Below are 57,671 nucleotides of genomic sequence, written 5' to 3'. Positions count from 1 at the left end.
ACTACCAGTCACGCAACGATGCGCGGGTCTTCGCGACGACGGAACGCCCCGCCCCGGCGCCGGACGGCGACCTCGCGGCACTGATCGAGGAGTTCGGCGGTTCCCGGCCCACACCGGTGCAACTGACCCGTGACGACGTCGCGTTCCTGACCTACACCTCTGGAACGACCGGACCGCCGAAGGGTGCCATGAACACCCACGGCAACGTCCTCAGCGTGGTGGCGACCTGCGGCGCGTGGACCGGCCTGAGCGACGGGGACGTCGTGCTCGCCATCGCTCCGCTGTTCCACATCACCGGCGCCGTGGTCAACGCGGCCATCTCGCTGCTCACGGACACCACGCTCGTCCTCACGGGCCGGTTCCACCCCGAGGCCGTCCTGGAAGCCATCGCCGAGCACGGGGTGACCTTCACGATCGGCTCCATCACGGCGTATAACGCCATCTACGAGCTGCCACACGCACAGCCGAGGCACTTCGCGTCGGTGAAAACCCTGTACTCCGGAGGTGCGCCGATCCCGCCGGCGACCGTCGAGCGGTTCCAGGAACGATTCGGCGTCTACATCTACAACGGCTACGGCATGACCGAGACGACCTCCGCCGTCATCGCCGTGCCTCCGGGACGCAGGGCACCGATCCACCTGCCCAGCGGAACCCTGTCCATCGGGCTGCCTCTGCCGCACCTCACCGCGCGCGTCGTGGACCTGCACGGCCGCCCGGTGCCCAGCGGAGAGCAGGGCGAACTCGAGTTGAGCGGGCCACAGGTGGTCCCCGGATATTGGAGGAAGGCCGAGGCCACCGCGCAGACCATGCCGGAGGGCCGGTTGCGTACCGGCGACGTCGCCATCATCGACGAGCAAGGCTGGGTCTACCTCGTGGACCGGCTCAAGGACCAGATCAACGTGTCCGGCTACAAGGTCTGGCCACGCGAGGTCGAGGACGCGCTGTACGAGCACCCGGCGGTGCTCGAGGCCGCCGTCATCGGGCAGCCGGACGACTACCGCGGCGAAACCGTCGTCGCCTACGTCTCCCTCAAGACGGGCCAGAGCGCTACGCAGGAGGAGCTGATCGCCTTCTCCCGCGGCCGCCTGGCGGCCTACAAGTGCCCCCGCCAGGTCCACGTCATCGCCGACCTGCCCAAGACCCAGAGCGGCAAGATCCGGCGCGCCGAACTCCGCAAGGCCGGCAGCACCGGACCGTCCTCCCCGTCAAAGGACTGATCCGTTGAACCAGAACCACACCGGCCAGGAACGGTTCACGGGCCGCACCGCGATCGCGCAGCCTTCCCGCGGTGGAGCGGATCGCAGGCTGGCTCGGCCGCAACCTGCCGACGAGCCAGGCGGCCACGGTGGTACACGGCGACTACCGCATGGGCAACCTCATGTTCGCCCCGCGCGCACCCGCCGAGTTCGTCGCGATCCTGGACTGGGAGGTGGCAACACTCGGCGACCCACTGGCGGACCTGGGCTACGTCACCGCCACCTACTCCGAGGCCGGCAGCCCGACCACCCCGCTGGAACTGACCCCGGTCACCCAGGCACTCGGCTACCTCACCAGACTTCAACTGGCAGACCGCTACCAGTCCCGCACAGGCCTCGACCTCACTCCGCTTCCTTGGTATCAGACCCTCGCACTCTGGAAGGCAGCGATCTTCTGCGAGGCCATCTACACCCGCTGGCAACGTGGCGAACGCCCCAACGACACAGTCTTCGGGCCCTCACTGGAGGCAGGAGTACCCCGCCTGCTGGAGATGGCCGCACAGTACGCCGGCCTGACCACGGCCATCCGCCGCTGACGCCCGACAGCGTCTGACACCACCTCACCTCCGAGTACAGACCTCACTCACTCCTGCCCGAAAACAGCGAAGGAGTCTCTTGTGAGCAACACACCAACAGGGCCCGCAACAGCGACCGGGACCAGAACCCAGCCGAGCCCCACGCTGCGATCGAAGCGAAAGTCCCTCTTCGCCAGCACGATCGGGAACGTCCTCGAGTGGTACGAGTGGAGCGCCTACGCCGTCTTCGCGCCCTTCATCGCCACCGCCATGTTCCAATCATCCGACGGGGTCTCGGCGCTGCTGTCCACCCTTGCCGTCTTCGCAGTGGGTTTCCTCATGCGCCCGCTGGGAGGCATCGTCTTCGGCCGGGTCGCCGACCGACGCGGCCGCAAATTCGTACTCGTCACCACCATGCTGATGATGGCCGCCGGAAGCCTCGTCATCGGACTCATGCCCACCTACGCATCCCTCGGGGCCTGGGCCTCGCTCATCCTCCTCCTCGCCCGCATGGCACAGGGATTCGCCCACGGCGGCGAGTCCGCGACGGCCAACACCTACGTCGCGGAGATCGCACCCAACGAGCGCCGCGGACTATGGGGAAGCATCGTCTTCGTCGCGATCTTCGGCGGATCTGCCGTCGCCTACTCGGTGGGCGGGGCGGTGACATCCGTATTGTCCGACAGTGAAGTCGCCCGGTGGGGCTGGCGCATCCCCTTCGTCCTCGGAGCGTTCCTCGCCCTCGCCGCCCTGTACCTGCGCCGCAGCATGGACGAGAGCGACGTCTTCTCCGACCAGAAGTCGAACGACGAGCCCACCCCGTTGTCCCGGAAGCAAGTGGCCCGAGCCATCCTGCTCGTCATCACGATGACCTCGGGCATCACCGCCGCTCACTACACCTGGACCTCATACGTCTCGACCTACGCCATCGCCCAGAAAGGCATGGACGCCAGCGCCGCCTACTGGAGCTCGGTCGGCGCCCAGTGCATCGCCATGGTCACCTTGCCGCTCTGGGGCCGTCTCTCCGACAAGGTCGGCCGCCGCCCGATGATGATCACGTTCGCCGCGTTGATGATCGCCCTGCAGATCCCGCTTACGGGAATGATCGGTTCACAGGGCTGGACCCTCCTTGTGGCATCCTCGGTCGCCCTCGCCGTCGTGGCCATCCCCGGAGCGCTTCTGTCCGCCACCATGTCGGAAAACTTCCCGACCCGAGTACGCACGCAGGCCATCGGCTTTGCCTACTCCGTCTCCGTGGCCGTCTTCGGAGGCACCGCACCGTACCTGAACCAACTCTTCATCGAGCTCGACGTGGCCCGGCTCTCCAGCTTCTACATCATGTTGCTGTGCTCGCTCACGGGGATCGCGTGCTATCTCATGCGGGAGACCAAAGGCATTCACCTGAAAGACGCCTAACCAAAGGGGTGTTCCCCAGGATCACTCCTCGCCGACGATGTGCATCGCGGCTTCCTCGGCGGACGCCGCCCCACCGTCGAGGCCGATGTCCTGGGCATCCGGGCCGGACGAGTTCGGTCTCGTGCCCTCGTCTTCGGACACCACACGGCCGGCACGCCGGCCGCCGACCTCGTCGTCCAGGAGTTCCCCGTCGGCGTCCGTCGTGTCCCCCAGGCGGCCGTCATCGTCCGCGCCCGCGGTAGGGGCGCAACCCGATGCCCCACGGAACGAAAGCCCACAGCCGGGAACAGCAACAACATGTCGGTAAGTGCACTGTTTATGCGGGCGTAGCCTCGGGTTTATGAACTCGTACGGATCCTTTCCCGGGGTGCGGCCGCGACGGCTGCGGACGACGACTGCCCTGCGGCGGATGGTGGCCGAGACCCGGCTGCACCCCGCCGATCTGGTCCTGCCCGCGTTCGTGCGTGAGGGGATCACCGAGCCCGTGCCGATCCAGGCCATGCCCGGTGTCGTCCAGCACACGCGTGACACCCTGCGGAAGGCCGCCACGGAGGCGGTGCAGGCCGGGGTCTCCGGGATCATGCTTTACGGGGTGCCCGAGGACGCGAAGAAGGACGCCGCCGGAACTGCGGGCACGGATCCGGACGGGATCTTGCAGGTCGCCATCCGGGACGTGAAGGCCGAGGTCGGCGATGAGCTGGTCATCATGTCGGACCTGTGCCTCGACGAGTTCACCGACCACGGTCACTGCGGTGTCCTTGACACCGACGGCCGCGTTGACAATGACGCCACGCTGGAACGTTACGCCGAGATGGCCCAGTTCCAGGCCGACGCCGGCGTCCACGTCGTCGCTCCGTCCGGGATGATGGACGGCCAGGTCGGGGTGATCAGGGACGCCCTGGACACCGTTGGCAAGGAGGACGTGTCGATCCTCGCCTACACCGCGAAGTACTCCTCCGCTTTCTACGGCCCCTTCCGCGAGGCCGTCGGCTCCTCCCTCAAGGGTGACCGCAAGACCTACCAGCAGGACCCCGCCAACAACCGTGAGTCGCTGCGGGAGTTGGCGCTGGACCTGGAGGAGGGCGCGGACATGGTGATGGTGAAGCCCGCCGGACCGTACCTCGACATCCTTGCCAAGGTCGCCGCATCGGTGGATGTGCCTGTCGCCGCCTACCAGATCAGCGGCGAGTACGCGATGGTCGAAGCCGCCGCAGAGAAGGGCTGGATCGACCGCGACAGGGCGATCCTGGAAACCCTCACCGGTATCCGGCGGGCCGGCGCGCAGATGATCCTGACCTACTGGGCCACCGAGGCCGCCCACAAGCTCCGCCAGCTCTGAGACCGCCTGCCGGTCAGACCGTGACGAGCCCGAGCTCGGCACAAGCGTGGCGCAGTGTTTCGAGGCCGAAGGCCGCGGTGGGTCCGACGACGCCGGGATTGACATCGGAATGGGTCGCGATGTGGTGGGCGGCCCAGGCGATGAGTTCACCGGTGAGGCTGTAGGGGTTGGGGCCTTCGAGGTGGACTTCTGCGAGCGGGGCGCTGCCCGAAACGCCCGTGGAGGCGACAGCGACGACGTGGGAGGGGATGCGCTCGCGCAGCGCGGCGTCGGGGCCGCCCGGCGGGCCGATGAGCAGCGGGCGGGTCAGGGCGTCGGTCAGTTTGCGGCCAGCCGGGAGACGCGTGGTGGCGTTGGCGAGGGCCGAGTACAGGCAGAGAGGGCGGCTGAGTTCGGGGAACCAGCCGTTGTAGACGGAGACGTCGTCGAGTGATGGGAAGGCCTCGGGCAGGAAGAGTACTTCGGTGCCGGAGACCAGGAAGGCGGACTTGCGGCGGCCTCGGACGGTGAAGCGGTGGACGCGGGAGGCGGTGCGTTCCTCGGTGAGCTGGTGCCGGTGCCAGCGTGGCGAGGGCAGGGTCATGCCGTCGCGCATGGTGGTGCGTGTTCCTTCGCTGATCCCGCGCCAGATCGGCCCCGTGGCGAAGTAACCGATGTCAAGCGTCCGCGCGGCATCTCCTGCTTCGCGAGCGGCGAGGGCTCCGGCGAGAACGCCGGGGACGTAGTCGTAGCCGAAGGCGGGCAGCATCACCGCACCGGTGTCGCGGGCGCGTTGGTGGTGCCGTTCGTGCAGGGCGCGGACGAATCCGACTTCGCCGGTCGAGTCGATGTAATGGGCGCCTGCATCGGCGGCGGCCTGCGCGACGGGAAAGCCGAAGCGTTCGAAGGGGCCGACGGTGGTGATGAGGACATCTCCGCGTTGCAGGTGCTGCTGCAGGCCAGCGGGGTCGGTGGCGTCGACGACCAGGTGGTCGAGCCCGCCGGCGCGTTGGGCGAGAGCAGTCAGGGCGGCGGGGTTTCGTCCGGCCACGGTCGGTTCCACGCCCCTGCGCAGAAGGGCGTTGAGGACGAGGCCGCCTGTGTAGCCGGTGGCGCCGAGCACAATGATGCGGCTGGTCATCGTTCCTTCCCCAGGATCGGGTGGGTCCGGGCCACGGCCTTGGCGATGAAGGCGAACGACCGGGAGGTGTGCGGCGCGTAGATCAGACGCAGGGTGTCGGGCCGCGTGGGCTTGGAGAGGACAGGCTTGCGGTGGCTGAAAGTGTCGAAAGACGTCTTGCCGTGGTAGGCGCCCATGCCGGACTCTCCGACACCGCCGAACGGCAGGTTCGGGACGCCGAGGTGGATCATCGGTGCGTTGTAGACGATTCCTCCGGAGGAGGTCTTTTCCAGCAGCGCTCGCCGGGCGGCCCTGTCGCGGGTGAACGCGTACAGGGAGAGGGGCTTGTCCCTGGCGTTGATGAAGTCGATGGCCTCGTGGACGTCACGTACGGTCAGGACGGGGAGGATCGGGCCGAAGATCTCTTCGGTCATCACAGCGGCTCCGTGCGGCACGTCGGTCAGCACGGTGGGTGCGATGTAGCGCTCAGCCGCGTCGGACGGGCCCCCGGCGAGGGGCTTGCCCTCTGCCAGGAGCCTGGTCAGGCGCTGGAAGTGACGGTCGTTGACGATGCGCCCGTAGTCGGAGCTGGTTCGGGGGTTGGGCCCGAACATCTCCCGGATCGTTCCCGGCAGCGCGGACAGCAGGGAGTCCCGGGCGGCCGGCGTGACCAGGACGTAGTCGGGTGCGACGCAGGTCTGACCGGCGTTGGTGAACTTGCCCCATGCCAGTCGGCGCGCCGTGACGGCCATGTCGGCCGTCTCGTCGATGAAGACGGGTGACTTGCCGCCAAGCTCGAGGGTGGTCGGGGTCAGGTTCCGTGCCGCGGCGGCGGCCACGATCCGGCCGACCGTGCCGTTCCCGGTGTAGAAGATGTGCTCGAACCGCTGCTCAAGCAGCAGCGTGGTCTCCTCGACCGCTCCTTCGACGACGGCGACGGCCTCCACGTAACGGGGGAGAAGACCGGCGATCAGGGCGCTGGTGGCGGGAGCCAGCTCGCTCGGCTTGACGACGGCTGCATTGCCGGCTGACAGTGCGCCGACCAGCGGGTTCAGCGTCAGTGTCAGCGGATAGTTCCAGGGCGCGATGACCAGGCACACCCCGAGGGGTTCGGGATGGATGCGAGCCGTTGCCGGTTTCATGTTCATGGGGACGGCGGCCCGCCGCGGCTTCATCCATCGCTCGAGGTGACGCAGGGCGTGATCGATCTCCGCCAGGACTCCTCCGATCTCGGTGAGGTGAGATTCGGTGCGCCCCTTGCGCAAGTCGTCGTAGAGGGCTTCCTCGATGGCCCGGGTGTGGTTCGTCAGAAAGCTCCGCAGGCCGCGGAGTTGGCGTCGGCGCCAGGCGGCCGGCCGGGTGGCACCTGTGTCGAACGTGGCCCGCAGCCCTGCGACGATGTCTGGGATCTCCTGGTCTTGCTGTGCAATGGATGCGGCGGTGCCGGTCATGGGCGTGCCTTCCAGGCGATTGGTGAGGCGGGTTGTCCGTGCCGTGGGTCCACAAGCGTCAGCGTGGCGGCCGGTGCCGTGAGCGGGTATCTGCAGCGGACGAGGCGACCGCGTCGTGCCTCGGGAGGTGCGTGGGCGCAGCCCTGACGTGGCGCAGTGAGCCGGCTGGTTAGCGTGCCGCGGCGTTCACATCGGCGACGAGTCGCTCGGCGAGGCGCTCGGAGGACGGCGGGTTCTGGCCGGTGTAGAGGTTACGGTCGACGACCACGAACGGGCGCAGTGGCAGACGGGCCTTGACGTAGTCCGCGCCGCTCTCACGCAGCCGGTCCTCCAGCAGCCAGACGGCCTTGCGGCCGAAGCTGTTGAACTTCTCCTCGAGGTTGGACAGCCCCGTCATCCGGTAGCCGGTGAACGGCCACGACCCGTCTTCGTTCGTCGCCGCGAACGCCGCAGCCGGCGCATGGCACAACAACGCCAGCGGCTTGCCCGAGGCAAGCACGCGCGTGATCAGCGCACCCGAGACCGGGTCGACCGACAGGTCCTCCATCGGACCGTGCCCGCCCGGGTAGAACACCACATCGAAGTCGTCCGGATCGATCTCGTCCAGCGACCGCGGACTGTTCAGCTCGGCCTTGATCGACTCCAGATACGAGGCCACCTCACGCAGCTTCGACGGCCAGCCCGCGGTACGGGACATGCTCAGCTGGTCCAGCGTCGGGACCTTCCCGCCCGGCGTCGCGATCGTGATCTCCCACCCGGCCTCGGTGAAGATCTTGTGCGGCATTGCCAGCTCCTCACCCCAGAACCCCGACGGATGCACCTCCCCATCCCTCAAGGTCCAACGATCAGCTGCAGACACAACGAAAAGCACCTTGGTCATGTCGACCCTTCCTCCTGCCGAGACGGCTCCACTGTCGACGCAGCGGACTTGGTAACCGTGATCTGGCGTGAGTGCCCCGAATCATCATCTGTTCTGAGCAGGGTCCGGGCGACTGGTCGCTGCCGCGGACCTCGCACCTCACGCTCATGACACGATACGCCACTCCTGGCATAGAGTGTCAACTGTGGCACTGGTAGCCTTCACGTATGAGGGAGACCACCACACCCGGCCTGCGCATGAAAACCCGCCAGGCCGTCACCGAAGCTCTGGCCGACACGGCGCTCGAGCTCTTCGACACCACCGGCTTCGATCAGGTCACCGTCGCCGACATCGTGGCGGCGGCGGGCATCTCCCAGCGCAGCTTCTTCCGCTACTTCAGCAACAAGGAAGACGTCGTCTTCGGCGACCGCATCCCCACCGCCGAGGAAGTCCGGGACGAATTGCTGAGGCATCTCGGCGGGAGCCCGGCGTGGGACGCGCTGCGCGCCACCTTCCAGACGGCCGCTCATCAGATGGACATCGACTCCGGGCGCTGGAAGCGGGCGACCCGCGTCATCTGCCAAACACCAGGTCTGCGCGCGCGATACCTCGAGAAGCATCTGGCCTGGACCGACGCCCTCGTACCCGAGATCGCGTCCCGGATCGACCCTGATCGTCCCGACGCCGAGTTGAAGGCTCAGACGATGCTCAACACCGCATTGGGCTGCTTCGATGTCGCCATCATGCGATGGGCCGACAGCGACACGGACCAGTCCCTCGCGACTCTCGTCGACGAAGTGTTCGGGTTCGTGCAGATCCCCCACGCCTGATTGCCAGCCCCCAGGCCGCACGCTCCCAAGCCCGCTCAGTCTGCGGCGCCGCGTGCTTCCGTCCCGACAGGGCCGGGCTCCGCGGCACGGCGCTGCCGGAGTGCCGCAGCGAGCAGGGTGATGAGGATGCCCGCGACTGCCCAGGCCGACAGCACCAGCAGGGAGGACGTCATGCCGTTGCCGTCGAAGTAGGAGATCGAGCGGGCCGCCCAGGTGCCCGCGCCTGGTGGCAAAGCGGGGCCGATCGCCTGCCAGAACGGCGGCAGCATTGGTGCGGGGAAGGCACCGCCCGCGCTCGGGTTGCCCAAAATCACGATGAGCAGGATCGCCAGGCCGATGCCGATGATGCCGAAGAGGCCCTGGAGGGCCAGTGTGGCGGCGCCGACCGCGAAGATGAGCAGCGCGCCAAGCCCCCATAGGGCCATCACGCCGCCCGGCAGGGCGCCCAGGATCGGTCCAACGATGATCGCGCCACCGAGTCCGCCAACGATCGAGACCAGTGCCATCGTGCCCAGGCGTGTTGCCGCGCGGGCCAGGTTGGCCGGGCGGGCACCGGCACTGATCGCCAGGATCGACGCGCACAGATAGGCGCCGACACACCAGCCGATGACCAGGTAGAAGGAAGACAGGCCGTTGAAGTCGTGGGGGGAGACCGGAGCCACGTCGACCGTCCGGACGGTACGCCCCTGGGCCTTATCCAGGGTGGCGGTGAGCGTGCCCAGCGCGATGGACAGGGCCCTGCCGCCGCCGGAGGCGACCAGCAGCGTGTCGGTAGTGCCGGCGGGGTGCGCCACGAGCGCGCCGTCGATGTCCCGGTTCATGATCTGTTCCCGCGCCGCCCCTTCGTCGGGCAACGCACGCGGATCCAGCGGCGAGCCAGGCAGCTTCTCAAGTCGGGTCACCGTCTGCTCAGTCAACGCCTGTGGTGCGACGACTCCGAAAGGCACGTCCTTGAGCCTGGGCTCGTGCAGTGCTCCCACATAGGAGGCGATGAACAGCAACTGCAATGCGATCACTCCGATCACCAGCAGCGTGGCCCGTGGAGTGACGGCGTCCTTCACCTCGGACATGATGCTCTGTCTCATAGCCTCAACAGTCCGGGGCGCCGGGCATCTGCGCAGACGGAAGGCACCCGAATGGCCGTAGTGCCTGGCGTATCTGCCTCTGGGGGAGAGGCCACAGCGGCTGCGTCCGGGCTCGGGAAGGCTTCGGGCGGAGCCTGGCAGGCGGTCGGTGACCGTCTGCCAGGTCAGGTCAGGTAGCCGCTGTAGGGGCGAGCGCGTCGGGATGCATCGCGGCGTGGACGATCGAATGGCGGCCATCCGGGCCGATCGCCAGGTCGAAGCGCTCCTCGCCGCCGTCTGCCAGGCGTGCATCACCCTTTCGAATCAGCCGCCAATTGCGTATAACGGCGCCCGTGCGGTAGCCGACGGCGTGGGATGCGACGGAAGAACTCCTGCTAGAGCGAGTCCAGTTGTAGGAGCGACTCGAGAAGCACACGCGTTGATCCGGCGACCGGCGTGCTGCCCGCCGTCACGTACCGCCCAGAGCAGGTGAGCGAGTTGCCCCAGGGCCTGCCGACGTTGAGGTAACTCGCCACCTCCAGCGCGGCGTAGCGGTCTGGAGGGCCGGCCCACGCCCCGGCCCTGGAGTCGTCTCCGCCGCCCCGAGACGCGGCCAGTGCATCGGCCCAACCCGCGATGCTCACCACGACGCCACCCGTGATCCGCGCGCTACCCCCTGCAAGCAACTGCGTGGGGCGTGGCAGGAGTTCGGCGTCTAGGCCAGCAAGATGGGCGAGGTTGTCAGGAGACGGAGAAGGGGCGTGAGATGCCGGTGAACGCGCTGATCGCCCCTGTCAGGCCGTTCTTGGCATCGCCATGGTGGACGATCCGGTACGTGCCCGGCGGGGTGCCGGGCACGATGTCCCACGTGATGGTCGCGGCGGATTCCCCGGTCACGACGTTGGTGCGCTGCCAGTGGAACTTCGTCTGCCAGTCGCCGTCGTCGAGATACCGCGCCCAGCTGCCGCCCTGCGACCGCTGGATCTCCAGGAAGGTGCCACCGCGGTGCAGGTTGTTCTTGGGGTGCCCAGTGACGAAGACCGCGGTCACCTGCTGGCCCGTCCGGTAGCTGCCGGCCGTGTCGGTGAGCACCTGGCCGTAAGAGCGCAGCGCGCCGGGGCTGTCCAGGACGACGCCGGTCTGGACGTTCAGCGTGCCGATGGCGGGGTCGGGCGGCAGTTCGCCGAGCGGGAGGCTGGCGCCGTTGCGCAGCGCGGAGGACAGCTTGGCGAACTCCTGCTGGTAGGCGGGCGTGGTGTATTTGCCGAAGAGCGTGGAGGCGCCCTCGTACTGCTGGCCCTCGTACTCCTCGGGCGTGGTGACGTACTGGCTGTACCCGTTGGTGTAGCCCTGCATTAGCACGTTCTCCAGCGGGACGCCGAGCTCCTCGGCCACGGTCCGGCGGATGCGGAGTCCGGAGACGATGGTGTATTCGGCGGGGCCGCCGATCAGGTAGAGCTGGCCGATCTTGAGAAGTTGCAGGGGGAGGACGTTGGGGGTCGCCTGGAGCAGTCCGCCGGGGACGACACAGGTCTTGGGCGACTGCTCGTCGGCGAGCCATTGCGGGACGTCGGAGTTGAGGTGGTCGATCAGCGGCGCGAGCGGGGACGGCGTGCCCTCGATGATGCCGGGGATGCCCGGTCCATCCTCGAGGCTGCCGGCCAGCGTGGAGAGACCGATGACGCCCGAACTGGTGTGATGGGTCTGGCCGTCGGGGGTGTAGCGGCCGTCGACCTGGACCTGAGACATGTCGACATAGCGCAGCCGGGAGTCGATGCCGCCACGGATCGGGGTGGCGGCACTGGCGTGGATCTGCTGCGCGGTGGTGCACTGGCGCATGCCGATGATCCGGGTGTTCTCGAACTCGTCCCCGGTAGGGCCGGATCCGGGTTTGAGATTGAGGTTGGGTGACATGTCGCCGGAGTTGGTCTGCGGGAAGGCAGCCACGAAACTGGGCGCGCCGTCGAGGTAGCGCACCCCGGCGGCGTCGTGCTCCCACGCGTAGGCGGCGTAGCCCTTGTTGTCGCCGCTGATCAGCGTGTTGGTGTTGGTCATGGAGGTGCCGTGGGTGGGGAACCAGCTGATCGCACCGACATCGGTGTGGCCTTGGCGGAAGCGCAGCACGGTCATCGTGGGGTCGATGCCGAGGGGGTAGACGTCCTTGTCCGCCTGGGGGTTGAGCTCGAAGGCGGGGCGGGAGCGGTTGACGCTTGCGTCGGTGAGCTCGCCGCGGCCAAGGGTGATGCTGCCGGGTTTGAGGTCGGCGTGGGCGGCGCCGATCGCCTCGACGATGCCGGCGACCACGGCGTCGAAGTTCTGCTCCTGGAAGCCGCCGATCGACAGGTTGTAGGCGAGGTCGTGTGCGCACCCGCCAGGTCCCGAGTGGGTGTGGGTCGCGCTGAGGGAGACGTTCTGCTCGGTGTAGGTGGTGCCGTACGCGGCGGCTAGCCGAGCCAGCACTGCATGGAAGACGGCGAACGGGAGGAGGCCTTGGTCGGTGTTGCACCAGGCGATGCGGTTGCCGCTCACGGGGTCCACGATGACGAAGGCCCGCGCCCGCAGCCGCTGGTGGATGCCGCTGGTCTGCTGGCCGATCACGGAGTAGCCCATCATGCCGCTCTCGGCGGCCGCGCCGGTGATGTCGGCGATCCCGCGGCCGACCAGATACGGGGACGGGGCGGACGCGTCCGCCGCCGCTGCGGCAGCCGGGCCGGTGCCAAGTACAAGGCTGCCCGCGGCCGCGGCCATCAACTGAAGTCCTCGTCTGCGCGTGAATGCTGGTGTTTCCATGTTTCTGCCTCCGTGTGGGTGGGATATCACTCGGGGTCATGGGTTGGACGACGCACATTCGCGGTCGGTGGAGCGGGGAGTTCGGGTGCCGCGGGGTGCGGCACGGTCGGCTGCGCCGTCCGGAGCAGCCGACCGCTGTGATCCACGCCGAGACAGGTTCTGACGCAGTGTCGGCAATGGGACAGGCCGAAAAGGGCGTTGGTCGCTAGCAGCAGTAAGGCCGGAGCGGGGCGGTGGATTCCGACGGCAATGCCACGAGGTATCCGATCGGTGCCTCACCTAGGCGATGCCCTCCTCTCAAGAGAGCGTGCCGGCGGAAGAGCCCAGCACAGCGATGATCACCAGCCCCGCATGTCGACCGGCCATGGCTCGACTACCTGCGAGCCGTCGACCAGGTAGAGGGTGTCGTGGAGCGCCACAGTGGGATCGACATGCGCGGGTCGTACGCGGACGAGGTCCCCCACACTGGGCCGGGCGCCACTTCCGGTGCGAAACGTGGTGTGCTCATCGGAGCAGAACCAGACTTCTGCTCCGTCGATGTGCGGAAGCCCGTGATCAAGGCTGAGCGATTTCAGCCCGACATCGACGACGGCCCAACCGGACGACACCGAGATGACCCGGCCAAGGACGAAGAGAGCCTGCTGGAAGGGCTGTCCGAGCTCTTGGTAGGCGGTATCCATGAGGGCGTAGGAACCGGCCTGGATTTCGTTGGCCCAGGTGTTAACGGTGCAGGTGCCGGTTCCCCCCGCGCTGATCAAGTCACCCCCGACCTCGGCGCTCGCAGCGAGCAACTGCTGCATGGCCTGCTCGGTTTGTTCCCGGCGTTCCGCCTCCGGCTGCACGAGCATGAGGTGGCCCTCGTACCCCATGACTCCACGCACGATCAGCCCGGCTCGTCGGGCAAGGTCAGCGAGCGCGCCGGCTGAGTCAGACGGGCAGCCGCATCGCGGCAATCCGACGTTGACGTCGATGAGAACCTCACGCACCCCGCCGGCAATGGCCGCCTCGATCGTCTCGGCCGAGTCCACGGCGACCGTCACGCGATGCCCGTCCTCAACCAGCCGCCCCAGGCGGCGGGTGTCGAGTACCTCGTTCGCGAGCAGGAGGTCCTCGCCGAGGCCGGCCGCTGCCATGGCTTCAACCTCGCGGATCGTCGCGCACGTGAAGCCCCGGTGCCCGTTGGCGTACTGGAGTCGGGCCAGACTCGTGCACTTGTGCGCCTTGACGTGCGGCCGGAGCCGCGCGCCGGGCAGCGCGGCACTCATCGTGTCGAGGTTGTGTCGAAGGGCTGCCTGCTCGACCAGAAGTGCGGGGGTCTGCAGTTCGTTGATCAGCACGTTCCTACCATCCCCTCTGGGCGTCGTCGTCGGCCTGGACGTGACCGCCGGCCGATGCCGAGGTACCGGTGCCCTCCACGGGTCCGAGCACTCGGCGCAGGTGGCTGTTGGTGAAGGTTCCTTGCGGATCGAGTCGCGACCGGACCGCCTGGAATCGCTGCCAGGCGGGGTAGCGGGCTGCCAGCGCGTCCGCCTCCATCAGGTGCCGCTTCCCCCAGTGCGGCCGGCCTCCGTAAGCCCGTGCTACGTCCTGAACGGCCCGGAAGTACGGCTTCCAGGGCATGCCCTGATACATGTGGACAGCCAGGTAGGCGGTCTCTCGACCGTAGGCCGGACTCAGGTGGGACAGCTCGTCGGGAGCCACGAACCGCACCTCGATCGGGAAGCCAACGTCAAGGCGATCACGGTCGATCGTCCGCAGGATCTCCCGGAGAACCTCAGAGCACGCGGCGCGCGGTACTGCCCACTCCATTTCGGTGAACCGCACCGAGCGTCTGCTGGCGAAGATTCGGTAGCTCTGATCGACGTACTCGGACGGTGTCATGAGCCGGGTGATGGCCCGATTCAGGCGCGGGATCTGGGACGGGAAGCGGCGCCCCGCCCGGCACGCCGTGTCGAACACACCGTTCTCGACGAATTCGGCGATGCCCTGTACCAGGTCACGTGGTGGTCGGACGGCGTCGTCGGTGCGGTTGTTCAACTTCACCAAGGCGGCATCGCTGTGGGGGAACAGGAAGAACTCGAAGTGATCGTTTCCGTCGACGAGTTCGTCCAGAGACCCGAGCGTCTCCGCGAGCGGCATGGATCTGGCTTCGGCCCGCAGCGCGAAGGCCGGCACGACGCGCAGGGTGTAGCTTGTGATCACGCCGAGCGCTCCGAGGCTCACGCGGGCTGCCTGCAAGACTTCAGGCTCATTGTCTGTGCAGGTCAGTGTGGTGCCGTCGGCCAGTACGAGGTCGAGGGACTCGATTTGGGTAGCGAGGTTTCCTAGCTTTCGGCCCGTTCCGTGGGTGCCGGTGGACATGGCGCCCGCGATGCTCTGCCGGTCTATGTCACCGAGGTTGGGCAGGGCGAGTCCGTGCTGGGCGAGCTGGAGGTTCAGATCGGCGAGGCGGGTACCTGCGCCGACGGTGACCAGCCCTGCCTTCGCGTCGACATGCTGCAGGCCGCTGATCCGGTCCAGGTTCAGAAGGAGGCCGTCGGTACAGACCTGGTCGTTGAACGAGTGGCCGGCCCCTACGACGCGGACGGTCCGGCCCATCGCGGCCGCACGCTTTGTTGCATCAGCGACCTCGTCAACCGATCGTGGCTGCAGTATTTGACGGGGCGTACACGTCTCGTCGCCGGCCCAATTGGTCCAGGCACCCCGCTGCCTTGTCTTGCGGCTCATCCCTCAACCCCCCTGCACTCGGATGCCATCGGATTGCTGGTGCTGCTGGCCGAGGACAGGCGCTCCGGCCTCGCCTCGGGCGAGCCGCGGCCGCAGCCCGACGAGCCACCACACTGCGGCGAGTGCCAGCCCGCCGAGTACGTAGTAGTTCGCCCTGCGGAACTCGTCCGGCAGTGTGAGCGTCAGGATGACGACGATGAGATAGGCGAGAGAGGCCCCGAACACGGCGCCGGCAAAGCGACCCAGGTTGAACGCGCCAGGGATCGCATCCAGTTGCCGACGCTTGTAACCGTAGGCGAGCACGATCAGGAGGTAGACGAGATACGGCAGCACCGCGGTAGCGCCGACGAGTGTGCCGAAGGCGTTGGAACTGTTGTAACCGAAGATCACGACCGCGACGTTGAGGACAAACCCCGTAAGGAGAGCGGCAATCGGCGTCTTCGTCGTGGGATTGACCTGCTTCAGCCGGGCGGAGCCAGGCAGCATGTTGTCGCGCGCCATCGCGAAGAGCAGACGCGCGATGACCGCGGCAGAGACCACCATCAGCGAGAACATCGCGAAAACGACCACGCCCACGAAAGCGCGTGCGAGACCCTCACCGAGCCAGTACTGGAGCACGGCGGGCAGGCCGCCGGCCGCGAGCGCCTCGTCGCTGGGGATGGCCACGGTGAAGCCGATCAGTACCAGCATGCCCAGCACCACCGAGACCACGATGCTCCCGAGGATCGCGCGAGGTATGGAGCGCTTGGCGTCAACTGCCTCCTCAGCCACATCGGCCGCGGCTTCGAACCCGGCCAGTGTGTACACACCGACCAGGGACGCCAACGCGATCGCGTACCCGTACGAGTGCCCAGGCAGGTGGTGATGTTCGGTGAGATATCCGATGCCGTGGTCCGATTCCTTGGCACCTGCGACCCAGAGGAAGAACAGCAGCAGGGCCAGCACGACAGTGCCGAGGATCTCCGTCAACACAGCGATGTTGTTGATCCGAGCGGCCACCTGCACGCTGATGATGTTGATGAGGTAGGCCAGCGTGAGCACCACAAGCGCGATGAACAACGTCATGCGCGGCGAAGCATCGTCGATACCGAGGACGTATTCGGCCAGCGGCGCGACCGCGAGATAGACGATGCCCGGCACACCGACCGCGGCGTACAAGATGCCCAGCGCGCCGATGAACCAGCCGTAGGCGGGCCCGATCAGTCGCGCCCCCCATTGGTAGCCGGCGCCGGCCAGCGGGATCCGGGTCCCCAGTTCGGAGAGCACCAGCGCGACCAGCAGCTGGCCGACGCCCACCGCCGGCCAGATCCAGATGCTCACCGGCCCCAACTGGGTTATCCCGAAGGTGAAGTTGAGGAAGATGCCGGTGGTGATCGACATGATGGAGAACGAGACCGAGAACAGCGAGAACCAGCTCAACGACCGGCGCAGCTCCTGCTGGTATCCGAACCCGTTGACCGTCTGCTCGTCTCCGGCCGTCTCGTCCTTCGGTCCGGGCCCTGTCATGTGGCATCCCCTTCACCGGCGGCACCGAGCACGGAGGCGACGACACCGTTGAGCAAGTCCCCATAGGGCGGGAACATCACGTCGATCAGGTCGTCCTTGCCGCGCCTGACGATGCCGCGCGGATTGGAGAACTCCCTGAATCCGTCCACCCCGTGGTGGCGGCCGTGGCCACTGCGGCCGATCCCGCCGAATCCAAGGGCCGGCACGGCCCCCTGCACCGCACACGTGTTGACGCAGGCCCCGCCGGAAACGGTTGTGGCCAGGACTCGTTCTGCAGCGTCGCTGTCCTGCGCGAAGACGTACAGTCCCAGGGGCCGCTCGCCGCGGTTGACGTAGGAGACGGCGTCCTCGACCTTGTCGTAGGGCTTGATCGGCAGGATCGGGCCGAAGATCTCTTCGCGCATGAGGGCGAGATCGTCAGGTGGGTCGATCACAAGTGTCAGCGGCATCTGACGGGTGGCCGCGTTCTGGTCGAAGTCGTCGATCTGCACGACGTCCACGCCCCGGGCTCTGGCTTCGTCGACCAGACCGACGAGCCGGTTGAGGTGGCGTTCGGTGATGATGCCTGTGCAGTCCGGCGAGGAGGCGAAACCCGGCACGTGCTCCTGCAGGTGTTCCCGTACCATCTCGGTGAACTGGGCCAGCGCGGCCCGGGGCACCAGGCAGTAGTCAACGGTGATACACATCTGCCCGTTCTTGACCAGCTTCGTTCCGATGATCTGCGCAACGGTGTCCGCAGTGACGCTGTCCTCATGCACGATCGCGGGACACTTGCCGCCGAGCTCAAGCGTGGTCGGCACCAGGTTCTCGGCAGCCGCCCGGGCGACCAGACGCCCGACTTCGGGGTTGCCGGTGTACAACAAGTGATCCCACGCTAGGGTCGGGAACTCCCGCGCCAGCTCCAGACCACCGGTGACGACGGTGACCTGCTCTGGCTCAAAGACCTCGGCCATCATCTCGCGCAGCAGAGCCGAACACGCCGGGGTGTACTCCGACGGCTTGATGATTACCCGGTTCCCGGCGGCCAGCATGTCGGCGAGCGGACCGAGCGAGAGATCGAACGGGAAGTTCCAGGGCGAGATCAGGCCGATGACGCCCTTGGGCTGGTAGGCCATGTCAACCTGCGCCGTTCCGAGGAGCCCGGGAGCCGCGAGACGGGGTTCCGGCGCCATCCACTCTTCGAGTTGCTCGGCGGCGAAGACGGCCCGCCCGGCCACGCCGAGAATTTCGACGAGATCGGCGAACCCCGCGGGGTGCACCGCGAAGTCCGCCGACAACGCGTCCTGGATGCGGTGCCGGTACCCAGTGATCACTCCGGCCAGTGCCCGCAGGTTCTGGCGACGCTGGTCGATGCCTGGTGCGGGGTCGCGCAGAACAGCTGCTTTCTGCGTGGCGAACGCTGCGCGCAACTCGGCGATGGCGTCGGCGTCATTCGCAGGGCCGCCCTGATCGGGACTGGGACCGACGGTTGTGGTGAAGGTCATCGCTCTCCCTTTGGCTCGCGGATGGCTCATGGTCGCGGCGTGTTGGGCATGACGTAAAACATCAATGTCGGCAGGATCTACAATCCCGAGGTTGTGGATATGAATCTGCGCCGACTGCGCTCCTTCGTCACGGTCGCCGAGGAACTGCACTTCACTCGCGCCGCCGCGAAGCTCTTCGTCGCTCAGCAATCGCTGAGCAAGCAGATCGCCCAGTTGGAGGCCGACCTCGGTACACCGTTGCTGCAGCGGACCTCCCGCAAAGTGGAACTCACCCCCGCCGGTGAAGTGTTCCTGGCAGCAGCTCGCGAAGCGCTCGCTCGCTTCGACCAAGGCGTGACCGAAGCCCGGCGAATAGGTCAAGGACAACAGGCCACTCTGCGCGTGGGCTTCATCGTCGGCGCCGCGCTCGAGCTGACCACGCACATCTTGAGCGAGTTCACGAACCGCCATCCTGGCGCCCGAGTCGAGCTCCACGAGTTCGACTTCTCCGATCCCACCGCCGGCCTGGCCGGCGCGATAACCGACGTCGCGTTCATCCGGCTGCCAAGCACTACGCACGGCCTCGTAACCACACCCCTCTTCACCGAGCCCTGCGTGGTCGGGGTGAGCGCAGCACACCCGCTGAGCACCCGCGACCGCGTCAGCGTCGAAGACCTCCTCAACGAACCGATCGCTATCGGCCGCACCGATGACACCGTCTGGCGACACTTCTGGAGCCTGGCGAACCACCGAGGCGGCCAGCGCCCGCAGAATCTCATCGAGACGCACTCGCAGAGCGAAGAAGTGGAAGTCGTCGCCGCTGGGATGGCCTGCAACATCACGCCGGCAGCGGCACGTCGCTACTCGTCCCACCCCGGCGTGCGATTCATAACGATCGATGACTATCCCGGCTCGACTGTCGCCGTGGCTCACCGATCCAATCAACTGAATCCGCTTGTCACCGCGTTCGTCGATGCCGCGAAAGCAGTTCGCGACCGCGAATCAGGGATCATTCAGACGATTCAGGGCGCTCCCGAGTTCGGCTAACCACTCCAGCCGCGCGGCGAGAGCTCGCAGTAGGCGACGTCGCGCCGGCTGGACAAGGCGTTCGCCGCGTTCTTCCCTCGGATCAAAGATGGGGACAAGCCCGGCTATCCGTGCTTTGGTGGGGGACTGGTTCGACACGGTGGACTTCCCGGGAAGCGGGGACGGCTTCCGGTGGAACTCCACCCCGCACGATCCCGTCACCCGCCTCCGCTTCCAGGGCGTTGGGCACGTCAAGGGCAACCAGCATCGCGCGGTCATCGGCAAGGTCAAGACCGTGTCAGCCAAGCGGGAGAGCCACAAGTGGTTCCTCGTATTGAGTGCCGAGCTGCCCCGGCCCGAGCCGCTGCCCGCGACCGGTTCAGTGGTCGGCATCGATCTTGGCGTCGCCTCGTTCCTCGCCACGTCCAATGGTGAACACGTCCCCAACCCGCGCCACGCCCGCAAGGCCGCCGCAAGACCAAGAACCGCAGCCGTAACCACCAGCGGGCGGTGGAGAAGGTCGCGGCGTTGCACGGCAGAGTGCAGTCAGCGGCTCGACCACGCTCATAAGACCGTGCTCGGCCTGGTTCGTGAGCACGACTTCATCGCGCACGAAGACCCCTAGATCCGCAACATGCGCAAGAGGCCCGCGCCGAAGCCCGACCCTGGGCAGCCGGGCGGATTCCTGCCGAACAGGGCAGCAGGCAAGGCCGGGTTGGACCGGTCGATCAGCTGCTGAGCACGTGTGTTCCGACGGGCGGGCAGAGACGTGCCGACCCTGCCGCGCTGACCCGGGGCGGAGGGTCAGGAGGAATCAGGAAGGGGCTGCTCTGCCCAGATCACTTTGCCGTCCCGTGTGTAGCGGGTGCCCCATCTTGCGGCGAGTTGCGCCACGAGGAACAGGCCGCGGCCGCCTTCGTCGAAGATCCTGGCGCGGCGCAGATGAGGAGAGGTGCTGGCGGCGTCCGCGACTTCGCAGGTGAGCGTGGACTGGAGGATCAGCCGGAGCCGGATGGGATCTCGTCCGTAGCGGATCGCGTTGGTGACGAGCTCGCTGACCATGAGTTCCGTGTTGAAGGCCAGTTCGTCCAGGTTCCAGGCGCTCAGCTGGTCGGTCGCGTAAGAGCGCGCCCGGGAAACCGCCGAAGGAGCGGAGGGCAGTTCCAGGGTGCCGACGTGATTGGCGTCCAGCCTGTGCGTGCGGACTAGGAGGAGGGCGACGTCGTCTGCCGGCCGGGAGGGGAGCAGATCGTCCACGAGCTGGTCGCAGGCACCTTCCAGCGAAGAGTCGGTCTGGCCTAGGCAATCAAGGAGCTTGGCCAGCCCGTGGCCCAGGTCGTGGTCGGGGCTCTCGACGAGGCCGTCCGTGAACAGGGCGAGAAGACTGCCTTCCGGCAGTTCGAGCTGGGCGGTCTCGAAGGGAAGACCCCCCAGCCCCAGGGGCGGTCCGATCGGTGCATCGGCGAAGTCCGGTTCCGTAGGACAGCCCTCGGCTGTGGGTAGCACCACGGCGGGCAGCGGATGTCCAGCGCTGGCCAGCGAGCACATCCGTGTCACGGGATCGTAGACCGCGTACAGGCACGTGGCGCTGATCCCGTCCATGTCCTGGCCCTCCTCGTGCTGCAGCCGGATGACTACATCATCGAGGTGGGTAAGTAGTTCGTCGGGCATCAGATCGATATCCGCGAGCGTGCGCACCGCCGTGCGCAGGCGCCCCATGGTCGCCGCGGCGTACAGGCCGCGGCCGACCACGTCACCGATGACCAGGGCCGTCCGGGCTCCGGAAAGGGGGATCACGTCGTACCAGTCGCCGCCCACACCAGCCCGGGCTCCGGAGGGAAGGTAACGGGCGGCTGTCTCGACGGCGCCGCGCTGGGACACGCGGTTCGGCAGCAGGCTTCGCTGGAGGGCCAGCGCGGTGGCACGTTCCTGGGTGTACATGCGGGCGTTGTCGATATACACGGCCGCTCTGGAAGTGATCTCCTGGGCCAGGAGCAGGTCGTCGTCGTCGAACGGCGCGGCGTTGCGGTGGCGGAAGAACTGCGCGATTCCCAGGGGACTGCCGCGGGCCCAGAGCGGGATCAGCAGCATCGCGTGGATGCCGAAGTCGTCGATTCGGCGCCTTTGGTCCTTGGATGGGGCGAGCCACGCCGGGATATCGGCAGAGGTGATGCGGTGACGCAGGGGACGTCCGGCGGCCAGCGCGTCGGCGGGGGCCGACCTTCTTGCGAAGCTGTGTGTGCTGCCAGTGGGCAGCGCCGACTCCGGACAGTCGCCCAGCACGGAGTGCTGGGCGACGCGCCGCACTGCCAGGGCATCCTGTGCAGGAGGAGGGCTTTCTCCGCTCAGGGCAGCGTCGAGGAGATCCACAGTGACGAAGTCGGCCAGATGCGCGGTCCCGACTTCGGCCAGTTCCTGAGCGGTGCGAACGATGTCCAGGCTGGTGCCGATCAGCCGGCTCGCCTCGTTGACCACGATGAGCCGCCGCTGCAGCCGGCTGTCCCGTGCCTGCTGGAAGGCCGTCACTACTTGTTCGGAGGTGAGGTCGATGTAGTCGAAGGATCCCGCGATCAGTGTGTCGGTCACCGCATCACGCAGCTTGGGGTCGGTGGTGAGGCGAGCCGCCTCTTGCCGGACCATGGCGAGGGCGGTGGCGTGCCCGATGCGGTAGGCGCGCAGCAGCTCCGTGATCTGCCCGCCGCGCTCCGCGAGACGCCTGGCGAAGCTGATGGCAGCCTGCGGAGCTCGGATGCTGGAGAGGCTGAAACCCTGTTCAAGCGCCTGGAGGACGGTGTCCATGTGCTCATAGGCAGAATGGGTGGCGAGATCGGTGAGGTCCTCGTGATCCCATACCGAGGGAACCTCCTCGCGCATGCTCGCCACCAGGGGGTTGACCAGCTCACCTATGCGCGGCCGGAGCCGGAGCGCGATTTCGCGAAGAAACGCATCGACATCGGTCGTCACCATCCGAATGTACCGGATTTCTGTGATGTGTCCGGTTTGCATCCTGGAAACCGTAGTCCTGGTGACGGCGGCGGTTGCACGGGGAGCGGGGGTGTCGACATCCCCGGTTGTGGCGGCGCCGCAGACGTATGCTCATGGGGCAGCCGGTTCGCCCCGCGTAACCGGCGCGGCACGTAGCCCCGCCCGAGAAGCCCTGAGGTAGCCACATCACTTCAAGGGGATGGGGAGGTTCGCGCCGAAGGCCATGGCGGTCTCTAGGTCGCCCGGCTCGGACCGGTGCGTCAGTTCACCGATCACGCTTGCCACCGTGGCTGCCAGGATGCGAGGGGCGAAGTCGTTGGGGGCGCCAACCCTGCCTTCGGCGTTCAGGGAGCGTGACACCCCACTGCAGCGATGACGTTGGCCTTGCGGCCCTGGCATCACAGAGAGAGGCAGGCCCATCACCGGCTTCTCTCCGGGTGTGCTCTGCAAGCGGCAGGCAAGGGGCCCGCCGCCGGGCTGGCAGTTGAAGGTGCCCCGCGCAGATCATGAAAGTGGCCACCGGGCGGCGCCGTTCCGAGCGGCTCTGCAGCGCCGCGAGGCCCTTTCAGGGGGCATCCGCCCCACCCGCTGCCTGGCGGCCGTCCCCGCCTCTGCGGTTGCGAACTGCCAGGAGTGCCGCGCCGATGTCCGCCGTCACCCGTGGATCGGAGAGGGGCCGACTGGTCAGTTCTTCGACACGGCGCAGCCGGTAGCGGACGGTGTTGGGGTGGACGAAGAGGCTCTGGGCCGCGACCGCGGCTGAGCCGGCGGCAGCGAACCAGTGCTCCAGAGTCCGCAGGAGACGGGATCGCTCCGCGGCAGGAAGATCGAGGACCGGCTGGAGAACCACCCCCACCAGGTGTGCGGCCTCGGCCGGAGCCGCAGAGACGACCATGGCCAGCGGGTTGTCGTCGAAGCGGGCCAAGCCGGGACCGGTGCCCTGTAGTCCGGCCAGGGCCAGACGGGCAAAGCGCAGCGCCTGCGGAGTTTCCCGCAGCGAGCGGAAGCACGGACTGAGACCCACACGTGCTCGAGTGCGGCGCAGGATCCGCAGGCACGTACTTTCTGCCGTCGCGGTGGGCAGGGCGATCAGCGTGAGTTGCTGGTCGGGCAACAGCCTCCAGGCGGAAGGAAGCTTCGCCTGGCGCAGTGCTGCCTCTGTTCCTGCGAGTGGTTCCTCGCCTGATGCGCAGGCCTCCGCCACGGCGACCGCATACGGCCCGTGCTCAGGTAGTCCCAATTCGCGGGCGGCCTCCCACAGCGTGCGCTCGGCGAAGATGCCGGTGAACAGCGCCTCCACCAGGGCTGAACGCCTCGCCTGCCCCCGCGAGGTCAGCTCCGCGGCTGTCTCCCGGTAGGCCACTGCCACCGCCTCCGCAAACAGACCGGACAGAGTCCAGAACTCCGCCGACTCCGACACCAGAAGATCGTCGGAGACCTCGGGGTGCATCTGTGCCTCCGCGAGGATCTCCGTCCACAGGAGCTCCGAGCCGATCCGGTACGCGTGCAACGTGTCCGCCAGCGGAACGCCCTGCTCCGCGCGGGCCTGTCCGGTCTCACGGGCCGAACTTGCGTCCGGGGTGCCTCCGCGGCGCAGGTGGGCCAGGACGAAGTCCGCGTTGGCGGCACAGGAACGGCACAGCGAGTCCAGGGAAATCAGCGACTCGTCGTTGTAGGCGTCGACGTCTGAGCGGATACGCAGCGCCATGCGCTCACCCAGTTCCGGAAGCCTTGACTGGAGCGCCGCAGCCACGCCCGAAAGGTTCATCTCCGCAGCTTAATGCCCTTGGATTGTCGCCAGGAACAGTCCAAGGGCTTGTTTGCTGTTCTGCTACCCATAGGGCACGGCTACAGACGACTGCAAGATGTCGGCGATGTAAACATTCGGCGGTTCCGTGTAACGGAGGCGGGTCATGGCCAATCTGGCAGGGTTCCTCGTGGAGACAGCGCAACAGCAGCCTGAGCGCCCCGCGCTGCGCTTGGGAGAGCAGGTCATCACCCACGCGGAGCTGGACGAACGCAGCGCCCGCGCCGCCACCCTGCTCAGGTCTCAAGGCGTGCGACAGGGAGACCGGATCGCCCTGATGCTGCCCAACGTTCCCGAGTTCGTCGTCCTGTACTACGGAGCCCTGCGCGCTGGAGCGGTCGTGGTTCCGATGAACCCGCTCCTGAAGACCAGGGAGACAGAGTTCCACCTCGCCGACTCCGGCGCAGTGTGGCTCTTCGAGTGGCATCAGGCCCCGGGGGAGGGTGCGCAGGGCGCAGCCGCCGCAGGCGTGCGGCATGCGGCCGTTGAACCCGTCGCGTTCGCCGCGACACTGGCCGGGCACGAGCCGCTGGCCGAGGTCGCCGACACGGACGGCGAGGACATGGCCGTCCTGCTGTACACCTCCGGCACCACCGGCCGCCCCAAGGGAGCCGTCCTCTCTCACGCCGGGCTGCGGCACAACACCGAGGTCAACAGCATCCACATCCAGCGGATGACACCCGAGGACGTGGTGGTGGGCTGTCTGCCGCTATTCCACATATTCGGGCAAATCTGCACCATGAGTGCGGCCGTCCGCAGCGGTGCCTCGCTCGTCCTCATCCCTCGCTTCGATCCGCAGGCCGTCCTGGACGCCATCGCCCGCGAGCGGGCCACCGTCTTCGAAGGCGTACCGACGATGTACGCGGCACTGCTGCACCACTCGTCGAGAGCGGACGTCTCAACACTGCGGATGTGCATCTCCGGCGGCGCCTCGCTGCCAGTAGAAATCCTCCACGGCTTCGAGCAGCGGTTCGACTGTCCGGTGCTGGAAGGCTTCGGCATGTCCGAGACCAGCCCGGTGGTCACGTTCAACCACCCCGACCGGCCACGCAAGGCCGGGTCCATCGGTACCCCCATCAGAGACGTGGAAGTACGGCTGCTGGACGACAAAGGACAGGACGTACCCCTGGGCGAGATCGGTGAACTGGCCGTCCGGGGACCTAACGTGATGAAGGGGTACTGGAACCGACCCCTGGAAACGAAGGCCGCCATCCCCGACGGTTGGCTCCGCAGCGGCGACCTCGCCCGCGCGGATGAGGACGGGTACTTGTACATCGTCGACCGCAAGAAGGACATGATCATCCGCGGCGGCTACAACGTCTATCCGCGAGAGATCGAGGAAGTACTCCACGAGCACCCGGCTGTCGGGATGGCCGCAGTGCTAGGTATCCCGCATGCCGACCTGGGCGAGGAAGTCGCGGCCGTGGTTGTACTCCACCCTGATGCGCAGGCCACGCCCGACGAACTGAGGGAGTACGTCAAGGACCGGGTGGCGGCCTACAAGTACCCGCGCCGGATATGGCTCGTGGACCTGCTGCCGATGGGGCCGAGCGGCAAGATCCTCAAGAGGGAGATCACCGTCCCAGTGGGATGATGACCGCATCTGATGAGCTGGCGGACCACGCCCAGCAGGCCCCGCAGGTCGTGGGCCGCGGCCGGCCGATGTCCGTTCTGGCTGGCCGTGTCCTGTGTGGCGTTCGTCCGCACCGGCCTCTGTCACACCCAGCACGCTCTCCAGCAGCGCCGCCGCTGCGCGGGTCCGAGTTTGTCCCGGCCCAGCCACTGCGCCTGCATGCATGCGCCGAGCTCCTCGCTCATCGACCGAGATCGATGCCGGACAGCCCGGTACCTCGGGGGAGGGCGTACCGGGCCGTCCGGTTCCCTAACCTGCCCTTGGACTGGCGGCCGACGCCAGCCTGGAACGTCACATGGGTGAGAGCCAGGCAGAGACGGTGCGTGGGGTCCGGGCCCTCGGACCGCGCGCATCCGAGGGGTGAAGTCGGATTCTCCGCGCGATGACCTGCCCAACGATGCGGGTAGCTGGCAGACACGCAGGGGTGGCTTCCTGCCGCCATGGTCCGCGCGCTGGCCACCGCGACCCGGCGGTTGGCGTTGCATCGTGACGTGTCGTCGTCATGCGACCTGACGCCGCGACAGCCCGCAGGATGGCGGAGATCACCCGCGAGGCGATGACCGTTACCGAGGTGCTCGAGAGTGCCGTGGCGTGGGCTGATCGCCCCGGGCCTGAGGAGGCACTGCGAGCCGCGCCGCAGAGCGCGCAGGGCCGGAGCAGCCGGAAGATGACGGCCGGACGGCCCGTAGTCGTGCCGCCCGGAGTGTTGTCCGGGGTCTTCCCGGCCCGGCCGGTCGGCCGAGGTGCCGGTCCGGTGTGATGTGCAGCTGTTGTCCGCGGCCTCGTCTTTCGTGTGGTCAGGACTGCTCGTGGCAGTCCTCTTTGGTGCACTCGAGAGTGACGAGGGTCTGGTCGACCTGCTGGCTGGTCAGAGGAGGTTCGGGCAGTTCGTGGGCGCCCTCGGTGCGGAAGGCGTCGAGCATCAGGTGGAGGTGGCGGCGCCAGGCTTGGGGAGCGATGGTGCGTGTGGCCTGGATGATCCCGGCTTGGGACCAGATCACGAAGGCGATGTCCTGCGCGGTGACGTCGCCGCGCAGGACGCCCTGTTCCTGGGCGTTGCGCATGATCTGGTTGCAGAGTTCCTTGGTGCGTTCGAACATCTCGCGGCCGGCCACGTGAAGGGGCAGCCGTGCCGAGACCAGGTCGTTGAAGGCGCGGTCGCAGGCCTGCAGTTTGCAGAGATTCTCCAGGTAGCGGCAGAACCCCTCCCAGGCGTCATCCATGGCCGCGGCTTCTTCCGCGGCGGTGAGCAGTTCCGCGTACTTCGCGTTGAAGAGCGTTTCGACCAGGTCGAGCCGGGTGGGGAAGTGGCGGTAGAGCGTGCCGATCGCGACGCCGGCCTCGCGGGCGATGCCCTCCAGGGATGCCCCGAGGCCCTGCTCGGAGAAGGCCGTGCGGGCGGCGGCCACGATCGCATCCCTGTTGCGTTGTGCGTCACGACGCAGGGGTTTCGCCGGTGTCTCCTTCGCGGACGGGACGTGGTGGTGGCTCATGACTCGAGCGTAACATGAGGCCCCCCTCGAATTCGGTTGTTGTCATGTTTCCGATCGCAATCTCGCCCCTCCGACGTGCTGTGATGAGCTTCACCGCAAACATGAGGCACCCCTCGGGTACGGTGGCAGAGCCGAATGTGAGGCACCCCTCCGGATGACCTTGCGGCAAGCCGACTGACCCGGGATTTCCGGATCTCGGTTCACATAGAAGCGGCGGCCGCCAACTCGGCGAAACCGCGGCAGTCTCGCAAGGGAAATGACCATGAACAGCATCATCAAGCGCGTCTCGATCGCACTCGCCACCACGGCACTGGCCGGCGGAGCCCTTCTCGGAGCCGGCGGCTCGGCGTCGGCAGCCACGACTGCGGTTCCCGTGCAGCACACGCAGTACGTGTCCGCCACCTCCGCGACCAGCAGCGAGCAAGTCGGCCGCCACACAGATGACGACCACCGTGGGCAGGACACTGTGCGCTACATGCGGGCTGCGGACCAGGTCGACGAAGCGGCTTCGTGGCACGGTGTCAGTGCCGCCCGCTGGTACGAGGACCAGGTCGACGAAGCGGCTTCGTGGCACGGTGTCAGTGCCGCCCGCTGGTACGAGGACCAGGTCGACGAAGCGGCTTCGTGGCACGGTGTCAGTGCCGCCCGCTGGTACGAGGACCAGGTCGTGTCGTTCCTGAACCACAGCTGACGCGGCCCAAGCTGCCCCACTTCGGAACGCCGGCGCCCGCCGTAGTTGCGGCTCCCTCTCGTGCGCCTGTGCTGAAGAGGTTGCAATGAGCCATATATATGCGGTAATTGATAGCAGACCCCACTCAGGCGTTGATTTGCGCCCTGCTCGCGACACCCAGTTCCACCGGCGCACAACTGCCTCCTTGAAGACATGTACAAGGTGGCCCCGTACTGGCGCATTCAGGTGCTGGGAGCCTGACCGCGCTGTGGGCGCTCTTAATCGACGACCGGGCGCAGTCGACGTACCTACTCGGAGAGTTCGGCCAGTACACCATCCACCACTGACTCGCTCCCCTCCTCGTCGCATTCATGACTGGCACGCCAGCGCTCCACCAGCCGGTTGCCTTCGGACCCCAGCATTCCGTTGTAATCACGGCGTGCAGCCGCAGGCGCCCCGACTGCCTCGGTGAGGACCTGGGTCACCACCGGCTCGACGACCGGGGCGGGATGGGGGCTGGCGGACGACACCGTCACATGTCCTGGGCGCGCGGTGGGCAAGCAGGGCCGCGGCGAGCTGTGAGAGTCCGGCGTTGTGGCTGCAGACGAACAGTACCCGGGGCAGTCCGCTGCCCGGCGCCCCTCGATGTGTGCCAGGGCTTCCAGGCGTTCGGCCGCCAGGCGCTCGGCCAGGGCGACCAGGTGCGTGGTACGCGAGCGGTCGCGGCCAGGTCACGCTTCGCCTGCTGATCTTTGCGCGTACGGGTGTGGCGGCGTACTCCGACGTGGTGTCGGGGTGCGCCGCCACGGGGTGGTGCGGGAGGGGTTGTGCAGTCAGCAGGAGATTCGGCGTCATGGAGGGGTAGCGCCGGGCGTGCTGGAGGTTGCTTGGCGCAGCATGGTGGACGAGTCGCGCCTGGAAGACGTCGGCCTGTCTTACGTCGTGCGGTGCCCAAGTCACAGCAGGTTCACGGCCCGCGCATCGACCACCTCATCGGCCAGGCGCAACCCGAGGCATGGCAACGCCTGTCCTGCGGCGGCGCCTGGACGAACAGCCCAGGTCAGGGACCGGGCTGGGCCATGAAATTGGGAGAGCATCTCGCCGTAGACGGTGCCAAGTGCCAGGCCGGACCTCGCGGGATCCGTCCCCGTCACAGTTGTGACGGGGGTCTGTCGTCGTCGCCCCTCATGTCACTCCATCGCGTTTTCTACCGAGTCATAGGTCGGCAGGAACTGGTGCAGGTTCGTGATGCGGAAAATCTGGAGAACACCCGGATGCGTGATCACCAGTCTTAGGTCACCGGCGTGCGTTCGGACCCGTTTGCCGAGGGCGACGAGGAGCTCGAGGCCCATCGAGTCCATGAACGGCACCCCCACCAGGTCCACGATGAGGTGATATCGGCCCGCTGCGATACAGGCGCTGATGTACTTGCTGATCCAGGGCACGGTGGAGACGTCGACCTCGCCGTGGACCTCGACGACGGTCCAGCCCTTCTCGTCACGGTGACTGATGGAAATTTCGGGGTGCATGGTCCGCCTAACAGCGATGCCGTGGGGCGAGGTTTCAGGTCATGCCTACCGCACACTCGTTCCGCATATGCACGAATGGCTGGCCATGACCCCCTCGACAGCGATGTGGGAGGGCAGTGGCAGATCCAGCTCGACCGCGCCCAGATGCAGCTCCTGCGCGAGATGTTGGCCGGACAGGAACTGGGTGGGCGCTGCCGGACTGGGAGGGGCCCAACCTGACCGGCCGGTCCGGCAGCCTCGGTGGCCGGGCAGGCGGTCGAGGCTGTCGGCCGGTACAGCGGGTGCGGGCATGGAGTGGAGGGGCACGCACCACGCTGGTCTATGAGCTGGGCCATGGGTAGCTGTCAGCCAGCTTGACCCATTCCTGGTCCACCTGCCCCGGCACGACACGCCCCTGCGCCTTCCAGTGGGCAGCCAGCGCCGCGAAGATCGGAGCACCGGACGAGGGCGGAGTTTTGTCGCAGGTGACCTGCGCAGGCCGGGGCGTCATCGTGGTCACGCAGTCCTCACGCGCGAATCCGTCTGCGGTCACCGTGGCACCGACGCTAGGTGCCGTCTCGGTGGACGTGGGGGCGTACGTAGGTCCCGGGCGGTCCTCGACGGTGAAGGAGGGCAGTACCCCCGGGCGGGGCCGGTTTCCTCGGCGCAACATTCGACGGTTTCGCCACCCACTGACAATGCTCGGCACTCAACCAGCTTCCTGTGTACGGCTGTTGGGCATCGGTCGGCGATTCTCGGTCGGGTGGTCTCGACGGCGGGTCGACTGTCAGTGCGGGGTGCTGTCATGAATGTGGCGGGGATCGGTTGGAGGGGGGATTGCATGTCTGGAAACAGGGGATGCGACTGCACCGATCACGCCGGCGGGGCCGCGCGCAGAGCGTTGCGTCCAGGGCCGGCGGGGGTGTTGCGGTGAGCCCGCGCCGACGCCGGCGCAACAGCGACGAGGAACTGCTCGTCGCCCTCGGTGTGCTTGTCGTCGTCGCGTTGGCGCTGGTCAAGGTCGGGCAGTGAGTGTGGGCGCACTGGTGGATCCTGGTCGTGCTCGGTTTCCTCGCCCTGCTCCTGCTCGCGGGCTGGATCTACCGGCAGGTCGACCAGATGCGCTCTGCCCGGCTGCGGGTCGAGGGCCTGACGTACTCGCTCGGACAGCTGGATGCCATGCACCACAGCGCCTTTGAGACCGCCATACGTGATCTGCTCGCCCGTGACGGCTCGCGCAACGCACTGCGCTGCGGTGGACGAGGGGACCTCGGCGCGGATGTGAAGGGCCACGATCCTCTCGGCCGGTACTGGTCTGTTAACTGCACCAACTCGGGAACGCGTTCGGTCCGGGGGGCCGCCCACGGCCGAGACGGTGAGAACGCGCACCCTTGATCGAGGCATACGCTGACGCGATCAACGGCTGAGCTGTCCCGAGGACGAAAATGACCCTGAACTGGCATGACACGAACGGTGGCCCGTTTGCCGCCGTTCCATCGACCGCAGTGCCGCAGTGGAGTGGCACCGAGGGCGATGACTATGACCGGGCCTGCGAGATCGTCGACGGGGTCGCCGTCTTGATGCTGGCGAGCGGCGACGAGGCCCTCGTATTCGCAGACGAGCCGATGTCTACGACTGTCCTGCCCGAGCACGGAGTCATCGCACGATGGTGCTACGCGGAAACCGAGGAGGACGTCGCCGGCTTGATCACTGACTCGCTGGCCGCCACGGAGTGGACCGGCGGGCCGGAGATGAGGACCGCCGGACCTCTCGTCATCTTCGACTCTGCCTATCTTGGCACCGAGGTGGGCACCCTCACGCAGGGCATCACGCTCGATCTTGATGCTGGTCGCTACAGAGTTGAGTCCACCGTCATCGAACCGGACAGCAAGACCCGGTTCCTCCTTAACCGTTTCGTCCCACTCGCCTGACAGCTCCTCAACCCTGCTAGTGCAGAGAAGGGTGATCCAGTGCAAGCACCGTAAGAAGGGCCTCGACGGCTCGGCGGTTGGCACTTTGGAGTTGCAGACCCTCAACGGCACCGGCCGGCCGGTGCTCGGCGGTGATGTCGTCGTGATGGTGACCAACGGGAAGATTTCCCAGCCCGCCCGGGTGTTCGCCTGGCAGCAGCGTCTGCATCTGGTCGACCGACGCGTGCTCGAGCAGTGGGCCCGCGGCCGTCGGCCGTTGTGGGAGATCCTCCCCTCGATACCCCAGCCACAAAAGCCTCCGCGACTGCGGTAGAGCAGCCAGAGCACCGGATGCGCGGCGGCTGGACATCGTGTCGTTCGAACGCCGATATCTGTGAGCCAGCGGCCCCTCAACGCGGCCCTGCGCATCTGGACCATTTCGGCCCTCAGTCCGTGCCATGCCGCCGGGCAGGGAGTTCTGGGGCCACTTGGGCAACCGAACTCTCTCATCCGGATTCCCATGCCGGCCCTCGCACCACACTTGCGATCAGGCGCCCTCGGCTTCCACCCGCTGAGGAGTGTGCCGACGGCGCCGCCAGGCGCGCTGTCGTCTGGAACAACCGGTGTGCAACTGGCCAGTTGTTGATTCCCTGTGTCGTGACTTGTTCGGGTGTGCAAAAGTGAAGTGTGAGGGGTGAGTTGACCGCGAGAGGTGATGGGGGTTGTTGGGCGTGCGGGGCGGGGGAGGAGCAGAGGGTGAGTTAGGGCCGGAGGGTGGTGTGGCCGCGCCACAGCTGATGCGGACGCACCGCGTACTCATCGGGGTGGTTGTCGCTGGTGTGGTGGTCGTCGCCGGTATTGGTTTCGCGGGTTCGTACGCGGCCGTTCGTGAGCTGGCGCTGCAGAAGGGGTTCGGGAACTTCTCCTATGTGTTCCCGGTCGGTATCGACGCGGGTATCTGTGTCCTGCTCGCCCTGGACCTGCTGCTGACCTGGATCCGCATACCGTTCCCCCTGCTGCGCCAGACGGCGTGGCTGCTGACCGCGGCGACGATCGCGTTCAACGGCGCGGCGGCCTGGCCGGACCCCCTCGGCGTCGGCATGCACGCCGTCATCCCGATCCTGTTCGTCGTCTCCATCGAGGCGGCGCGGCACGCGGTGGGCCGGATCGCGGACATCACGGCCGACAAGCACATGGAGGGCGTGCGCCTGTCGCGCTGGCTGCTCTGTCCGCTGCCCACGTTCCTGCTGTGGCGCCGCATGAAGCTGTGGGAGCTGCGCTCCTACGAGCAGGTCATCAAGCTGGAGCAGGACCGTCTCGTCTACCAGGCCCGTCTGCACTCCCGTTTCGGCCGCGCCTGGCGCCGCAAGGCCCCCGTCGAGTCCCTGATGCCGCTGCGCCTCGCGCGCTACGGCGTCCCGCTCGCCCAGACCGCTCCGGAAGGGTTGGCGGCAGCGGGGATCGAAGCACGGCTGCTGCCGGCCGCACCGCAGCTGGCAGCTCCGGAGCTGGAGCCGTCGATCGACGCCGTAGAGGTTCCTGCGGCAGAGCCTTCGAGCCCGTCGTTCGCTCAGCAGACGGAGCACTCTGTCGAGACGGCGGGCCCGATCGACTACTTCAGCGCCTACGAGGACTTCCTGGCTGAGTATCAGGTCGTTCCGACGGCGGCCCAGTTCGCTCACCATCTGCGGGACGAGTGGGGCGCTGCCCAGGACGACGGCAGCCCGCTGCCGGAGACGGATCTGACGCCGCTCCTGGCCGTATGTGCGGCCAGGGTCGAAGTGAACGGCGGCCACCAGGCCACGGGGGACGCGGAAGGCCCGCAGGCTGAGGTGCCGGTCTCAGAGGAGACGTGGGCGGCGTTCTACTGGGATGTGGCCCGCGCCTATGTCGAGGAGTTCGGCGACTCACCCGATACGGCAGTGTTCGCGCAGTACCTGCGAGAGCGCTACAACTTGGACGCTCCCGAGCCGCACCTGCTGCCCGCCGAGGTCACAGCGGAGCAGCTCCCGGCCCCTAGCGCCGCGGACACGACGCCCGCCGAGGGGCTGGCGGCAAGCCAGACTCCGTCGGACGACGTGGCGCCGGTTCCCTCGCAGCGGGACCGCGCGCAGATCGACGTAGCCCTCGACACTTCCACGACGCAGGACGACGCAGGGGATGCGGGGGAGGAGCTCGCACGGCTCACGAACCCCGACCGGTACTACCGCGTCTACCACAATTACGTGGACACCCACGGCATGGAGCCCAAGGGTGGAGCAGCCTGGGAGGAGATATCCCAACAGCTCGCTGCCTCCGGCGTACTGGGCGACAAGGGACGGCCGGTCAGCCCGAGCACGCTGCGCCGGTATGCACTGGAGCAGCGCATCTACCGCCGGTGGGCCGACGCATACGAGCGCCTGGGTGAACCCCCGACATACGAAGCACTGCTTCATCGGCTCGCCGACGACGGAATCAAGTCGGGCAACCGGCAGCTGACCCTCGACGATCTGCAGCGCGCCGAGCATCTCGCGTCCGGGTTCGAGCGCCGCTACCACGCCCTGCGCAGCCACCACAGCAGTGCGCACCCGTAGCCGTACCCACTGCGCAATACAGGGGAGGTGCGCACTCATCTGCGCAGTGGCCGACAGCTACACAGCAAGGCCTTGCGCAGTTCAACGAAGTTGCACACTGCCTTGACCTGCACTTTCTTGCTGCTCAACTCGTTGACGTGAGGCCACTGGCAATGGCCGCGCAACGAGTGATAGTCCCCTGCGCAACTCGGAGACCTGATGCTCCGCGAAGTCCAGCAAACCGGCTTCCGGCCGGACCGCACTGCGTGTTGAACGGCTCTCAGTGTGAGCGCGAAGGCACTGGTTCGCGGCGTTCGCCGACGAGAAGGGCATCATGGACGAGTCCTCCGCCCGTCTCGCCATCACCGAAAGCCATGCGACCGAATGACCACCGACCCGCCGCCACGTTCCGTCGCCTCCGTGGCCTGCCCAAAGCCGATGGACAGCCCGGCACCGCAGATGACAGGCTCCCGCCCCATGGAGCTACTCGACGTCCTGACGGAATTCGCCCAGTCGGGACAGCTGGGTCCGCTCTCGAACGGCGCCGCCTGGGACACGGTCACCGCAGTGCTCGGCGAGCCCTTTGAGGTGGTCATCGGGAAGCGTCACTCATGGCCGCGCCTGTTCGCCTACGGAGACCTTGAGCTGAGTGTCTGCCGCTGCCAGAAGATCATCCTGATCTGTCTTCAGACCTGGCGTGATGGCATCGATCTCCCTGCCGGCTTGGTCGGCAGGGAAGCATTCCCCGGCAACCTCAAGTATGCCGACGTGATCGAATCTCTCGATCGCGCCGGTTGCACCTGGCGGCCATACACACCCTTGACCTTCGGCAACCAATGCTCGGTCCAGGCCATGTCCTCCGGCGTCGTTTTCGTCTTCGAAATCCCGGAGGGGGAAGACCCCGTCCTCAACGTCGTGGGTCCCCCGCCCCGCCAACATGACTGCCCCGCGGTGACCGAGACGACCCCCGCGACACCATAAGTGCGTGTTTTCGAACCCCTTCACAGCTGAGCTAGGCGGTCCGCTCTGCCCGGCTGGGTTGCCGCCCAGGCTGCGGCGACCAAGGGGCGGTGTACGTCGGCCCGTCGGATGCAGACGCCGATGGTGAGCCGATCTGGTACGGATGGGGCAGTCACCTGGCGAAGTCTGGAGCGGAGTCCGCTGTGTTGCAGGACAAGATCGGGGACGATGCCCGTGCCGTAGCCCAGAGCGACAAGGGTGAGCAGCGCTTCATGGCCTTCGGTCTCGGCAGCGATGTGCGGATGGATGCCCAGGTCTCGGAACCACTGGTCTGCGGCAGCGCGCACGAGTCCCTGCCGTGGCAGGACGAAGGGCTCCGCTGTGGCGGTGAACTCCTCGTCGGCCAACGGGGGCCTGGCCTGGACGAGGACGAGCGGGGTCTGCGCGATCTGCCGGGCGAGCACGGTGGCGGGAATCCGGGCTGGGAGGGCTGCGACGGCAAGGTCGGCCTCGCCCTGGTCGAGCAGGGCAAGGGCGGCTGCGGCGTCGCCGGTGCGTAAGGAGATGCTCACGCGCGGGTGCGCCTCGCGCAGGGGGGCAAGCAGGTCGGGCAGGAGGGTGTGGCATGCGGTGACGGAGGCGAACACCCGCAGGTGTCCGCTGAGGTCGTCGTCTGCTGCACCGTCGCTGCGGTAGCGGGTCCATAGGTCCAGGGCTTCGGCTGCATATTGTCGGAAGGCGCGGCCGTGCGTGGTCAGGCATACCCCGTGAGGGCCGCGGTCGAGTAGGCGGTGTCCGGTGGCGGCCTCAAGCCGCTGCACGGTGCGGGACAGCGTGGCAGGGCTGACGTGGCAGTCAGCAGCGGTGCGGGTGAAGCTGAGCGTCTCCGCGAGGTGGAGGAAGAGGCGGTACTGGTCGTGGTCCTGCACCTTTCACCTTTCGCAATGCCGCGGTACGTAAGTTGTCGTTGCCGTAAGTCCTGTGGGGAGCCTACAAACGGGGCATGCCACGAAGCGACACGACACATTCCCGTCCTGTCTGGTACTTCTCCGAATATGCGCCGGTCGGCATCGACTTGGGCAGCAAGGCCGCAGTCGCTGCCTACGACCGCAACCAGGGCACTGACCCCCAAGCTGACGACGCGCTGCTGGACCGCTTGGGCGTCAGCGCAGGCATCCAACTGGTCGATCTCGCGTGCGGTACCGGTTCACTGGCTGTCCAGGCCGCACGGCGCGGGGCCGTCGCGCATGGTGTGGATGTCTCCGAGGAAATGCTGGTCTTCGCCAAGGCGCGGGCTGATCGGTTCGGTGTTGCACCGCAGTGGCACCACGCCGGCTTTCTCGACTACACCCACCAGGGTCCTCTCGCCGACGTGGTGACTACGAAGTCGGCCCTGCACCAGCTTCCGGACTTCTGGAAGCAGCAGGCCCTGCTCAACGCAGCCGGGATGCTCCGTCGTGGCGGGGTCTTCTACTTGTGGGACGTGATCTTCAGTTTCGAGCCTTCCAGCGCAGAGACCCACCTGCAGCAGTGGATCGATGCAGCAGGCCGTCCGGACGGCGAGGGCTTCACCAAGACCGACTTCGAAGCCCATGTCCGAGAGGAGTACTCCACCTACACCTGGATCGTCGAGGGCATGCTGCAACGCGCCGGGTTCGACATCGTCTCCCGCGCCTCTCCCCGTCCCACTCATGCCGAGTTCTGCTGCCGCCGCCGGTAGCGGCTCACACCAGGCCTCGTTCGGCTGGCCAGAGGCTCAAGCATCGGTCGGCGCCGGTTTCCTCGGCCAGCTGGGGGTGGCGCCTTTCCGGGCGAGGCGCCTGGTCATGAGGGCGATGGCTGCCCAGGTGATCAGGGTCTCGGAGTGCTGGATGACCCGTTCGTATTCCCTCGCGTGGCGGCGGGCGTGCATCATCCACGCCAGACTGCGTTCGACGACCCAGCGGCGGGGGAGCACGACGAAGCCGGAGGCGTCCTTGGGACGGCTGACGGGCTTGATGGTGAGGTTGAGGTGCTGTTTCGCCCAGTCGACGAGCTTCCCGGCGTAGGCGGAGTCGGCCCAGACGATCGTGATCTCGGGGTGCATCAGGCGCAGGCGGAACAGGACTTCCTTCGCCGCTGCGGCGTCGTGCAGGTCGGCGGGGGTGACCATGACCATGAGGGGTAGGCCGCGGGTGTCGACGACCAGGTGGCGCTTGCGGCCGTTGATCTTCTTGCCCGCGTCGTAGCCGCGGGTGGCCTTGGAGACGGTCTCCGCGGCTTTCACGCTCTGGGAGTCAATCACGGTGGCCACCGCCCGGGGGCCTTTGCCCATGTCGCGGCAGATCCGCCCGGCGAGATGGTCACGGAGCTGGCCGATGATCTCGGCCGCGGCCCAGCGGGCCATGAACCCCCAGACCGTGCGCCAGGGCGGGAAATCCGCAGGCAGAGCCCGCCACTTGCCCTGCGTCGCTATGCGGACAGCAGTTTGTCGACGAGGGCCTGGGTTGTGGTGTCGACTTCGCTGAGGTGTCTGGTCGCGTCCTGCCAGTGCGCGACGGCGGTGCGCAGCCCCGTCCGGTTGCCCGCGGCCGCTTCGATCTTCAGCATCGCCCGGTGCAGGGTCTCGGCGAGGCTGTCCGCCAACAGGCCGGTCGCGCAGGCCTGGCGTGCGCTGGGGAAGTCCTGATGGGGACCGGCCAGCGTGCGATATGTGGCCACCGTGGAGGCGACGTCAGCGATCCGGTCCTGCATGTAGGTGCGCAGCGGCACCATCCAGGACGACGCATGTTCACCGAGCGGCACGCCTGCGACGAGGGCGAGGGCGCGTTCGAGGTAGTGCAGTCCCTGTTCGCCGCGGCTGATGCCGAGTTCGGCGAGCCGCTCGAACTCGTGCCAGTCGCAGCGCACCGTGTCCGACAGCGCATAGGGGGAGGCTTTACTCACCCGCTGCGCCACGTACAGAACGCCGTCGGGGTCCGTGCCGAGCCGCCTGCGTAGTTCCCTCAGCCGTGCATTGAGGGTGGATGCCGACCACGGTTCCCGGTTGCCTAGGTCCTCACACAGCACTTCGGCACTGCTGCCCGGGCGCAGCAGCAGGTGAGCCGCGAGTTCGATGAGGCGCGGCTCGAGGTCGGCGTTCTCCACGCGAAGCCCGCCGAGGAGCCGCAATCTGGGCGTAGTGTCGTCGGGCCTGGCTTCGCTGAGTGCCTTGTCCTCGTCCGTCTCGCCGATCGCGGCGACGCGCTCGGGAGTGAGGATGGTGTGGGAGGGCGGAATGCGGAAGCGAGGCCCGATCCGCTCCGGCTGGCCCTCACCAGAGCTGGGCTCTGTGCTGGGCGCGGGCGGGGTCTGAACAGCCGTGAGCGGGGCCTGGCCAGGGTCGGCCGCAGCACCCAGGAACGCCTGGAATCCGACCGGAACAGCCGCCTGGCCCTCAGCAGGGAGGGGGTCGGCGCTGTCGCCGACGTCTTGGGCCTGGTTGGGCACCGCAGTCACGGGTGGAGCGGGGTCGGGCAGCGCGGTGGTCTCCGGTAGGACGTGCTCCCAGACGCCGTCTGCGTCTACTGGTTGTTTGCTGCTCTGGCGGAAGGCTTCTGCCAGTTCCGCGATCGATCCGGCATCGAGGCGCTGCAGCACAAGGTCGCAGCCGATCGTGTCGATGCGCTGGGGTTCACTCGTTGCGGCATCAACGGTTTCGGCGTCGGGGAACATCGTGCTCGCTGTGGAGGGCATGACGAGCACGGCGGGGACCAGACCTTGGGCCTTGTCCAGGCTCTGCGCGAACTGCCAGGCGACGTCGTCGTCCAGGCCGGCGCACAGCAGCACGTACGGCAGCGCGGAGTCCTCGGGTTCCTGGTGGGCTTCCAGCAGCCGCGCGGCGAATTCTGTGGCTGCTAGGCGCGGGTCGGGCAGGTACTGGACACCGAGGGCGGCGAGATCGGCGCCCATGCTGCCCATTCCACTGGCGACGACCTCGACATGTTCGGCGAAGGGGGCGAGGGTGAGTTCGGCTGCCAGAGCGGCGATGACTTCCGTGCGGTCGTCCGGCTCGCCATCGACGAGAAGGACTTCCAGCGCGGGCAGGTTCGCCAGCACCAAGTCGCCGCCTGGGTCGGTGCCGAGGGTGACAAGTGCCGGATAGGGAGCTGTCGTCGTGGCCGACCCGTCCTCGGGAACGGGCAGGTCGTCCGTGTCCGGCAGTTCCCACCAGCCAGCTCGAGATGTGGTGAACGGCGTCACGGGCTGGGCCGCGACGTCGGCGGGCAGGACCTGGACGCCGTCAGTGGTGATCCGGGCGGCCCGCAGCGGAGGGCCAGTGCCGCCGGTCTGGTGGGCGAGGGCCGACAGGGCGGCGTGCAGGCGCAGCACTCCGGCACTTTCGTCACCCGCTGCCTGCTCCAGCTCGGCCTCCACAGCGGTCGGCACCGCCTCGGGCAGACTCTGGCCGGGCTTTCGTGAGCGCCGCTGCCGCAGCCGCCGAAACGCGAGCGTCCCGGTCAGGGCGGCAGCCAGCAGTGCGAATGCCCCTGTAGCTGTCCGCGTGGACACGAGGGAAGAGGAGTCATTCGCGTTGTTCGTGGCGGAACTCTGCGATGCGGCGGGGGAGTGCTCCTGCTCGGGCGAAGACGCCGACGGTGAGGCCGTGGCAGGCGCTGACGGGCGGGCACTGTGGCTGGGCTGCGCAGAGGGGGACACGGGGCGCTGCGTGTTGCTGGGCTGCGCGGACGAAGATGCCGGGCTCTTGCTGTGCTCTGTTGTCGGCTTCGGGGAGGCTGCCGTTTCTCCGGATCCGCTGCCGTGATCCGGCTTGTACGCGGAGTCGTGGTCGTCCTGGTCCGGTCCGCTGCCGGCGCGCGGGGGCTGCTGCGCATGATGGTCCGACTCTGCGGGTTGTTCCTGGTCCTGCTGTCCGGAGGAGTCATCCTGCTGGTCGTGAGGGGCAGTTGCCGTGGGGATGGTGATCCGCTGCCCGGGGAAGATTAGATTCGGGTCGGTGATGCGGGGCAGGCCATCCGGCTGGGCGCCTCGGCTGGCCGCATACAGATGGGGCCAGTTGGTCGCGTCACCGGTCTCATCCTTCGCGATCTCAGAGATCGACTCGCCGCCCTCGACGACATGCGCCGTTGCGGCGGGCTGTGTGGCAGCAGTCTGCGTCTGCAGCCCCGCCTCTTCCTGATCTGCCGGGTGCTGCGCGTCGATGCGGGGCACCTCGGCCGGCAGCTGCAGGATCCAGCCCGGCCGGATGGGGGCGTCGGCGTGGAAGGTCTGTCCGTCGGCCATGGCCCTGCCCTCGTTGGCCTGCGCGATGTGCGTGTAGGCCTCACCGTTGCCGTAGAGACGCTCGGCGATGCTCCACAGGCTTTCAGCGGGCCGCGTGTCGCGGACTGTGTAGGTGTCCTGCGCACTGTGGGCGGCCTGTCGTGCTGTGCTGCCGGGGGCAGTGGCAGCGGGCGACGTCGCGTGGTCGCCGGCTCCTGGTTGTGCCGGGACGGTCACGGAGGTCTCGGCGCGTGGCGCGGCCTCGGCCGGAGTGGCTGCCAGGGCCGTACCGGTCGGCAGGAGCACGAGCAGTGAGCCGACCAGCGCAGCAGCCGCGCGCTGACTCACCTGGATGCCGGGCAGGCGCGGTGCGCGCACGCCGCGCAGCTGGGCAGGGATCTCCAGCAGCAGGGACAGGATGAAGCTCGCCCAGGCGAGCCAGCCGATCACGCACACGGCCAGCAGGGCGAAACTTCCGGTGTCCTGACGGGTGAAGAGGTGCTGCAACCCGTCCCAGCCACCGGGCGCGAGCGCCACGCTCGCCTGCCACAGCAGCCACGGCAGGGCCACCACGGTGAGAACCAGGGCCACGAGAGCGCCGACGGCGCGCAGCAGCAGCGCTGCCGTTCGGCGTGGGCGCCGGGTCGAAGCGGGTGCGGGGGAGCGGTTCATGGAGTCTCGCCGTCCTCGGGCTGCGTCGTGCCGAACAACAACGTCGCGGTGCTGCTGACGTGATGGGTGTAGGTGTGGGGGTAGAACGTGCCGCGATAGGAGCCGGTGACCGTCACCGTGATCCGGCGACCGCCGGCACCGATGCGCACCGTTCCCCTCGCCCCGGCGCGCGCCAGATACGTGCGTGCGGCCGCCGTCGCGGCGGCAGGATCGACCCGAACCCCCTTGGCCGGGATGGCTGTGTCCAGGTCGACGGCCTGCTGGGCGGCGCGGGCTGCCTCAATGGCCACAGCGTCGGCGTTCTCCCTCGCGCGCAGGGCGCCGAAAGCGTCGACGGTGAGCAGGCCGGCGAGCAGAATCAGCGGTCCGGCGATGATCGCGACGAAGACGCTGATGCCGCCGCGGTCGTCGAACCGCAGACGGCGCCCGTGTTCGCGGAGCTGGAATCGGGTCATGAGCGGCCCCTGTAGGCGTCAACGACGGACGTGAACGTGCTGGTCACGGTGCGCACCCCGGGTCCGCCGCCGATCAGCATCAGATCGCCGACGGGCACCCGGCACGCCACCGTCACCGTGACGGCGGAAACCTGCCCGACGGGCACGGCGAGACCTGACGTATCGGCGCTCACGCGGATGCTGGAACACGCCTGCTGCTCGCCCGACAGAGCCCGCTCGGCCGCCTGCTGTGCGGCGTTCTGACCCTCGCCGGGGGTGCGTTCCAGGGAGGCGGCACGGGCGGCGGCCTGGGCGGCGGCGTCGGTCTTCTGCCCGGCCAACGACAGACGGGCACCTGCAATGAACAGCAGCACCAGCACGATCAGCACCGGCACCACAATGGCTGCCTCGATCGCCGCGTTCCCGCGATCGTCTCGCAGGAGCGCGACCACGCGCCGACGCTGCACCATCGCCGGACCCGGCCACGTCATCGGTCCCCCTGGACGGTCCAGTGCTCGATCGGTCCGCTCACCGTGGCCCGCACCGTCAGGTGAAAGCCGGGCAGCAGCGTCAGGGCCTGTCCGCTCACGTGCACGCGCATCGTGTCCCGGCTACTGGCCGCGGTACTGACGCTGGTACCGGTCAGCATGTTGCCTGCCAGGTCCTCGAGGGCCCGCCGCGCGTGGGCCGCTCCGTCGGCAGGAGATGCCTCGTAGATGCGTCCTGCCGCCGCCCCTGAACGGGCCGCGGTGTAGGCGATGTTGCGTGCGTAGGCCCACATCACCCCCTGAAGGAGGATGAAGACGATGACGATGACGACCGGAAAGAGGATCGCTGCCTGGATGGGTGAGGACCCCCGGTCTCCCCACTTGCTCGACACGGTCAGTCGCCGAGGTCCACGTTGTCCACATTGCTGCTGGCCCGGGTGCCGAGCCGCACGAGGGCGGCCACGATCGTGATCGCGATGCCGATGCCGGCCACCCAAAGGATCACGGTGACGATCGGGTTGTCGCCGCGATCCCCACGCTCGTCGATCTCCTCACGCGCCTCCTTGATCCGGCGGCTGACAGCAGTGGGAAGGTGGGCGAGCAGCATGCTCGCCTTCAAGAACAGGTCAGACACGGGTATGCGTCCTTTCACATCGATTGGTTGAAGGCGTTCAGCACGACAGGGAACGCCATAGCGGCCAACACCAGGACACACAGCACACCCAGGGGCGCCTGCATCTTCTCGGTGTCCGCATTGGCCGCTGCGGCTTCGGCGTTGAGCTGCTCGGTCCGCAGGCTCGCAGCGCGGTGCCGCACCGTGTCGTAGACGGAGGCGCCCTCCTGGGAGGACATCTGCACAAAGTCGGCGACATCGGAGAGCACCGGAACGTCGAGGAGTTCGCCCAGGTCTTTGAGTGCAGACCACTGCGAGGTGCGCTCCACGCGGGCACGCATCAGGGCATCCCGGATGCGCAGGAAGACCCAGCCCCGGCCGACATTCGCGGCCTGCTCCAAAGCGGACTCGATCGCGATTCCGGCGGCCAGACGCAGCGCGACCAGCTCCAGGTACACGGCGATGGCGTGCGCGCACTCGGCGCGGGCTTTGATCGCGTCCCGGCGCAGCGTCAGATCGGGGGCGAACCAGCACGCGGCGGCGAGGACCAGGCCCACGATGCCGGGCGCATACAGCGGCACGCTGATCCCCAGAAGGGTCCACGCCCCGATGAACAGGGACGGGGCGAACAGGCCGAACAGCACCAGCAGCGTCTTGTTCAGCAAGAACTCTTCGGCGCTCTGCCCGAGCAGGTCAAGGTCCTTGCGCGGCAGGGTGATCGGCAGCCGTTTCACGAGCCACTGCCCGACCTGGGCCTGCCGTGCGGCCCCGGGCGCCACCTGTGCCTGCTGCGGCGTAGCCGGCGTGGGGTTGAGCCGCTCCAGCGCGGGACCCAGCTTCGGGGCCGCGGGCAGGAGTTCATTGACCAGCAGGGCCACACCGGCGCCGCCGACGCCGCCAGAAAGAACGACCGCAGTCAGTGTGTTCACCATGCCCCCACCGCCTCCGCCTGTGCGTCGGGGCGTGGATCCGTCTTCACCGGGCTGCGCGGGTCAGGGACCAAAACGCGCGCCGTGCGGCCGCGGGTGGCATAACTGCGCACCCACACCAGGGTCGCCACGAAACCCGCCGCCAGCAGCGCGAGGACCAGCTGGCCCATGAGCGTGGCGTAGACGCCGGTGACCTGCGGCACGGTGAAGCCGAGCGCCACGATCCCCAGCGTGATGACCGTCAGAGTGCGCACCGTCGTGCGGACTTTTTGCCGGTCGGACTCGATGCCCTGGCGCATCTTGACTTCCTCGCGCACGGACGCCGCGAGGTCCTCCATGGCCTGTGCCAGCCCGGGGCCCGGGTCTTGCGCTGCCAGGATGAGAGCGGAGCAGACCTTGTCACCGGTGACGTCGTCGAACCCGCGGGCGAAGTCCGCGAGGGCTTCGTGCGTGGGCCACTGTGCCTGGACCTTGTCCGCGAGCTCGCCGACCTCGCCGGCCAACGCGGCCGGCGCGTGCTTACGCGAGGCGATCAGTGCCCTCTCCAGGGCGTTCCCGAGCCGCACCATCTCCGACAGGCGCTGCGCCCAGTCACCCAGGGCGTCCCGGCGGGCGATCTGCGTCTTGGTCATCGCCGGACCGGACAGCAGCGACGGCCCGCCGACGATCACCGCGCCCACGATGATCCCGGCCATCACCACGCCGGTGATCAGCCACACCACCAGCAAGCCCACGACGGCGACGCCGATCAGGACGCGGCGCTGCGCGGCGTACTTGCGGGCCATCGTGCCGCGCTCGCCCTTCCACGGCAGGCTGCGCTTCGGCGCCGTCGTCCCGATCAGCGCGGCGACGGCGAGCACCAGGCCCAGGCCCAGCAGCGTGCCGTTGGCCACCCACCACAACGACGTGATCACATCGGCCTCCGGTTGAGATAGGCCAGCGCCTGATCCGACAGGAGACTGGACGTCATCCCCGCCCGCTCGAGACGGCGGCGCTTGGTGTCGCTCAGCGCCCCCTTGGGCACAGCCGGCCCGTCGATGCCGTCGGCCGGGCCGAAGATCTCGTTGTGCGCCGGCCGCCCGTCGTGAGCGATCCCCGTGATCTCCCAAATGTGGGAGAGGTAGCGGCGCGGAGCCTCGCCACTGTCGTCGACCGAGAGGAACGCAACCAAGTGCAGACCGTTCGCGATCTGCCGATAGGCCAACTCCGGCGTGAAGTTCGCCTGCGCCAGCAGATACAGCTCGGCGATCCGGTCGAAGACCGCACCGGGCTCGGAGGCGTGAATCGTGCACATGTTGCCGGGCCGGTCACTGGTCATCGCCTGCATCATGGCCGTGATCTCCGGTCCGCGGACCTCGCCCACCACCACCCGCGACAGCGACATGCGCTTGGCCCGCAGCATCAGATCCATCAGCGTGATCTCACCCGCCGCCGCTCCGCCGACGCGCTCACCGTTGGACTGGCGGGCCTCCATGGGCACCACATGCTCGTGATACGCCGGATCGGCCAAGCCCTCGAACGTCGTCTCCAACGTGCCGAACCGCTCGCTGGGCCGGATCTCCCTCAACAACGCGCGCAGCATCGTCGTCTTACCCGACGACTGCTCCCCGGCCACCATGACGTTGAACCGGCCCCGCACCGCGGCCGCCAGCAGATCCGCCGCGTCCTCACCGAGCATGCCCAGCCCGACCAGCTTGCCGAGGTCCACATCCAGGTAGCGGTGACGGCGGATCGTCACATGCGTGCTCCCGCCCGTGATGTCCGGGCCCAGGGCCTGCAGACGCGACCCGTCCGGCAGCCGCAGCTCCACATCAGGGCTGTACGTGGAAAACGTCCGCCCGCCCTGCCCGGAGGCACGGATCAAGTCCCGCACTGTCTCCTGCAGTTCCTCCTCCGAGTCCGCCACCCGTGCCACCCGCACCGGCTCGCGCTGCCCGCTGTACTTCAGGAAGACCCGCTCGAACCCCTCGATCCAGATGTCCTCCACCCGTTCGCTGTCGAGGTAACGCTGCAGCCGCCCGGCACGGAAGCACATGTCGAACGCGAGCGCCGCGAGCTCCTGCTCCGCGCCCAGGCTGACCGCGCCCCCAGTGGACAGCCCCTGCGTGTCCGACCAGATCGCCACCTGCTCGTTGATCAGGTGACGGCCCCGCTGCTCCTTGGCCTGCTGCGACAGCGGCGTGCGGCTGCTGCTCTCCTTGCGCAGCCGCTCCAGCACTAGCTTCTTGATCTCCTGCGCGGCCCGGTAGTCCACCGCCTGCGGGGCCTCAGCCGCGGCCGGGACGGGAGCGACACCGACGCTGCGAGGCGCAGGAGCCCCGTACCCCGGATGCGCGCCGTGGGCGGGCACGCTGCCGGGCGGGCCCTGCTGCGGGGGGCGCCGGGGCGGGGGAGGGCCGTTGTAGACGGGTTCAGCGCGCACCGCGCACCTCCGCGAGCCGCTGCTGCGTCGGCGAGTACAACCGTGAGCGCCGCGACGCCACCTGCTGCCTGAGGGGCGTGCACGCATCCCGGGCCGCTCTCATCAACGGGCCCTTGGCGAACTTGCGATCCTGCGGCGCACCGTCGGACAGGACCGCCGCCTCAACCGGCCGGTGAGGCAGCGTCGCGATCACGCGCGTCTCGAGCTGGTCCTCGACCTCCCGCTGCCCGTAAGCGCCCTCAGTGACGAGCAGAACGGCCAACGAGGGAGCGGGGCGGCCCTGGTCGCTCTCCAGCACGTGGCGCAGCATCGCGATCCGGCCCTTGGCCGCGTTCACGCTGCGCAGGGTGCCCCGCACGACCAGCAGCACCAGGTCGGCGCGCTGCGCCAGCACCCGGGACGGGCCGTAGGCACCGTTACGGCCGAGATCGACGATGACGTCATGGGCATGCGTGGGCATCCGGTCGATCCCCACGAACAGCTCGGCCAACTGCGACCACTCAGGCGCCAGACTCGCGGCCTGCGACGGCTCCGTCAGACCCGGCAACAGCACATGCCGGCCGTCACTGTGCCCGCTGTCGTCCGACAGACGGACCAACTGCGTCCAGAACGCGTCCCGCAGCGACTGCTCCCCGCGCAGCGACACCGACAGGTTCCGCAGACTCACATCCGCGGCGAGACTTCCCTGCAGCGCGCCGGACAGCACCGCACCACCGTCGGGATCACACTCGGCGACCAGCATCCGCCGGTCCCCTTCCAACGGCCAACTCCGCTGCAGCGCCAGCGCGGTCGTCGTGACACCAGGTGCACCAGGCAGCCCGGCCAACGCGATGACCGCCATCAGCCGCCCGCCCCGTTCACGGCCAGCGCCACGTCCCCGCCCGCCGCCTGAGCGGCCAGCTGCGGGCCCTGCGCCTTGCCCACCGCGACATCCACGACCCGCTCACCAGTCGACTCACGCGCGGCGCCCACCCGCACCACGCGCGCCTGCACGGATTCGGGCCCGTTCGCGTTCTTCGCAGCGTCCGCTGACGGGTCCTCGCTGGTGAACACCACCTGCACCGTGTCACCCGGCCGCAGGGCCGAATCCGGCAGCTGTCCAGGCTTCAACGCAATCCCGACGAGCTGCTCGCCGGCATTCACCAGCGTCTTGCGGGTCACCTGCCGCGGGTGCAGCAGCGCACCGGAGGGCAGCGTGGAAACGGCCCGCATGCCGACGACGTCGTCGCGCTGCTGAACGCCGACGACCTTCATCGACGGATCCAGGGCGACGGAGGCTTCCCGCAGATCACTGTCCTTGATGACACTGCCGGCCGGGACGTCACGGGCCAGTTCCAGCACCGGCTGACGCTGCCCGTTCTGCGTCCAGTACCAGTAATTTCCTACCGCGCATGCAGCGATGCACGCGACGGCGACCGCCAGCATGCCCGGCCGTCGCCGACGCGACTGCCACTTCGCCTGTGCACCCACCGGGGGAGCGGTCACAGGGGCAGCCTGTGCGGTTCCCGAAGAGGCTTGCGCGGACACATCCGTCCTGCTCACAAAGCTCACCTTTCTTGCGGCAACGCAGCGTCAGCTGCCCACGGCCTGCAGCTCGCCCACGGTGAACGCCACATCGGTCTCACGCGTGGTGGGGATCTGCCCCTGTTCGCCGGTGCTCGCCTGCCACGTCACGTCCCAGTACGCGGTCGCCGACAGGTGGTATTTCTGGCCCGGCTCGTGGGTGGACGGTTCCTGGTAGGTGTGGCCGCAGTCTGGTGACTCGATGCCGTTATGCGTGTTTTTGAACGGCGTGCCCGCGCCCTCGCAGATGACCTTCTTGCCGTCACCCATGCTCCAGGCGATCTTTGACACCTTGGCCGTCGCCGTGACCGATACCCCTCCGGCCGACGCGGTCGCCGTGTTCGGCCCGAACGTCGTCGCACTCGGGGTCACCCACAGCCACATCGGGATCCCGACGACGTACTTGGCGTCCGCACGCGGGCTGGCCACCCTCGGCCCGACCAGCTTCATGGAATCCACGGCCTGCTGCGCCACCACAGCTGGATTGACTGTCGGCCCGGCCGCGCCTGGGGCTCCCGCAAAGTGGGTGGTCACGCCGTCAGGGCAGGTGCGCTCGTAAGCCACCTTCCCTTCGCCCGCGGCCCAGAAGGAGTCGGGCGGCGGTTGCGGATCCATCCGCTGGACCTTGCACTTCGGGGCTTTACCGCTCTTCTTGGCTCCCGACGGCCGCCCCTTGGCGGTGCCCCCGGAGGACGAGTTTCCCGGAGTTTCTGCACTGCCTGCGCCCACGCAGAACTTCTTGTTTCTGCACCACCCGTGCGTCGTGCCGTCGTCAGCGGAAGCGATGCCGCAGGAGAGGGAGAATGCAGCGGCGACAAGGGGCGCGACCCAGCGAGCACGCCTCAGCACTTCTTCTCCTCCTGCGTCGCACGGACGATCACCCAGTGCCCGTACCACTTCTCGGCAATCACGTTGCTCACGTAGCGCGTAAGGCGCTCTTTCGGGAGCTGAACCTCTTCGCCGTTCGACTTCTTCACCAGAGTCCACTTGGTGATATCCACGCAGTCCGTGAACGTCGACCGCGGAGTCTTGCGGCTGTCGTCGACGCCGCCGTACTTAGGCGAGAGCGACGGCTTCCCCCTGGCTACGTAGCCCTGCTGCTTCAGGCCGACCACGTCGGACTTGGTGTCGGACAGGGCCTCGGCCACCGCGTACTTTTTGATGTCCGTTCCCTCGATCGCGCCCTTGGCGTACGCGGCGACCGTGGCCTTCCAGTAGCCCTCATACGCTCTCTGGACCTCGGCGGCCTCGCCAGTGGCGGAGGGCGACGGGCTCGCGCTGGGCGTGCTGGACGCCTTGGGTGATGTCGCTGGATCGGACGGGCCGAGCGTGGCTTCGGGGCCCTTGTTGTCTGTGCTGGTGCATCCGGTGAGCGCAGCGGCAGAAAGCGCGGCTACGGTAAGCGCGGCACAGATTGAGCGTCCGCTTTTCCACCTGTGAATGCTGGAATATGCCTGGCGTCGTGCTGGTCGGTGCATGACGTCTCCCCGTTGTGGTGCTGTGCCGGACACCTTGGCCGCGGGATTTGGGTGTCTCCCGTGGGGTTGGTGGTGTTGGTGGAGCTGGGGTGATTCTGTTGAGTGACGGAAGACTACTTGTGGGTAAGCGGTGTGTGCACCCCTCAATTCAGCTGGCGGATACGGCGCATTGGGAAAAACCGGTCACAACTAGACTGTGTATGCGGCAAGTTGGCGCAATATCGTGGTTACTTCTGCGAAGGGTGGGGCCGGGCTGCTGATCGGAGGCGCGGGTTCCGTGGCCAGGCGGTTTCACAGCTGAGTCCAGGTCCGGGGTGTGGCGTCTGTGGTGAGGGCGTGCCAGACGGGGGCGTGGACCCCGTGGGCTTCCAGGTCTTCGAGTACGGCTGCGCCGACGGGGACTTCGCGGGCGAGTGCGGCTAGGGCGGGGTGTTCGCCGGCCATGGCGCCGAGGTCTTCGATGCGGTGGGCGAGGGCTTGGGGTCGGCGCCCGGGCCAGGGTGCCGGCCTTCGCTACCTCACAGCTCAGTCCACGGCCGCAGTTCCTCACCACTACGCAGGCAATGCCAGACGGGCGCGTCGACTCCCAGGGTTTCGATGTCCTCCAGGACGGCCGCGCCGAGCGGGACGTCGCGGGCGAGCGCGGCCACCGTGGGATGTTCGCGGACCATGGCACGCAGGTCATCAATCCGATTGCCGAGAGCGGTAGGCCCGGCCCCGGTGAGGATGAACAGGATGCGGGGGAAGGCGGGGTACCAGCGCAGCCATGCGGGGCCGCCCAGCGCGTCGGTGCGTGAGCGGCGTGCCCCTACGGTGTGTGGTTCGTAGATGCGGAACCGGGCGTACTCGATGAGTTTGGCGGCCAGGCGTTCGCTGCTCATGGTGGCCCGGTCGACCTCGACGAACGCGCGGAACTTGATGCGCTGCCCGTCGCTGGCGTGGTGGGTGTAGTGCATGAGGGCATCGGCGATGACGCGTTCGCCGTCGCCGAGGTTGTGGGCCACTTCGGGTGTCCAGTCCCACGGTCCGTGTTCGTCACCACGCAGACGGGCGGACACGGCGAACGCGGCGTGGGCGCGCACCACGGTCAGTGTGTGCGCGGTCCGCAGCGACGCGGCACTCGCGCTCGTGATCGGATACGCCGGCCGGTCCCTGAGCTGCGGCAGATGCCGGGTGAGCTGGGCACCGCGCTCCGTGAGGAACCAGGCCCGCGTGCCGTGCGAGGCGGGCAGCACAACAAAGTCGGCGGCTTCCTCGCGCCGCAGCTTCGACAATGCGCGCGCGATCTGTTCACGGCGGCGTCCGGGCAGGAGCACAGAAAGCAGGAGGCTGTTGGTGACGATTCGGTGCTGAGCGATCATCCCCAGGACTTGATGGGAGAGATCCTCGTTGTAGCTGGGCACGAAGCCGGCCGGCTCGGATGCGGCGCGGCCGCTGGAGGCGGGGCTGGTCATGAGCGGTATCCCTTCGCAAGGCTGGTGGGTGAACCCTGGGCGGGCGTGGGCGTGCAGCTGGTGAGGAAGCGGCGGACGCGGTCGATCTGTGTGGAGGCGTTTGCGGTCTGCGTGTTCATCGGCTGGGCGCCCGCGGCGCGGTGAGCCCGGTTGACGAGTGCGGGCACGGCCTTGGGGTGGGCGAGGTGTTTGAAGTCGTTGTCGAGGTGCGGTCCGTGCAGATGGAGCGGGCCGACGCGTCGGCCTTCGACGGTGAATGAGGCGTAGTGCTGGTAGCGGGGGAGGGTCACGACCTGTTCGGGGCCGGGCCGGTCGCCCCATTCGGCGGTGATCGCGGAGACGACCTTGTGTGAGCCGGTGGTGGTGGCCAGGGTGGAGGAGTTTTGCAGCAGGGCGTCCCGCACGGGCTGGGGCAGGCGCCCCAGGGCCTGGGTCATGCCGTGGATGCGGACCTGGAACTTGCGCAGGTCCTCGAACATGCAGGCCAGGCTCTCGGGGGCGCTGCCGGCGATCGTGATGAGTTCGTCGAGGTAGGCGCGGAAGGGGATGCGCTGATGGGGCGGCACGTCGCGCCGGGTACGGCCGGCCCGTAGGAGTTCGTGTGCGATCAGGGAGGAGACGAGCCGGTCGGTGGGTCCGTTCCCGGCCGTGCACACCCACAGCACTCGCCGGGTGTCCATGGCCCGGCGCAGGTCGAACAGGGATTCCGGCTGGCCCAGAAAGGCGTAGTAGACCGGGTTCTCGGCGAGGCGTGCCAGCGGGTTGAGGATGATCCCGAACGCGTCCGGGGCCAGGGTCGGGAATACCGTGCGCCACCAGGACAGGGATTCCTCCCCGAGGTGCCCGGCCACGGCAGCCAGCACCTCAGCGCGGAATGCACTGTCGGTCAGCAGCGAACGGATGTGGAACACCGTCGTCTGCGCCTGGGGCTGTGGCTGCGGGGCGTGGACGGCGAGTTCGTTGACGGCCGCGAGGACCTGCACACACGCGGTCAGGATCGTGATGCCGCGCGGGGTGTTCGAGTCGTCCCAGTTCATGCCTGCGGCCAGACCGTCGACGACAGCTGCCACCACCTCGTGCCGGGCACGGCCGCCGCGCATGTCCAGCAGATTCCACGCCCCGACGCGCCCCTTGGCGCCGGTGGGGTTGAGGTCGATGAGCTGGATGCGGGACATCAGGATCGGGTGCGCGAGGTAGGGGGCGGCCCGCTCCCACGAGTCACGGTGGGGGTCCACATACAGCAGGCCCGCTCCGGTGTGCGCGAGCGCGATGGCCTGGGCCAGGGCCCGCTCCGTCTTGCCGCCGCCCGCCTTGCCCACTCCCGTCTCGAACAGCGTCTCCGCCTCAAAGCTGGCCACCAGCCTGCGTGCGCCGCCGGGTTCGACGACCACGCCCTGCAGGAGCAGCTCTCGGTTGCCGTGCTCGAACGTCGGCAGCTGAGAAGGAAGGATCGGCAGCCGGCAGTGCATCGTGGGCGGCTTGAGCAGCCCCGCAAGCTCGGCAAGGCGGGCCAGGTTTGCTTTGGGTGGCCGGCACTGACCGCTGTCCCACCGGCGCTGCCAGCCTGCCTTGCGGGGCCATTGGTCGGGGCCCCACCACCAGGCCAGAAGCCGCATCCCGCGGGGCGCGAGGCGTGCCTCGTGGGCGAATACCTGGAAGCCGCCTTGGAGTTGGGACAGCAGGGCACGGGCTCGTCCCTCTTTGTCCGAGGCGCACCGGATCAAAATCTGCACACGGGCCAGTGCGGTGTCCGCGGCCAGCTTGCCCAGCGCCTTGTCCCGGTCGACGCGCCGTGCCTGCGGCACGACCAGGGGCGCGGTCTGCCCGCGGCGTCCCTGGGCGAGGGCGCGCAGTGAGTCGGCGGCAGCGGCGACGTCCTGGCGCATCCACCGGCTTGCGGCGCGCGCTTCGCGGTGTTCCACCCCGCGCGCCCGCTGGATCATCTGCAGGCGCTGCATGCGTAAGGCGAGGCGAGGTGCAGGCTGCAGGTCGATGCACACCTCGACCAGGTCCCCGAGCTCGGTCTTCAATGCGCTGACCGCGTCGACGATGGGCTGCAGCGGATCCGGCTCGAGCGGTACTTCGCGCAGAGAGGCGGCAGGGTTGCCGCGCAGCACCATCTCCCCACGGACCTCGAAATCCCGGCCATCGTCCCGCACTTCAGCATCCGGATCCGGCTCGGCGATCCTCACCGCCTCACCGAAGGCGCTGGTGCGCAGGAACTTCGCCGCTCCCGGCGGGCCCTCCAGCCGGTAGGACAGCGGATGGTCTTCGTCGGAGCGCAGCCGGATGCGTACCGAGCGGGACCGTTTGGGCGCCCACCACGGCAGGGCGTTGGCGGCCTGCAGCAGCTTGAGGCCCTGCCGTAGCACCCGCTCCTCATCCGGATTGAAATACGGGGCCGGTTCCATGGTGAGCACGCACCGCTCCTGTGAGGCCTTCGCCCCCGTCCGGCGGGTCACCAGCTCCCAGCCGGCGCATGCGAGGCAGGTGACGGTGAGCGGCACATACCAGTGGAGCAGCAGCCACCACGACGCATGGATCAGCGTGAACGCGGCGTCGGTGACACCCGGCATGGCCAGGGGGGTCATCGTGAGGTGGGCGGAAGCGGTTCCCATGCGGTATCTCCTGGGCTGTGGCGGAAGGTGAGGTCAGCGAGGCGGCCGTCGGTGTAGGTGCCGCCACGGTCGGCTCCGGCCCACACCAGATGCACGATTGCCTGGCCATTGGCGGTGGTGTCCTTGCGGGCGACGGCGGCCTGGATCCGCACCCGGCTGAAGGCGGGCGCGATCAAGGGCCCGTCGCCGCGTGTGGGAAAGGCGGTGGGGAAGCGGTCGCGGCCCACGCCGGTGACGTCCGCGATCAGCACGGCGCGGCCCACTGCCACAAGATCGGAGGCCTGACGCTTCGGGAGGTCGGCCGGCCAGGAGCGCTCCAGCAGCTCCTGGATGGGCCGGTCCCCGGCCCGGCCCTCACCGCGCGGCGGCAACTCGACCGCCCGCGCACCTTTCGTCGTCGGGGCGGTCCGTGCGGGCAGCGCGGAGGAACGCAGATCAGCCGGCGCACGCCGTCCACTGGGCGTCTCAGCGGAACTCCCGTCGGTCACTGCCGGGCGCGTTGCCTGCTTCGGGCGCGCTGCGCCATCCGCTCGCACCACCGGAAGCAGGAGCACTGCCGCGACCGCGGTCAGCGCCGCCGTCAGTGCGAGGAGCAGCCACGGGCCGCCACGGCGCGCCCCATTCTGTGCCGGACGTTGAGTCATACGAGTCGGGCTCCTCCTGCGAATCCAGGCATGGCATCGACCGGGTCTTTGCGGACGAGGGTGCCGGGACGGGCGGCGTTGATCATCTGTCCACCACCGAGGTAGATCCCGACGTGATAGATCGTCGAATCCCGCCCCGGGGCATATCCGAAGAACACCAAGTCGCCCGGCTGCAGCGCTCCTTGCCCGGCGGAGGCGGGGATGCGCCGACCTTGGCCGGCCTGAGCTGCCGCGGTGCGGGGCAGCCGGATCCCGGCCCGCGCGAACGCGTACGTCGTCAGGCCCGAGCAGTCGAATCCGTTGATCCCTGCGCCGGACTTGCCGCTGGGCGAGCAGCACGAACCGGTCGACTTACCGCTGGCGTTTCCACCGCCCCACGAGTACGGCTCGCCCTGCTGTGAGAGAGCGGCCTCGAGGACGGTGCGCGCCGTGCCGGTGACGCCCTTCAGACTGCCACGGCCACTGCCGCTGCGGCTGCCGGTGGTACCGGCGGCCGCGCTGTACTGGCGGATCCAGCTGGTGACGCCTGCGACGTACTCGTTGCTGTGGTTGTACTGAAAGATCGCTGCCCGCAGCTGAGTGGCGGCAGCAAGGTTGCGGCCCTTCCCGCACAGATACACGGCCGCGCCGAGCGCGGCGTCATCCGCGTTGTGCGGGTCCCGCTCCCCGTCCTTGTTGCCGTCCTGCCCGGCTGTTTCCCAGGTGCCGGGCATGAACTGGAAGGGGCCGACCGCGCGTTCACCTGTAGCGGTGGCGTCCCACTTCCCGTGGTCGGTGTCGTTGAACACGCTGGTGTTGCCGCCCGCGCCGGAACCGTTGAGCAGCACTCCGTAGATTTTGGGCCGGATGTCGCCGTTGGAGGCGATGCTGCGTCCCGCTGCGTGGTGGGACTCGACCTTCGCGATTCCGGCGAGGACCGGCCAGCGCATCCCCCGGCACTTCGGCACTTTCGAACCGATCAGGTGCACGGCGTTCTTGTAGGCCTTGAGCATGCGCGGCGGGATGTCCGCGCTGCTGCCCGCCTCGGCGAGGCCTGCGTCGGTGTTGTCCTGCTGGGACAGCAAAGACAGCTTGTCGGCCGCGCCGGACAGGGGAGCCATGCAGCTCACCGTCAGGGCGAGCAGGAGACCGGAGACCAGGCCCCACTTGAGGAAGCGGCGTGAGCGGCGTTGCGACCGGCGACTGTTCATCAGTCGTCACCGCCGTCCTGGCCTGTGCCATCACTCGGGCGCTGGTTGCGGGCGTTGTTCTCCTGGATGCGGCGGAACATGTCCTGTGCGGCCTGCCGGGCGGCGTCGGAGGAGCCGAGCCCACCGCTGGGCCGCCGCGGAGAGCCGGGCACGCGCGCTGTGTTACCCGCCGGCGGCGGGGGAGTGGACGGAGGAGTTGTGTGCGGGGGCTGCTGTGGCCCGGGCTGTGGCCGCCGCTGGGGCTGCGCCGGGGACGGCGCGCTCGGGCGCGGCCTGGGTCCGACGGCCCCGGGGCCGGAAGCCGCGGTCGCCGCACTCCACGAGTGAGGGCGCAGCTTGGGAGCAGCGGCTCCGGGTCCGGAAGGCGTGGTCGCCGCACTCCACGAGTGAGGGCGCAGCTTGGGAGCGCCAGCTCCGGAAGGTGCAGTCAGGGTGTTCCACGAGGCGGGAGCGGCAGCCGGGTTCGGAACGCTCGGGCCAGACGGTCCGTGGAGGTTGGAGGATGTGGCCGCGGCGGCCGCACCGGCCGCAGTCGGCGCAGGGCGTGCGGTTGTACCGCTTGAGGAGCTGGTGATGCGGCGACTGTTGGCTGAGGGCTGCCCAGAGGACTGCTGGAGCGGGAGGATGCTGCCCCAGGAGCGGCTGTCCTGGCGCAGGGTGTTGCCCCAGACTTTCAGCTGCTGTCGGGTGTCGCCCGTGGCACGGGAGGCTCCGGCCTGGACGGTGCGGGCGGTGACGGGCAGGCCCAGCGTCGCTCCGTAGAGCATGCGGCCGCCCTGGTGGGCGATGCGGTAGCCCCTCAGGCGTACCAGGCGGTTGTGGGCGCGTGTCGACAAGAGGGTGCGGTCGGTTTTCTGGTCGTGCAGGACCTCGCCGGTGTCCGGGTCAATGATCTGCCCGTCCTCGTCGCGGTAGCGGTCCCGCGGCCCGCCCACTACCCCAGTGAGCCGTCCCGACGATGCGGAGCTCTGCCCGGAAGACGTGGAGGGCTGCCCGGTGGCACCGCCCTCCCTGTCTACGTCGGCCGTCGGCTTGCGAAGAGAGTTGAGCTTGGCTGCGCCCGGATTCTTGCCGACGACCGCTGCCCAGGCACCGCCCGCGGCAAGCCGGGCCCCCAGGATGGCTGCACCGATCGGGGCGAGGCCGCGTGAGGCCTCCGCGTTCGCGTCGGCGAGCAGCCGTGCCGGATCGCCCGGCATACCGGCCCCGTCGGTCGCGCCACCGAGCACGCCCTGCAGGAGACCGGCGGTGCTGAGCCCCGTCCTGCCGTGACCACGCAGCGACCCTGCGGTGTAGTAGCTGCCCCCGACGCCGCTCATGGCGAGTGCGGCCCCCAGCTGGGAGTCGCCGGCCATGTGGCTGCCGCCGATCTTCGCGTATCGCATGCGCAGGGTGAGGCGCTGGCTGAACGAGGTGATCGCGATCAGGAGGCGGCGGTGGAAGGCGAGTCCGACGAGCGCCACGACATCGATGAGGAGGAGGCGCTCGGCCAGCAGGTCGGGGCCGTCGGTGAGGATGACGTCGATGGTGATCCCGACGGCCGGGATGAACGTGGAGATGGCGAGGATCGCGGCCATCGAAATCCCGAACAGGGCCAGCCATTTCCACACCGCTGACCTGCTCGGGCCGGGCAGCATTCCCCACACGAAGCACACCCCGCCACTCGCTGCGGCCCCCGCGCATACCGCCGTGATTCCCACGAGGACCATGGCGGCCGACAGGAGCAGCGCGCAGATCAGCAGGGCGGCGATGATCACCATGACGACGCCGGCCACACGCCACCAGGTGGGCTCGGCTGCGTACTTGGCGCAGTCCTTGCCCACGGGCCCGGCGGCCTTGAGGTCTTTGAGGAACGCGGCGAATTCCTGGTCGTCCTTGGACAGGACCGGAGCGACCTCATCGAGGAGCTTGCCGCCCGGTGTCAGCTCCGGCAGGGTGTCCGGGCCCTTGTCGCCGGGCTCGCGCTCGCAGTACTGCCTGGCCGGGCCCTTGATCAGACGGCAGGGATCGGCCTTGTCCTCCTTCCTTGGGCCGTCGTTGGTGTCGTAGCCGCCGGACACCCACTTCAGGTGCACCTGGTAGGCCTTGCGGTCGGCCGGTTTGGCCGGGTCGAGGATCCGTCCGTACTGCAGCAGCATGAAGGGCTTGACCACGAGGGAGTTGGTCACGGCGTCCTGGATCGGCTTCGCGATTTTCCGCGCTTCAGGTGTCCTGGCGTCCTGGGTGTCGTAGCACGTCTGATACGCGGGCCCCGACACGGTCGCGCACGGGTCATCCGAGGAGATCTTGCCGCCCCAGGAGTGCGCGTTCACGGTCTTCTGCGCGACCTCAGCAGCAGCCGACTGCGTCTGCAGGATCGGACCGTCCTTGCCGAGCAGGAAGTTCGGCGTGATGAACACCGAGGCGGCCAGAGCGCCGATCACCAGCGTGAGGGCGATCTCACCGAACCCCTTCGCGTGCTTGCCGCGCACCACCAGGACGAGCCCGAACACGAACGCCCACGCCAGCAGCATGCTTTTGAGGCCGAGATCATCGACAACCGTCTCGGTGTAGATCTCGGACAGACGCTGCGCCGGCTTCGTCAGCACCTTCAGCAGCGGGAAGCGGTAGGCGACCTCGATGGCCCAGCACGCCAGCCCCACGAAAACCCGGACCACGGTGAACAGGCCGCTGAGGATCATGGCCTGCCAGTTGGACGTCAGCGAGAAGACGCTGCCGCCCTGCGCCCCGAGTTCGTAGCCCTTGAGGGAGACGCCCTCGGAGGTGTCCAGTTCCAGCGGGGACAGCAGCCCGCCCTGCGCACTCGCGCTGGTGGCGGCGTAGGCGACCGACGTGTTCACCGTGAGGAACACCGTCACCAACAGCGTGACAAAACCTGCGGCGCGCAGCGTGCCGCGGTCCGGGCGCCGCATCACAACCCCCGACGACGGCGGCTGACGACGTACAGGGCCGCGATGCCGACCCCCAGGACACCCAGCGGCCAGAAGTCAGCCAGCGTGAACTTGCCGCCGGAGGCCGGCGGGGCCGGGGCGCCCAGGCAGTAGCTGTGCGCGGGTCCCACGATCG

47 protein-coding genes and 4 pseudogenes (1 of these 51 running past the window's edge) are annotated in these 57,671 nt (G+C 68.2%); 16 read left to right on the top strand and 35 right to left on the bottom strand.

Going from position 1 to position 57,671, the window contains the following annotated elements:
• The 3 genes and pseudogenes from LGI35_RS00255 to LGI35_RS00245 form a co-directional block, all read left to right on the top strand.
• Positions 1–1,217 carry the 3' portion of a class I adenylate-forming enzyme family protein gene (locus LGI35_RS00255; protein ID WP_227291574.1) on the top strand. The gene continues 406 nt to the left of window position 1, outside the view, so only the last 1,217 of its 1,623 coding nucleotides appear in the window; its start codon lies beyond the left edge, outside the window; it ends in the stop codon at positions 1,215–1,217.
• A 68-nt stretch (positions 1,218–1,285) separates the two neighbouring features.
• A pseudogene (locus LGI35_RS00250) lies at positions 1,286–1,792 on the top strand (phosphotransferase); the annotation flags it as partial.
• A gap of 81 nt (positions 1,793–1,873) precedes the next feature.
• Positions 1,874–3,187, top strand: coding sequence for an MFS transporter (locus LGI35_RS00245; RefSeq protein WP_227291572.1), 1,314 nt, complete (start codon positions 1,874–1,876; stop codon positions 3,185–3,187).
• Positions 3,188–3,208: 21 nt separating this feature from the next.
• Here the strand turns inward: LGI35_RS00245 and LGI35_RS00240 are convergent, their stop codons facing one another.
• The gene (locus LGI35_RS00240; protein ID WP_390956114.1) at positions 3,209–3,367 is read right to left on the bottom strand and encodes a DUF5709 domain-containing protein; all 159 of its coding nucleotides are present in this window, start codon (positions 3,365–3,367) and stop codon (positions 3,209–3,211) included.
• A 160-nt stretch (positions 3,368–3,527) separates the two neighbouring features.
• Between LGI35_RS00240 and hemB the strand changes: the two genes are divergently transcribed.
• Positions 3,528–4,526, top strand: coding sequence for a porphobilinogen synthase (gene hemB / locus LGI35_RS00235; protein WP_227291571.1), 999 nt, complete (start codon positions 3,528–3,530; stop codon positions 4,524–4,526).
• A 13-nt stretch (positions 4,527–4,539) separates the two neighbouring features.
• On the opposite strand, the gene LGI35_RS00230 is transcribed toward hemB, so the two are convergent.
• The 3 genes from LGI35_RS00230 to LGI35_RS00220 all read right to left on the bottom strand — a co-directional run bounded on the left by LGI35_RS00230 (position 4,540) and on the right by LGI35_RS00220 (position 7,956).
• A complete protein-coding gene (locus LGI35_RS00230) occupies positions 4,540–5,646 on the bottom strand; it encodes a saccharopine dehydrogenase family protein (RefSeq protein ID WP_227291570.1) in 1,107 nt (368 codons plus the stop codon).
• Entirely contained in the window at positions 5,643–7,076 is a 1,434-nt protein-coding gene (locus LGI35_RS00225; protein ID WP_227291569.1) for an aldehyde dehydrogenase family protein, read from the bottom strand. The genes LGI35_RS00230 and LGI35_RS00225 overlap by 4 nt, the downstream gene beginning before the upstream one ends.
• A 169-nt stretch (positions 7,077–7,245) precedes the next feature.
• Positions 7,246–7,956: a type 1 glutamine amidotransferase domain-containing protein gene (locus LGI35_RS00220; RefSeq protein WP_227291568.1), complete on the bottom strand. Its 711-nt coding sequence runs from the start codon at positions 7,954–7,956 to the stop codon at positions 7,246–7,248.
• Between the two features lie 206 nt (positions 7,957–8,162).
• Between LGI35_RS00220 and LGI35_RS00215 the strand changes: the two genes are divergently transcribed.
• Complete coding sequence (locus LGI35_RS00215) at positions 8,163–8,765, top strand: TetR family transcriptional regulator (RefSeq protein WP_227291567.1); 603 nt, start codon at positions 8,163–8,165, stop codon at positions 8,763–8,765.
• A gap of 35 nt (positions 8,766–8,800) precedes the next feature.
• Here the strand turns inward: LGI35_RS00215 and LGI35_RS00210 are convergent, their stop codons facing one another.
• The 6 genes from LGI35_RS00210 to LGI35_RS00185 form a co-directional block, all read right to left on the bottom strand.
• The gene (locus LGI35_RS00210) at positions 8,801–9,850 is read right to left on the bottom strand and encodes a YhgE/Pip domain-containing protein (protein WP_227291566.1); all 1,050 of its coding nucleotides are present in this window, start codon (positions 9,848–9,850) and stop codon (positions 8,801–8,803) included.
• Between the two features lie 720 nt (positions 9,851–10,570).
• Positions 10,571–12,619, bottom strand: coding sequence for a neutral/alkaline ceramidase (locus tag LGI35_RS00205; RefSeq protein WP_227291565.1), 2,049 nt, complete (start codon positions 12,617–12,619; stop codon positions 10,571–10,573).
• Between the two features lie 338 nt (positions 12,620–12,957).
• Positions 12,958–13,956 (bottom strand): alanine racemase, encoded by a 999-nt coding sequence (locus tag LGI35_RS00200; protein WP_227291564.1) that lies wholly within the window; start codon positions 13,954–13,956, stop codon positions 12,958–12,960.
• A 4-nt stretch (positions 13,957–13,960) separates the two neighbouring features.
• The gene (locus LGI35_RS00195) at positions 13,961–15,346 is read right to left on the bottom strand and encodes a D-arabinono-1,4-lactone oxidase (RefSeq protein WP_227291563.1); all 1,386 of its coding nucleotides are present in this window, start codon (positions 15,344–15,346) and stop codon (positions 13,961–13,963) included.
• 3 nt (positions 15,347–15,349) lie between these two features.
• A complete protein-coding gene (locus LGI35_RS00190) occupies positions 15,350–16,852 on the bottom strand; it encodes an amino acid permease (RefSeq protein ID WP_227291562.1) in 1,503 nt (500 codons plus the stop codon).
• On the bottom strand, positions 16,849–18,336 hold the full coding sequence (locus tag LGI35_RS00185; RefSeq protein WP_227291561.1) for an aldehyde dehydrogenase family protein: 1,488 nt from the start codon (positions 18,334–18,336) through the stop codon (positions 16,849–16,851). The genes LGI35_RS00190 and LGI35_RS00185 overlap by 4 nt, the downstream gene beginning before the upstream one ends.
• Positions 18,337–18,435: 99 nt before the next feature.
• On the opposite strand from LGI35_RS00185, the gene LGI35_RS00175 reads away from it, so the two are divergent.
• The gene (locus tag LGI35_RS00175; protein WP_264484650.1) at positions 18,436–19,362 is read left to right on the top strand and encodes a LysR family transcriptional regulator; all 927 of its coding nucleotides are present in this window, start codon (positions 18,436–18,438) and stop codon (positions 19,360–19,362) included.
• Between the two features lie 118 nt (positions 19,363–19,480).
• On the top strand, positions 19,481–19,966 hold the full coding sequence (locus tag LGI35_RS00170; protein WP_227291560.1) for a transposase: 486 nt from the start codon (positions 19,481–19,483) through the stop codon (positions 19,964–19,966).
• 179 nt (positions 19,967–20,145) lie between these two features.
• Here the strand turns inward: LGI35_RS00170 and LGI35_RS00165 are convergent, their stop codons facing one another.
• Together LGI35_RS00165 and LGI35_RS00160 are read right to left on the bottom strand one after the other, a co-directional pair.
• A complete protein-coding gene (locus tag LGI35_RS00165) occupies positions 20,146–22,308 on the bottom strand; it encodes an ATP-binding SpoIIE family protein phosphatase (RefSeq protein ID WP_227300152.1) in 2,163 nt (720 codons plus the stop codon).
• A 583-nt stretch (positions 22,309–22,891) separates the two neighbouring features.
• On the bottom strand, positions 22,892–24,079 hold the full coding sequence (locus LGI35_RS00160) for a PucR family transcriptional regulator (protein WP_227300151.1): 1,188 nt from the start codon (positions 24,077–24,079) through the stop codon (positions 22,892–22,894).
• 160 nt (positions 24,080–24,239) lie between these two features.
• On the opposite strand from LGI35_RS00160, the gene LGI35_RS00155 reads away from it, so the two are divergent.
• On the top strand, positions 24,240–25,727 hold the full coding sequence (locus LGI35_RS00155; protein WP_227291559.1) for a long-chain-fatty-acid--CoA ligase: 1,488 nt from the start codon (positions 24,240–24,242) through the stop codon (positions 25,725–25,727).
• 836 nt (positions 25,728–26,563) lie between these two features.
• On the opposite strand, the gene LGI35_RS00150 is transcribed toward LGI35_RS00155, so the two are convergent.
• Positions 26,564–27,259 carry a TetR/AcrR family transcriptional regulator gene (locus LGI35_RS00150; RefSeq protein WP_227291558.1) on the bottom strand — a complete coding sequence of 232 codons (696 nt, stop codon included), beginning with the start codon at positions 27,257–27,259 and terminating at the stop codon, positions 26,564–26,566.
• 262 nt (positions 27,260–27,521) lie between these two features.
• Here LGI35_RS00150 and LGI35_RS00145 point away from each other — a divergent pair, with 262 nt between their 5' ends.
• The gene (locus LGI35_RS00145; RefSeq protein ID WP_227291557.1) at positions 27,522–27,950 is read left to right on the top strand and encodes a hypothetical protein; all 429 of its coding nucleotides are present in this window, start codon (positions 27,522–27,524) and stop codon (positions 27,948–27,950) included.
• A gap of 287 nt (positions 27,951–28,237) precedes the next feature.
• Here LGI35_RS00145 and LGI35_RS00140 read toward each other — a convergent pair whose 3' ends face one another.
• Positions 28,238–28,459 (bottom strand): hypothetical protein, encoded by a 222-nt coding sequence (locus LGI35_RS00140; protein ID WP_227291556.1) that lies wholly within the window; start codon positions 28,457–28,459, stop codon positions 28,238–28,240.
• Positions 28,460–28,844: 385 nt separating this feature from the next.
• Here LGI35_RS00140 and LGI35_RS46465 point away from each other — a divergent pair.
• Positions 28,845–28,966: pseudogene (locus LGI35_RS46465) on the top strand (IS701 family transposase); the annotation flags it as partial.
• Positions 28,967–29,119: 153 nt separating this feature from the next.
• On the opposite strand, the gene LGI35_RS00135 reads toward LGI35_RS46465, so the two are convergent.
• Entirely contained in the window at positions 29,120–29,458 is a 339-nt protein-coding gene (locus LGI35_RS00135; protein ID WP_227291555.1) for an STAS domain-containing protein, read from the bottom strand.
• 1,011 nt (positions 29,459–30,469) lie between these two features.
• On the opposite strand from LGI35_RS00135, the gene LGI35_RS00130 reads away from it, so the two are divergent.
• The 5 genes and pseudogenes from LGI35_RS00130 (at position 30,470) to LGI35_RS00110 (ending at position 34,880) form a co-directional block, all read left to right on the top strand.
• Positions 30,470–30,832: a hypothetical protein gene (locus tag LGI35_RS00130; protein ID WP_227291554.1), complete on the top strand. Its 363-nt coding sequence runs from the start codon at positions 30,470–30,472 to the stop codon at positions 30,830–30,832.
• Positions 30,833–30,882: 50 nt separating this feature from the next.
• Positions 30,883–31,368 (top strand): Imm21 family immunity protein, encoded by a 486-nt coding sequence (locus LGI35_RS00125; RefSeq protein ID WP_227291553.1) that lies wholly within the window; start codon positions 30,883–30,885, stop codon positions 31,366–31,368.
• A 31-nt stretch (positions 31,369–31,399) separates the two neighbouring features.
• Positions 31,400–31,681 carry a restriction endonuclease gene (locus tag LGI35_RS00120; RefSeq protein WP_390956097.1) on the top strand — a complete coding sequence of 94 codons (282 nt, stop codon included), beginning with the start codon at positions 31,400–31,402 and terminating at the stop codon, positions 31,679–31,681.
• 445 nt (positions 31,682–32,126) lie between these two features.
• A pseudogene (locus LGI35_RS00115) lies at positions 32,127–32,858 on the top strand (DUF2637 domain-containing protein); the annotation flags it as partial.
• 1,518 nt (positions 32,859–34,376) lie between these two features.
• Positions 34,377–34,880: a hypothetical protein gene (locus tag LGI35_RS00110; RefSeq protein ID WP_227291552.1), complete on the top strand. Its 504-nt coding sequence runs from the start codon at positions 34,377–34,379 to the stop codon at positions 34,878–34,880.
• Positions 34,881–34,900: 20 nt separating this feature from the next.
• Here the strand turns inward: LGI35_RS00110 and ilvY are convergent, their stop codons facing one another.
• Entirely contained in the window at positions 34,901–35,788 is an 888-nt protein-coding gene (gene ilvY, locus LGI35_RS00105) for an HTH-type transcriptional activator IlvY (protein ID WP_227291551.1), read from the bottom strand.
• A 74-nt stretch (positions 35,789–35,862) separates the two neighbouring features.
• On the opposite strand from ilvY, the gene LGI35_RS00100 reads away from it, so the two are divergent.
• Complete coding sequence (locus LGI35_RS00100) at positions 35,863–36,579, top strand: class I SAM-dependent methyltransferase (protein WP_227291550.1); 717 nt, start codon at positions 35,863–35,865, stop codon at positions 36,577–36,579.
• A gap of 45 nt (positions 36,580–36,624) precedes the next feature.
• Here the strand turns inward: LGI35_RS00100 and LGI35_RS00095 are convergent.
• From LGI35_RS00095 to LGI35_RS00005, 19 genes and pseudogenes are all read right to left on the bottom strand, one after another.
• Positions 36,625–37,308, bottom strand: a pseudogene (locus LGI35_RS00095) (IS5 family transposase); the annotation flags it as partial.
• A gap of 2 nt (positions 37,309–37,310) precedes the next feature.
• Positions 37,311–40,772, bottom strand: coding sequence for a hypothetical protein (locus LGI35_RS00090; protein ID WP_341483334.1), 3,462 nt, complete (start codon positions 40,770–40,772; stop codon positions 37,311–37,313).
• Positions 40,769–41,227 (bottom strand): hypothetical protein, encoded by a 459-nt coding sequence (locus LGI35_RS00085; protein WP_227291549.1) that lies wholly within the window; start codon positions 41,225–41,227, stop codon positions 40,769–40,771. Before LGI35_RS00085 ends, LGI35_RS00090 begins: the two co-directional genes overlap by 4 nt.
• Entirely contained in the window at positions 41,224–41,658 is a 435-nt protein-coding gene (locus LGI35_RS00080) for a TadE/TadG family type IV pilus assembly protein (RefSeq protein WP_227291548.1), read from the bottom strand. Before LGI35_RS00080 ends, LGI35_RS00085 begins: the two co-directional genes overlap by 4 nt.
• A gap of 35 nt (positions 41,659–41,693) precedes the next feature.
• Entirely contained in the window at positions 41,694–42,086 is a 393-nt protein-coding gene (locus LGI35_RS00075; RefSeq protein ID WP_227291547.1) for a TadE/TadG family type IV pilus assembly protein, read from the bottom strand.
• A 2-nt stretch (positions 42,087–42,088) separates the two neighbouring features.
• Complete coding sequence (locus LGI35_RS00070) at positions 42,089–42,328, bottom strand: hypothetical protein (RefSeq protein ID WP_227291546.1); 240 nt, start codon at positions 42,326–42,328, stop codon at positions 42,089–42,091.
• A 14-nt stretch (positions 42,329–42,342) separates the two neighbouring features.
• Positions 42,343–43,185 (bottom strand): type II secretion system F family protein, encoded by an 843-nt coding sequence (locus LGI35_RS00065; RefSeq protein WP_227291545.1) that lies wholly within the window; start codon positions 43,183–43,185, stop codon positions 42,343–42,345.
• A gap of 47 nt (positions 43,186–43,232) precedes the next feature.
• Positions 43,233–44,150, bottom strand: a complete 918-nt coding sequence (locus LGI35_RS00060) for a type II secretion system F family protein (protein WP_227291544.1) — start codon at positions 44,148–44,150, stop codon at positions 43,233–43,235.
• A complete protein-coding gene (locus tag LGI35_RS00055) occupies positions 44,147–45,490 on the bottom strand; it encodes a TadA family conjugal transfer-associated ATPase (protein ID WP_227291543.1) in 1,344 nt (447 codons plus the stop codon). The genes LGI35_RS00060 and LGI35_RS00055 overlap by 4 nt, the downstream gene beginning before the upstream one ends.
• Before the next feature lie 157 nt (positions 45,491–45,647).
• Complete coding sequence (locus tag LGI35_RS00050) at positions 45,648–46,499, bottom strand: CpaE/TadZ family protein (protein ID WP_227291542.1); 852 nt, start codon at positions 46,497–46,499, stop codon at positions 45,648–45,650.
• Positions 46,499–47,143, bottom strand: a complete 645-nt coding sequence (locus LGI35_RS00045; RefSeq protein WP_227291541.1) for an SAF domain-containing protein — start codon at positions 47,141–47,143, stop codon at positions 46,499–46,501. Before LGI35_RS00045 ends, LGI35_RS00050 begins: the two co-directional genes overlap by 1 nt.
• An 87-nt stretch (positions 47,144–47,230) precedes the next feature.
• Positions 47,231–47,836, bottom strand: a complete 606-nt coding sequence (locus LGI35_RS00040) for an ATP/GTP-binding protein (RefSeq protein ID WP_227291540.1) — start codon at positions 47,834–47,836, stop codon at positions 47,231–47,233.
• Positions 47,837–48,063: 227 nt separating this feature from the next.
• A complete protein-coding gene (locus LGI35_RS00035) occupies positions 48,064–48,699 on the bottom strand; it encodes a hypothetical protein (protein ID WP_227291539.1) in 636 nt (211 codons plus the stop codon).
• A gap of 291 nt (positions 48,700–48,990) precedes the next feature.
• Entirely contained in the window at positions 48,991–49,143 is a 153-nt protein-coding gene (locus LGI35_RS00030; RefSeq protein WP_227291538.1) for a hypothetical protein, read from the bottom strand.
• 74 nt (positions 49,144–49,217) lie between these two features.
• Positions 49,218–50,153, bottom strand: a complete 936-nt coding sequence (locus LGI35_RS00025; RefSeq protein ID WP_227291537.1) for a replication-relaxation family protein — start codon at positions 50,151–50,153, stop codon at positions 49,218–49,220.
• Positions 50,150–52,771 (bottom strand): type IV secretory system conjugative DNA transfer family protein, encoded by a 2,622-nt coding sequence (locus tag LGI35_RS00020; protein WP_227291536.1) that lies wholly within the window; start codon positions 52,769–52,771, stop codon positions 50,150–50,152. Before LGI35_RS00020 ends, LGI35_RS00025 begins: the two co-directional genes overlap by 4 nt.
• Complete coding sequence (locus LGI35_RS00015) at positions 52,741–53,415, bottom strand: hypothetical protein (RefSeq protein WP_227291535.1); 675 nt, start codon at positions 53,413–53,415, stop codon at positions 52,741–52,743. The genes LGI35_RS00020 and LGI35_RS00015 overlap by 31 nt, the downstream gene beginning before the upstream one ends.
• Complete coding sequence (locus LGI35_RS00010; protein WP_227291534.1) at positions 53,412–54,605, bottom strand: C40 family peptidase; 1,194 nt, start codon at positions 54,603–54,605, stop codon at positions 53,412–53,414. The genes LGI35_RS00015 and LGI35_RS00010 overlap by 4 nt, the downstream gene beginning before the upstream one ends.
• Complete coding sequence (locus LGI35_RS00005; RefSeq protein ID WP_227291533.1) at positions 54,605–57,517, bottom strand: RodZ family helix-turn-helix domain-containing protein; 2,913 nt, start codon at positions 57,515–57,517, stop codon at positions 54,605–54,607. Before LGI35_RS00005 ends, LGI35_RS00010 begins: the two co-directional genes overlap by 1 nt.
• Between the last annotated feature and the right edge of the window lie 154 nt (positions 57,518–57,671).

This window comes from Streptomyces longhuiensis, assembly GCF_020616555.1.
Lineage (GTDB): Bacteria > Actinomycetota > Actinomycetes > Streptomycetales > Streptomycetaceae > Streptomyces > Streptomyces longhuiensis.
Note: the sequence above shows the minus strand (reverse complement) of the source record. Positions and strands in the feature narration are given on the sequence as shown.

Excerpts from the sequence above, each read along its gene's own strand:
- hemB (WP_227291571.1), top strand. The coding sequence starts at position 3,528 with ATGAACTCGTACGGATCCTTTCCCGGGGTGCGGCCGCGACGGCTGCGG.
- LGI35_RS00230 (WP_227291570.1), bottom strand. The coding sequence starts at position 5,646 with ATGACCAGCCGCATCATTGTGCTCGGCGCCACCGGCTACACAGGCGGC.
- LGI35_RS00225 (WP_227291569.1), bottom strand. The coding sequence starts at position 7,076 with ATGACCGGCACCGCCGCATCCATTGCACAGCAAGACCAGGAGATCCCA.
- LGI35_RS00220 (WP_227291568.1), bottom strand. The coding sequence starts at position 7,956 with ATGACCAAGGTGCTTTTCGTTGTGTCTGCAGCTGATCGTTGGACCTTG.
- LGI35_RS00215 (WP_227291567.1), top strand. The coding sequence starts at position 8,163 with ATGAGGGAGACCACCACACCCGGCCTGCGCATGAAAACCCGCCAGGCC.
- LGI35_RS00210 (WP_227291566.1), bottom strand. The coding sequence starts at position 9,850 with ATGAGACAGAGCATCATGTCCGAGGTGAAGGACGCCGTCACTCCACGG.
- LGI35_RS00205 (WP_227291565.1), bottom strand. The coding sequence starts at position 12,619 with ATGGAAACACCAGCATTCACGCGCAGACGAGGACTTCAGTTGATGGCC.
- LGI35_RS00195 (WP_227291563.1), bottom strand. The coding sequence starts at position 15,346 with ATGAGCCGCAAGACAAGGCAGCGGGGTGCCTGGACCAATTGGGCCGGC.
- LGI35_RS00190 (WP_227291562.1), bottom strand. The coding sequence starts at position 16,852 with ATGACAGGGCCCGGACCGAAGGACGAGACGGCCGGAGACGAGCAGACG.
- LGI35_RS00185 (WP_227291561.1), bottom strand. The coding sequence starts at position 18,336 with ATGACCTTCACCACAACCGTCGGTCCCAGTCCCGATCAGGGCGGCCCT.
- LGI35_RS00175 (WP_264484650.1), top strand. The coding sequence starts at position 18,436 with ATGAATCTGCGCCGACTGCGCTCCTTCGTCACGGTCGCCGAGGAACTG.
- LGI35_RS00165 (WP_227300152.1), bottom strand. The coding sequence starts at position 22,308 with ATGGTGACGACCGATGTCGATGCGTTTCTTCGCGAAATCGCGCTCCGG.
- LGI35_RS00155 (WP_227291559.1), top strand. The coding sequence starts at position 24,240 with ATGGCCAATCTGGCAGGGTTCCTCGTGGAGACAGCGCAACAGCAGCCT.
- LGI35_RS00150 (WP_227291558.1), bottom strand. The coding sequence starts at position 27,259 with ATGAGCCACCACCACGTCCCGTCCGCGAAGGAGACACCGGCGAAACCC.
- LGI35_RS00145 (WP_227291557.1), top strand. The coding sequence starts at position 27,522 with ATGAACAGCATCATCAAGCGCGTCTCGATCGCACTCGCCACCACGGCA.
- LGI35_RS00135 (WP_227291555.1), bottom strand. The coding sequence starts at position 29,458 with ATGCACCCCGAAATTTCCATCAGTCACCGTGACGAGAAGGGCTGGACC.
- LGI35_RS00125 (WP_227291553.1), top strand. The coding sequence starts at position 30,883 with ATGACCCTGAACTGGCATGACACGAACGGTGGCCCGTTTGCCGCCGTT.
- LGI35_RS00110 (WP_227291552.1), top strand. The coding sequence starts at position 34,377 with ATGGAGCTACTCGACGTCCTGACGGAATTCGCCCAGTCGGGACAGCTG.
- LGI35_RS00100 (WP_227291550.1), top strand. The coding sequence starts at position 35,863 with ATGCCACGAAGCGACACGACACATTCCCGTCCTGTCTGGTACTTCTCC.
- LGI35_RS00090 (WP_341483334.1), bottom strand. The coding sequence starts at position 40,772 with ATGAACCGCTCCCCCGCACCCGCTTCGACCCGGCGCCCACGCCGAACG.
- LGI35_RS00085 (WP_227291549.1), bottom strand. The coding sequence starts at position 41,227 with ATGACCCGATTCCAGCTCCGCGAACACGGGCGCCGTCTGCGGTTCGAC.
- LGI35_RS00050 (WP_227291542.1), bottom strand. The coding sequence starts at position 46,499 with ATGGCGGTCATCGCGTTGGCCGGGCTGCCTGGTGCACCTGGTGTCACG.
- LGI35_RS00040 (WP_227291540.1), bottom strand. The coding sequence starts at position 47,836 with ATGGATCCGCAACCGCCGCCCGACTCCTTCTGGGCCGCGGGCGAAGGG.
- LGI35_RS00035 (WP_227291539.1), bottom strand. The coding sequence starts at position 48,699 with ATGCACCGACCAGCACGACGCCAGGCATATTCCAGCATTCACAGGTGG.
- LGI35_RS00030 (WP_227291538.1), bottom strand. The coding sequence starts at position 49,143 with ATGGCCGGCGAACACCCCGCCCTAGCCGCACTCGCCCGCGAAGTCCCC.
- LGI35_RS00025 (WP_227291537.1), bottom strand. The coding sequence starts at position 50,153 with ATGACCAGCCCCGCCTCCAGCGGCCGCGCCGCATCCGAGCCGGCCGGC.
- LGI35_RS00020 (WP_227291536.1), bottom strand. The coding sequence starts at position 52,771 with ATGGGAACCGCTTCCGCCCACCTCACGATGACCCCCCTGGCCATGCCG.
- LGI35_RS00015 (WP_227291535.1), bottom strand. The coding sequence starts at position 53,415 with ATGACTCAACGTCCGGCACAGAATGGGGCGCGCCGTGGCGGCCCGTGG.
- LGI35_RS00010 (WP_227291534.1), bottom strand. The coding sequence starts at position 54,605 with ATGAACAGTCGCCGGTCGCAACGCCGCTCACGCCGCTTCCTCAAGTGG.
- LGI35_RS00005 (WP_227291533.1), bottom strand. The coding sequence starts at position 57,517 with ATGCGGCGCCCGGACCGCGGCACGCTGCGCGCCGCAGGTTTTGTCACG.